This window comes from Mesorhizobium sp. M1B.F.Ca.ET.045.04.1.1, from assembly GCF_003952465.1.
GTDB lineage: Bacteria > Pseudomonadota > Alphaproteobacteria > Rhizobiales > Rhizobiaceae > Mesorhizobium > Mesorhizobium shonense.
In genome coordinates this window covers 1,185,423-1,242,671 of record NZ_CP034448.1, presented here as the reverse complement: position 1 = coordinate 1,242,671, position 57,249 = coordinate 1,185,423, and the positions used below count along the sequence as shown (strand labels likewise).

The 57,249-nt window shown below is 64.7% G+C and carries 45 protein-coding genes and 3 pseudogenes (2 of these 48 running past the window's edge); 28 read left to right on the top strand and 20 right to left on the bottom strand.

The window, feature by feature from the left end:
• Positions 1–1,660 carry the 5' portion of a leucine--tRNA ligase gene (gene leuS / locus EJ071_RS06180; protein WP_126097286.1) on the bottom strand. It extends 968 nt beyond the left edge of the window, so the window shows 1,660 of its 2,628 coding nt (coding positions 1–1,660); its start codon is at positions 1,658–1,660; its stop codon lies beyond the left edge, outside the window.
• 289 nt (positions 1,661–1,949) lie between these two features.
• On the opposite strand from leuS, the gene EJ071_RS06175 reads away from it, so the two are divergent.
• The 3 genes from EJ071_RS06175 (at position 1,950) to EJ071_RS06165 (ending at position 4,422) form a co-directional block, all read left to right on the top strand.
• Complete coding sequence (locus tag EJ071_RS06175) at positions 1,950–2,615, top strand: YggS family pyridoxal phosphate-dependent enzyme (protein WP_126097285.1); 666 nt, start codon at positions 1,950–1,952, stop codon at positions 2,613–2,615.
• 120 nt (positions 2,616–2,735) lie between these two features.
• Entirely contained in the window at positions 2,736–3,134 is a 399-nt protein-coding gene (locus tag EJ071_RS06170; protein ID WP_126097284.1) for a hypothetical protein, read from the top strand.
• Between the two features lie 238 nt (positions 3,135–3,372).
• The gene (locus tag EJ071_RS06165; protein WP_126097283.1) at positions 3,373–4,422 is read left to right on the top strand and encodes an aldo/keto reductase; all 1,050 of its coding nucleotides are present in this window, start codon (positions 3,373–3,375) and stop codon (positions 4,420–4,422) included.
• A gap of 55 nt (positions 4,423–4,477) precedes the next feature.
• On the opposite strand, the gene EJ071_RS06160 is transcribed toward EJ071_RS06165, so the two are convergent.
• A complete protein-coding gene (locus tag EJ071_RS06160) occupies positions 4,478–5,383 on the bottom strand; it encodes a LysR family transcriptional regulator (protein ID WP_126097282.1) in 906 nt (301 codons plus the stop codon).
• 123 nt (positions 5,384–5,506) lie between these two features.
• Here EJ071_RS06160 and EJ071_RS06155 point away from each other — a divergent pair, with 123 nt between their 5' ends.
• A complete protein-coding gene (locus EJ071_RS06155; protein ID WP_126097281.1) occupies positions 5,507–6,688 on the top strand; it encodes an MFS transporter in 1,182 nt (393 codons plus the stop codon).
• Between the two features lie 40 nt (positions 6,689–6,728).
• Complete coding sequence (locus EJ071_RS06150; protein ID WP_126097280.1) at positions 6,729–7,763, top strand: aldo/keto reductase; 1,035 nt, start codon at positions 6,729–6,731, stop codon at positions 7,761–7,763.
• Positions 7,764–8,053: 290 nt separating this feature from the next.
• Here the strand turns inward: EJ071_RS06150 and EJ071_RS06145 are convergent, their stop codons facing one another.
• The gene (locus tag EJ071_RS06145; protein WP_126097279.1) at positions 8,054–8,326 is read right to left on the bottom strand and encodes an usg protein; all 273 of its coding nucleotides are present in this window, start codon (positions 8,324–8,326) and stop codon (positions 8,054–8,056) included.
• A 305-nt stretch (positions 8,327–8,631) separates the two neighbouring features.
• Between EJ071_RS06145 and acs the strand changes: the two genes are divergently transcribed.
• The 3 genes from acs (at position 8,632) to EJ071_RS06130 (ending at position 12,337) form a co-directional block, all read left to right on the top strand.
• A complete protein-coding gene (gene acs, locus EJ071_RS06140; protein ID WP_126097278.1) occupies positions 8,632–10,587 on the top strand; it encodes an acetate--CoA ligase in 1,956 nt (651 codons plus the stop codon).
• Positions 10,587–11,336 carry an MOSC domain-containing protein gene (locus EJ071_RS06135; protein WP_126097277.1) on the top strand — a complete coding sequence of 250 codons (750 nt, stop codon included), beginning with the start codon at positions 10,587–10,589 and terminating at the stop codon, positions 11,334–11,336. The genes acs and EJ071_RS06135 overlap by 1 nt, the downstream gene beginning before the upstream one ends.
• A gap of 182 nt (positions 11,337–11,518) precedes the next feature.
• Positions 11,519–12,337 carry a sugar phosphate isomerase/epimerase family protein gene (locus EJ071_RS06130; protein ID WP_126097276.1) on the top strand — a complete coding sequence of 273 codons (819 nt, stop codon included), beginning with the start codon at positions 11,519–11,521 and terminating at the stop codon, positions 12,335–12,337.
• 27 nt (positions 12,338–12,364) lie between these two features.
• Here EJ071_RS06130 and EJ071_RS06125 read toward each other — a convergent pair whose 3' ends face one another.
• Positions 12,365–13,633: a cyclopropane-fatty-acyl-phospholipid synthase family protein gene (locus tag EJ071_RS06125; RefSeq protein WP_126097275.1), complete on the bottom strand. Its 1,269-nt coding sequence runs from the start codon at positions 13,631–13,633 to the stop codon at positions 12,365–12,367.
• Between the two features lie 400 nt (positions 13,634–14,033).
• Positions 14,034–15,526, bottom strand: a pseudogene (locus EJ071_RS06120) (pilus assembly protein).
• A gap of 414 nt (positions 15,527–15,940) precedes the next feature.
• Between EJ071_RS06120 and EJ071_RS06115 the strand changes: the two are divergent.
• Positions 15,941–16,606 (top strand): HAD-IA family hydrolase, encoded by a 666-nt coding sequence (locus EJ071_RS06115; protein ID WP_126097274.1) that lies wholly within the window; start codon positions 15,941–15,943, stop codon positions 16,604–16,606.
• Between the two features lie 7 nt (positions 16,607–16,613).
• Here EJ071_RS06115 and EJ071_RS06110 read toward each other — a convergent pair whose 3' ends face one another.
• Entirely contained in the window at positions 16,614–16,835 is a 222-nt protein-coding gene (locus EJ071_RS06110; RefSeq protein WP_126097273.1) for a DUF1674 domain-containing protein, read from the bottom strand.
• 133 nt (positions 16,836–16,968) lie between these two features.
• Here EJ071_RS06110 and htpX point away from each other — a divergent pair, with 133 nt between their 5' ends.
• From htpX to purH, 4 genes are all read left to right on the top strand, one after another.
• Positions 16,969–18,000: a zinc metalloprotease HtpX gene (gene htpX, locus EJ071_RS06105; RefSeq protein ID WP_126097272.1), complete on the top strand. Its 1,032-nt coding sequence runs from the start codon at positions 16,969–16,971 to the stop codon at positions 17,998–18,000.
• Positions 17,991–19,376 carry an RsmB/NOP family class I SAM-dependent RNA methyltransferase gene (locus EJ071_RS06100; RefSeq protein ID WP_189521422.1) on the top strand — a complete coding sequence of 462 codons (1,386 nt, stop codon included), beginning with the start codon at positions 17,991–17,993 and terminating at the stop codon, positions 19,374–19,376. Before htpX ends, EJ071_RS06100 begins: the two co-directional genes overlap by 10 nt.
• A 147-nt stretch (positions 19,377–19,523) precedes the next feature.
• Entirely contained in the window at positions 19,524–21,248 is a 1,725-nt protein-coding gene (locus tag EJ071_RS06095) for a heparinase II/III family protein (RefSeq protein ID WP_126097270.1), read from the top strand.
• A gap of 385 nt (positions 21,249–21,633) precedes the next feature.
• Positions 21,634–23,250, top strand: coding sequence for a bifunctional phosphoribosylaminoimidazolecarboxamide formyltransferase/IMP cyclohydrolase (purH, locus tag EJ071_RS06085; RefSeq protein ID WP_126097269.1), 1,617 nt, complete (start codon positions 21,634–21,636; stop codon positions 23,248–23,250).
• 131 nt (positions 23,251–23,381) lie between these two features.
• Here purH and EJ071_RS06080 read toward each other — a convergent pair whose 3' ends face one another.
• Positions 23,382–24,758: an MFS transporter gene (locus EJ071_RS06080; RefSeq protein WP_126097268.1), complete on the bottom strand. Its 1,377-nt coding sequence runs from the start codon at positions 24,756–24,758 to the stop codon at positions 23,382–23,384.
• A 278-nt stretch (positions 24,759–25,036) separates the two neighbouring features.
• Positions 25,037–29,809 carry an NAD-glutamate dehydrogenase gene (locus EJ071_RS06070; RefSeq protein ID WP_126097267.1) on the bottom strand — a complete coding sequence of 1,591 codons (4,773 nt, stop codon included), beginning with the start codon at positions 29,807–29,809 and terminating at the stop codon, positions 25,037–25,039.
• Positions 29,810–29,941: 132 nt separating this feature from the next.
• On the opposite strand from EJ071_RS06070, the pseudogene EJ071_RS06065 reads away from it, so the two are divergent.
• The 3 genes and pseudogenes from EJ071_RS06065 (at position 29,942) to EJ071_RS06050 (ending at position 32,285) form a co-directional block, all read left to right on the top strand.
• Positions 29,942–30,503 (top strand): annotated as a pseudogene (locus EJ071_RS06065) (peroxidase-related enzyme).
• Between the two features lie 185 nt (positions 30,504–30,688).
• Positions 30,689–31,012 carry a YciI family protein gene (locus EJ071_RS06060; protein ID WP_126097266.1) on the top strand — a complete coding sequence of 108 codons (324 nt, stop codon included), beginning with the start codon at positions 30,689–30,691 and terminating at the stop codon, positions 31,010–31,012.
• A gap of 646 nt (positions 31,013–31,658) precedes the next feature.
• Positions 31,659–32,285, top strand: coding sequence for a DUF1062 domain-containing protein (locus EJ071_RS06050; protein WP_126097265.1), 627 nt, complete (start codon positions 31,659–31,661; stop codon positions 32,283–32,285).
• Between the two features lie 57 nt (positions 32,286–32,342).
• Here EJ071_RS06050 and typA read toward each other — a convergent pair whose 3' ends face one another.
• A complete protein-coding gene (gene typA / locus EJ071_RS06045; RefSeq protein ID WP_126097264.1) occupies positions 32,343–34,172 on the bottom strand; it encodes a translational GTPase TypA in 1,830 nt (609 codons plus the stop codon).
• Between the two features lie 195 nt (positions 34,173–34,367).
• Here typA and EJ071_RS06040 point away from each other — a divergent pair, with 195 nt between their 5' ends.
• Positions 34,368–34,655, top strand: a complete 288-nt coding sequence (locus EJ071_RS06040) for a hypothetical protein (protein WP_245460172.1) — start codon at positions 34,368–34,370, stop codon at positions 34,653–34,655.
• A 218-nt stretch (positions 34,656–34,873) separates the two neighbouring features.
• Here EJ071_RS06040 and EJ071_RS06035 read toward each other — a convergent pair whose 3' ends face one another.
• Positions 34,874–36,448, bottom strand: coding sequence for an alkaline phosphatase (locus EJ071_RS06035; protein WP_126097263.1), 1,575 nt, complete (start codon positions 36,446–36,448; stop codon positions 34,874–34,876).
• Positions 36,449–36,706: 258 nt separating this feature from the next.
• The gene (locus EJ071_RS06030) at positions 36,707–37,990 is read right to left on the bottom strand and encodes an MFS transporter (RefSeq protein ID WP_126097262.1); all 1,284 of its coding nucleotides are present in this window, start codon (positions 37,988–37,990) and stop codon (positions 36,707–36,709) included.
• A 78-nt stretch (positions 37,991–38,068) separates the two neighbouring features.
• Between EJ071_RS06030 and EJ071_RS06025 the strand changes: the two genes are divergently transcribed.
• Together EJ071_RS06025 and EJ071_RS06015 are read left to right on the top strand one after the other, a co-directional pair.
• Positions 38,069–38,686: a TetR/AcrR family transcriptional regulator gene (locus EJ071_RS06025; protein WP_126097261.1), complete on the top strand. Its 618-nt coding sequence runs from the start codon at positions 38,069–38,071 to the stop codon at positions 38,684–38,686.
• 325 nt (positions 38,687–39,011) lie between these two features.
• A pseudogene (locus tag EJ071_RS06015) lies at positions 39,012–39,607 on the top strand (hypothetical protein).
• A gap of 266 nt (positions 39,608–39,873) precedes the next feature.
• Here EJ071_RS06015 and ppa read toward each other — a convergent pair.
• From ppa to EJ071_RS05985, 5 genes are all read right to left on the bottom strand, one after another.
• On the bottom strand, positions 39,874–40,407 hold the full coding sequence (gene ppa, locus EJ071_RS06010) for an inorganic diphosphatase (RefSeq protein ID WP_126097260.1): 534 nt from the start codon (positions 40,405–40,407) through the stop codon (positions 39,874–39,876).
• Between the two features lie 129 nt (positions 40,408–40,536).
• Entirely contained in the window at positions 40,537–41,043 is a 507-nt protein-coding gene (locus tag EJ071_RS06005; RefSeq protein WP_126097259.1) for a GNAT family N-acetyltransferase, read from the bottom strand.
• A gap of 148 nt (positions 41,044–41,191) precedes the next feature.
• Positions 41,192–41,830, bottom strand: a complete 639-nt coding sequence (locus EJ071_RS06000; RefSeq protein WP_126097258.1) for a TPM domain-containing protein — start codon at positions 41,828–41,830, stop codon at positions 41,192–41,194.
• A gap of 5 nt (positions 41,831–41,835) precedes the next feature.
• On the bottom strand, positions 41,836–42,627 hold the full coding sequence (locus EJ071_RS05995; protein WP_245460309.1) for a YgcG family protein: 792 nt from the start codon (positions 42,625–42,627) through the stop codon (positions 41,836–41,838).
• A gap of 226 nt (positions 42,628–42,853) precedes the next feature.
• A complete protein-coding gene (locus tag EJ071_RS05985) occupies positions 42,854–43,498 on the bottom strand; it encodes a LemA family protein (protein WP_126097255.1) in 645 nt (214 codons plus the stop codon).
• Positions 43,499–43,652: 154 nt separating this feature from the next.
• Here EJ071_RS05985 and EJ071_RS05980 point away from each other — a divergent pair, with 154 nt between their 5' ends.
• The 6 genes from EJ071_RS05980 to EJ071_RS05955 all read left to right on the top strand — a co-directional run bounded on the left by EJ071_RS05980 (position 43,653) and on the right by EJ071_RS05955 (position 49,265).
• Positions 43,653–43,904: a hypothetical protein gene (locus EJ071_RS05980; protein WP_126097254.1), complete on the top strand. Its 252-nt coding sequence runs from the start codon at positions 43,653–43,655 to the stop codon at positions 43,902–43,904.
• 12 nt (positions 43,905–43,916) lie between these two features.
• Complete coding sequence (gene pdxY / locus EJ071_RS05975; RefSeq protein WP_126097253.1) at positions 43,917–44,801, top strand: pyridoxal kinase PdxY; 885 nt, start codon at positions 43,917–43,919, stop codon at positions 44,799–44,801.
• A gap of 87 nt (positions 44,802–44,888) precedes the next feature.
• Positions 44,889–45,665, top strand: coding sequence for a DUF429 domain-containing protein (locus EJ071_RS05970; protein WP_126097252.1), 777 nt, complete (start codon positions 44,889–44,891; stop codon positions 45,663–45,665).
• A 142-nt stretch (positions 45,666–45,807) separates the two neighbouring features.
• Positions 45,808–46,452 carry a carbonic anhydrase gene (locus EJ071_RS05965; RefSeq protein WP_126097251.1) on the top strand — a complete coding sequence of 215 codons (645 nt, stop codon included), beginning with the start codon at positions 45,808–45,810 and terminating at the stop codon, positions 46,450–46,452.
• 8 nt (positions 46,453–46,460) lie between these two features.
• Positions 46,461–46,874: a nuclear transport factor 2 family protein gene (locus EJ071_RS05960; protein WP_126097250.1), complete on the top strand. Its 414-nt coding sequence runs from the start codon at positions 46,461–46,463 to the stop codon at positions 46,872–46,874.
• A gap of 336 nt (positions 46,875–47,210) precedes the next feature.
• The gene (locus EJ071_RS05955) at positions 47,211–49,265 is read left to right on the top strand and encodes a M3 family metallopeptidase (protein ID WP_126097249.1); all 2,055 of its coding nucleotides are present in this window, start codon (positions 47,211–47,213) and stop codon (positions 49,263–49,265) included.
• 164 nt (positions 49,266–49,429) lie between these two features.
• Here EJ071_RS05955 and EJ071_RS05950 read toward each other — a convergent pair whose 3' ends face one another.
• From EJ071_RS05950 to EJ071_RS05930, 4 genes are all read right to left on the bottom strand, one after another.
• The gene (locus EJ071_RS05950; RefSeq protein WP_126097248.1) at positions 49,430–50,905 is read right to left on the bottom strand and encodes a M81 family metallopeptidase; all 1,476 of its coding nucleotides are present in this window, start codon (positions 50,903–50,905) and stop codon (positions 49,430–49,432) included.
• A gap of 78 nt (positions 50,906–50,983) precedes the next feature.
• Positions 50,984–51,811 (bottom strand): carbohydrate ABC transporter permease, encoded by an 828-nt coding sequence (locus tag EJ071_RS05945; protein WP_126097247.1) that lies wholly within the window; start codon positions 51,809–51,811, stop codon positions 50,984–50,986.
• Positions 51,808–52,677, bottom strand: coding sequence for a sugar ABC transporter permease (locus tag EJ071_RS05940; protein ID WP_126097246.1), 870 nt, complete (start codon positions 52,675–52,677; stop codon positions 51,808–51,810). Before EJ071_RS05940 ends, EJ071_RS05945 begins: the two co-directional genes overlap by 4 nt.
• A gap of 511 nt (positions 52,678–53,188) precedes the next feature.
• Entirely contained in the window at positions 53,189–54,418 is a 1,230-nt protein-coding gene (locus tag EJ071_RS05930; protein ID WP_126097244.1) for a sugar ABC transporter substrate-binding protein, read from the bottom strand.
• A 173-nt stretch (positions 54,419–54,591) separates the two neighbouring features.
• On the opposite strand from EJ071_RS05930, the gene EJ071_RS05925 reads away from it, so the two are divergent.
• The 3 genes in view from EJ071_RS05925 to EJ071_RS05915 are tightly spaced (at most 2 nt apart) and all read left to right on the top strand, a layout consistent with a single transcriptional unit that may run on beyond the window.
• Positions 54,592–55,362 (top strand): SDR family oxidoreductase, encoded by a 771-nt coding sequence (locus EJ071_RS05925; protein WP_126097243.1) that lies wholly within the window; start codon positions 54,592–54,594, stop codon positions 55,360–55,362.
• A 2-nt stretch (positions 55,363–55,364) separates the two neighbouring features.
• Complete coding sequence (gene ugpC / locus EJ071_RS05920; protein ID WP_126097242.1) at positions 55,365–56,432, top strand: sn-glycerol-3-phosphate ABC transporter ATP-binding protein UgpC; 1,068 nt, start codon at positions 55,365–55,367, stop codon at positions 56,430–56,432.
• Positions 56,429–57,249, top strand: the 5' portion of a protein-coding gene (locus EJ071_RS05915) for a MurR/RpiR family transcriptional regulator (protein WP_126097241.1). It continues 61 nt past the right edge of the window; only the first 821 of its 882 coding nucleotides appear in the window; the start codon lies at positions 56,429–56,431; its stop codon lies beyond the right edge, outside the window. Before ugpC ends, EJ071_RS05915 begins: the two co-directional genes overlap by 4 nt.

Genomic DNA, 57,249 nt, shown 5'->3' with positions numbered 1-57,249 from the left:
AATAGAGCAGATGCAGGATCGCATGCTCGATGCCGCCGATATACTGGTCGACCGCCAGCCATTCGTCGGCCGCCTTCGGCTCGGTCGGCTCGTTGGCCCAGGGCGCCGTGAAGCGCGCGAAATACCAGGACGAGTCGACGAAGGTGTCCATCGTGTCGGTCTCGCGCCGCGCGTCGCGTCCGCATTGCGGGCACTTCACATGCCGCCAGGTCGGATGGCGGTCGAGCGGATTGCCCGGACGGTCGAACTCGATGTCGTCGGGCAGCCGGACCGGCAGGTCGGCCTTCGGCACCGGCACCACGCCGCAGGCCTCGCAATGGATCATCGGAATCGGGCAGCCCCAGTAGCGCTGGCGCGAGATGCCCCAGTCGCGCAGGCGGAAATTCACCTTGCGCTCCGCCATCGGCCGGCCGGCGATCGTCTTCTGCTCGAGCAGCTTCGCCACCTCGTCGAACGCCCGCTCGGGCGTCATGCCGTCGAGGAAGCGCGAATTGATCATCACGCCGTCGCCGTCATAGGCTTCCTCGATGATCTGGAAGCTTCCTTGATTTTCGCCTTCCGGCATGACCACCGGGATCACCGGCAGGCCGTATTTGTTGGCGAAGTCGAGGTCGCGCTGGTCGCCCGACGGGCAGCCGAAGATGGCGCCGGTGCCGTATTCCATCAGCACGAAATTGGCGACATAGACCGGCAGCGTCCAGTTCTCGTCGAACGGATGGACGACGCGGATGCCGGTGTCGAAACCCTTCTTCTCGGCTGTCTCGAGCGCGGCCACCGAGGTGCCCATGTGGCGGACCTCGTCGATGAACTTGGCCAGCGCCGGATTGCTCTCTGCGGCTTTCCTCGCCAGCGGATGATCGGCCGCGACCGCCATGAAGGAAGCGCCGAAAATGGTGTCGGGCCTGGTCGTGTAGACTTCCAGCTCATGCACATCGCCGACCGAAGCCGCCAGCGGCCAGCGGATGAGCAAGCCGTCCGAGCGGCCGATCCAGTTGTGCTGCATCAGCTTGACCTTTTCAGGCCATTCGTCGAGGCGCTCGAGCGACTCCAGCAGGTCCTGCGCGAAGTCGGTGATCTTGAAAAACCACTGCGTCAGCTCGCGCTGCTCGACCAGCGCGCCCGAACGCCAGCCGCGGCCGTCGATGACCTGCTCGTTGGCAAGCACCGTCATGTCCTCCGGGTCCCAGTTGACCTTGGAGGATTTGCGCGTCACCAGGCCCTTCTCGACGAAGTCGAGGAACAGCATCTGCTGGCGGTGGTAATAGTCGACGTCGCAGGTGGCGAACTCGCGCGCCCAATCGAGCGACAGGCCCATCATCTTGAGCTGCTCGCGCATGACGGCGATGTTCTCATAAGTCCAGTCCTTGGGGTGGACCTTGTTCTGCATTGCCGCGTTCTCGGCCGGCATGCCGAAGGCGTCCCAGCCCATCGGGTGCAGCACGTTGAAACCCCTGGCGCGCTTGTAGCGCGCCACGACGTCGCCCATCGTATAGTTGCGGGTGTGGCCGATATGGATCTTGCCCGACGGATAGGGAAACATCTCGAGCACGTAGTATTTCGGCTTCGGGTCGTCGTTCCGGGCTTCGAACAGCTTCTTTTCGGCCCAGGCCTTCTGCCATTTGGGCTCTGAGGTGCGCGGATTGTATCGTTCGGTTGCCATCGGATGTTTTTCACTTAAAAGCGGGTGCACGGTACTGGATTAAGGCGTGTTGATATTCAGGTCAGGCCGAGCCGAAAATGGCGGGTTCCGAGAACCGGAGCGGAGCGTACTTAAAGTACGTGAGCACCGGAAGCGCAGGAAACCGGCATTTGCAGGCCGGCATCACCTGAATATCGACATGCCTAGGCCAGCAGCCGAGACAATGTCGTCGCGGTGTTCACCATGGATTGCCGGACCCGTCAACTGTGGCGATCCGGCGTTGGCGCTAAACTATGGGCAGGATATGGGCATGACGAGTGCCGTCGAACAGCTTCTCGCGGTCAAGGCGAGGATCGCAAATGCCGAGCGCGAGGCAAAGCGCGGGCCAGGCGTCGTCACGCTGGTCGCGGTGTCGAAGACCTTTGCGGCGGAAGATATTCGCCCTGTGATCGAGGCAGGTCAGCGCGTCTTCGGCGAGAACCGCGTCCAGGAAGCGCAAGGCAAGTGGCCGGAGCTGAAGCAAGCATTTCCCGACATCGAGCTGCACCTGATCGGCCCGCTGCAGTCCAACAAGACCAAGGAAGCGGTGGCGCTTTTCGACGTCATCGAGACGGTCGACCGCGAGAAGATCGCCGCCGAGCTTGCCAAGGAGATCGCCAGGCGAGGCCGTTCGCCAAAACTCTATGTCCAGGTCAACACCGGCTCCGAGCCGCAGAAGGCCGGCATCGAGCCGCGCGAGGCGGTTCGTTTCGTCAAGCGCTGCCGTGACGTTCATGGCCTCGCCGTCGAAGGCCTGATGTGCATACCGCCGGCGGAGGAAAACCCCGGTCCGCATTTCGCGCTTTTGGAAAAGATCGCCCGCGAGGCAGGCGTCGCAAAACTCTCGATGGGCATGTCCGGCGATTACGAGACCGCGGTCGCCTTCGGCGCGACCAGCGTCAGGGTCGGCTCGGCGATCTTCGGCAGCCGGGCGTAGCGCGTTTTCAGAAAAGCTGCAGCAGGCGCGTCATACCACCGCATTGTCGCACGGGATCACCCCACTAGGTGCGGGTGAGGGAACGCGCGCGTGGCTCCTTTCAAGTCAAAGGAGGCTCCGATGACTACACGCCACGACCATGAAATCAGACACGACCAGCAGGTTTCCCGTGGGCTGCACCGGTGGGTCTATTTCGCCATGGTGGGGCTCGCGGCCTGTTATGCGCTGTCGGCCTGGATCGGTTTCGCCGGCGGTTATGACGAATATCTGCTTTTCGTCGTCACCGGGTTCATCGTGATGGCGGTAGCGCTGCCGGCTATAGCCGGCCACGTTTGGCGCCATCACCGGATCGGCCGTCCCGGCAAGGTCAAGCCTTTCGCCGCTTGGATCGAAGGTGAGTTCGACACCGGCGAGCATCCCGTGAAAGCCAGCACCGCGACGATCGAAATTCTGCTGCCGCTTGCCGCCGTCGCCCTCGGCATGACGGCATTCGCGATCCTCGCCCTGATCGAAAGCTGAGCGATCCGCGGAAAAGCGCGCAGCGATTTTCTGTCGGGACCTGGGTAGGCGAGCCGGTGCCGACCTCTTCGTCACGATCGCGTTACCGGCCCCTCCAACCGGACGATAGCGTTGCGCCGGCGCTTGAAACGAAACGGTCCGTTCCTATTTCCCCCGTGTCGGTCAGACAAAGCCATGTCAGTCAGACAAACATGTCATTCAACCATGTCACCCAATCCTTTTCTCGGGGAAATTCATCATGCGCTACAACCAACTCGGCAACACCGGCCTGTTCGTCTCCGAACTCTGCCTCGGCACCATGACCTTCGGCGCCGCCGGCGAGAACGCCCAATGGGGCCTCATCGCCAGCCTCGATCAGAAAGGCGTCAACGAGATCGTCGGCCGCTCGATTGCCGCAGGCGTCAATTTCTTCGACACCGCCGACGTCTATTCCTTCGGCCAGTCCGAGCGGCTGCTCGGCCAATCGCTCAAGGATCTAGGCGTGAAGCGCTCGGACGTCATCATCGCCACCAAGGTGCATGGTGTCATGGGCGAAGGCCCCAACCAGCGCGGCTCCTCGCGCGGCCACATCATGGATTCGGTCGACGGCAGCCTGGAGCGGCTGCAGACCGACCACATCGATCTTTACCAGCTGCACGGCACCGACACTGTGACGCCGATCGACGAGACGCTGCGGGCGCTCGACGACCTCGTGGCCAGCGGCAAGGTGCGTTACGTGGGCGTCTCCAACTGGCAGGCCTGGCGCATCGCCAAGGCGCTGGGCATCGCCGAGCGCAAGGACTATGCCCGCTTCGAGACGGTGCAGTCCTATTACTCGATCGCCGGCCGCGATCTCGAACGCGAGATCGTGCCTTTGATCAACGAGGAGAAGCTCGGCCTGATGGTCTGGTCGCCGATGGCCGGCGGGCTGCTCTCGGGCAAATACGGCCCCGGCGCGCCGGGCAATGGCGAAGGCCGCCGCGCCAGCTTCAACTTCCCGCCGGTCAACGAGGATCGTGCCTGGGCTGCGGTCGCCGTCATGCGCGAGATCGCTAGGAAGCACGACGTCAGCGTCGCCACGGTGGCGCTGGGCTATGTGCTGGCCAAGCCTTTCGTGATGAGCGTCCTCATCGGCGCCAGCCGCATGGACCAGCTCGAGCAGAACCTCGCCGCCACCGGACTGAAGCTCGATGCCGGCGATCTTGCCAAGCTCGACGAGGTCAGTGCGCTGCCTTCAGAATATCCCGGCTGGATGCTGGAGCGGCAAGACGCCGGCCGTCGTCCGGCGCCTTTCGTGCCGAAGGCGTAGGTCCCCAGCCTCGACAATGACTGAGCAGCCGCGCGTCCTCGGGCGCGCGGCTTTTTTAGATTTGGACTGCCTCTACGAGAAAATCGAGAAAAGCCCGCACCCTGGCCGGCAGATGCTTGCCCTGGCCGACATAGACCGCGTGCGTCGGCTCCTCGTCGCCGGGATTGAATTCCTCCAGCAGCGGCACGAGCCGCCCGGCGTCGATGTCCGGCTGAACATGCCAGCGCGCCAGCCTGGCGATGCCGGCTCCCGCCAGCGCCGTCCGCCGCATCGCCTCGCCGTCGGTCAGCGTCATGTTTCCAATGATCGGAAGGATGATCGATTTGCCTGCCGCATCGACGAAAGGCCATCCTTCGATATGCCTGGCGAAGCCGAAGGCCAGCATATTGTGGCGTCCTAGGTCGGACAGTGTCTGCGGCGTGCCGCGGGCTTCGAGGTAGGCAGGGGACGCGACCAGCACCATCCGGCTCTGGCCGAGCTTGCGCGCCACCAGCCGCGATTCGCGCAGTGGCCCGGCGCGTATGGCGATGTCGGCTCGCTCCTCCAGAAGGTCGATGACATTGTCGGTCAGCACCGCCTCGACACTGATCTCCGGGTAACGTTCCAGGAAGCGCGGCAACAATTCCATCAGCCGGTGCTGGCCGAAGGGCACATAGCTGTTGACCCTGAGCCTGCCGCGAGGCGCGGCACCCGCCGCCGCTTCGCGCTCGGCCGCGTCGAGGTCGGCGAGAATGCGGATGCTGCTGTCGTGGAAAGCGACGCCTTCCGGCGTCAATTGCAGCCGGCGCGTAGAACGGCTGACGAGGCGCGCGCCCAGCCGCGCCTCCAAGCGCGCGATCAGCTTGCTCACCGCCGACGGCGTCATGCGCAGCGCCCGCGCCGCGGCAGAAAAGCTGCCGGCCTCGACGACGCGGACGAACACCTCGATCTCGCCGGAGCGGTTGATTTCGGGCCTCGCCATTCATGAATCTATTTCACAGAAAATATGCCTGATGCAAGGCTGGTTCACAGCTTGGCGGATCACGATCTTCGCGGTCGGGGCGCGGGACTGAGCGTCCTCTTCCCGACCAATTGGACCATCGCCATGCCTCTTGCTCTCTATGCTCTCACCGCTGGCGCCTTCGGCATCGGCGTCACCGAATTCGTCATCATGGGCCTGCTGCTCGATGTCAGCGCCGATCTCGGCGTCTCGATCTCGGCCGCGGGCCTGCTCATTTCCGGCTACGCGCTGGGCGTCGTCGTCGGCGCGCCGCTGCTCGGCGCGCTCACTGGCCGCCTGGCGAAGAAGACGCTTCTGCTTGCCCTGATGGTGGTCTTCACCATCGGCAACCTCGCCTGCGCGCTGGCGCCCGGCTACTGGACGCTGATGGCGGCGCGCGTGCTCACCGCTTTCGCCCATGCCTCCTTCTTCGGCGTCGGCTCGGTCGTCGCCACCAGCCTTGTCGCGCCCAACCGGAAGGCGTCGGCCATCGCGCTGATGTTCACCGGCCTCACCGTTGCCAACATCCTCGGCGTGCCGTTCGGCACCTGGCTCGGCCAGACCTATGGCTGGCGCTCCACCTTCCTGGCCGTCACACTGGTCGGCGTCGTCGCCTTCGCCGTGATCGCGCTGCTGGTGCCGCGCGACGAGCCGGCCGCCGCCGACGACGAGAGCTCCGAAGGCGCGCTTGCCGTGCTTGGCCGCCGGCCGGTGCTGCTCGGCCTGCTGACCACGGTGCTGAGCTGGGTCGGCGTCTTTGCCGCCTTCACCTATCTGGCGCCGATCCTGACCCGCATCAGCGGTTTTTCCGAAGCCGCCGTGTCGCCGATCCTGCTTGTCTTCGGCGGCGGGCTGGTCGCCGGCAACCTGCTTGGCGGACGCCTCGCCGACCGCAATCTGGTGCCGACGGTCGTCGCTACCCTGATCGCGTTGTCGGCCGTGCTATTCCTCATGACCATCGCCATCCACCAGCCGATAGCGGCAATCATTGCCGTCGGCCTGCTGGGCGCCGCCGCTTTCGCCACCGTCGCGCCGCTGCAGATGTGGGTGCTGGAGAAAGCGGAGGGCGCCGGCCAGGGCCTCGCTTCGTCCTTCAACATCGCCGCCTTCAATCTCGGCAATGCGATCGGCGCCTGGCTCGGCGGCTTCGTCATCGACCACGGACCGGGCTTGGGCGCCGTCACCCTCGTCGCCGGCCTGGTGCCGCTTGCCGCGCTGGCCGTGGTCCTTCTGGCGCAGCGCCTCGAGCGCCGCGCGATCGGCTCGCCGGCGCTGGCACAGTGTTGATCAGACCAATTCCGTCTTCGACATCCCAAGGAGAAAAATCATGGAGTATCGACGTCTCGGCGCATCCGGCCTGAAAGTGCCGGCGCTTTCCTTCGGCGCCGGAACCTTCGGCGGCTCGGGCCCGCTGTTCGGCGCCTGGGGCAACAGCGACGCCAAGGAGGCGCGCCGGCTGGTCGATATCTGCCTGGAGGCCGGCGTCAATCTCTTCGACACGGCCGACGTCTATTCGAACGGCGCCTCGGAGGAGGTGCTTGGCGAGGCGATCAAGGGACGCCGCGACGCGGTGCAGATCTCGACCAAGATGTCGCTGCCGATGGGCGACGGGCCGGCCGACTACGGCTCGTCGCGCTCCCGCCTTATCAAGTCGGTCGACGACGCGCTGAGGCGTCTCGGCACCGACTATATCGACCTGCTGCAGCTCCACGCTTTCGACGCCGCGACACCGATCGAGGAGGTGCTGTCGACGCTCGACGGTCTCGTGCGCTCGGGCAAGCTGCGCTATGTCGGCGTCTCCAACTTCTCCGGCTGGCAAGTGATGAAGTCGCTCGGGCTTGCGGACAAGCATGGCTACCCGCGCTATGTCGCGCATCAGGTCTATTATTCGCTGGTCGGACGTGACTATGAATGGGAACTGATGCCGCTCGGCCTCGACCAGGGCGTCGGCGCGCTGGTGTGGAGCCCGCTCGGCTGGGGCCGGCTGACCGGCAAGATCCGCCGCGGCCAGCCGCTGCCGCAAAAGAGTCGGCTGCACGACACGGCGAGCTTCGGTCCTCCGGTCGAGGACGAGCATCTCTATCGGGTTGTCGACGCGCTCGAGGCCGTCGCCGCCGAAACCGGCAGGACCGTGCCGCAGGTCGCCATCAACTGGCTCTTGCAGCGGCCGACCGTGTCGTCAGTGATCATCGGCGCGCGCGACGAGGAGCAGTTGCGCCAGAACCTCGGCGCCGTCGGCTGGGCATTGACGCCGGAGCAGATGAAGACGCTCGACGAAGCAAGCGCGGTGACCGCGCCCTATCCGTACTTCCCCTATCGTCGCCAGGAAGGCTTCGCCCGGCTGAACCCGCCGGCGGTGTGATTGTCGCGAACGTCCCTATCAGGGCGATCGTGACATTTGGGATTAGCCGCAGCCTCCGCTTCGTCATCCACGGGCGGAGCAGCCGCGAAGCGGCGTCGCGAAGACCCGAGGATCCATTCCGTTACCTCGATCGTAGAGCGCGGCGGAGCAGAAATTCTGGATCGCCGCAACGCTTCGAAGTCACGGAATGGATCCTCGGGTCTGCGCCGCGTCGCTTCGCTCCTTGCTCCGCCCGTGGATGACGAAGCGATGGGCGGTTCCGCCAATCACCCGCGATCGCGCTACCGTTCTCAATGCAACACGAACTCCCCGTCCACCTTCCGCCACTCGTTCGGCGCGATCAACGTCTGGTGCGTGTAGGTCACCGAATGCAATGGCCCGTCGAGCCTGGTCTTCCAGAACTCGATGAAGCGGATCAGCACCGGAAACTTCGGCGCAATGTCGTAGTCCTGCCAGATATAGCTTTGCAGCAAATGCGGGTGGTCGGGGAAGTGATAGAGGATCTTCGCCGTCGTCAGCCCATAGCCCCTGAGCATCAGGTCCATTTCGGAATGGTCACGCATCGCAGCCCCCTAGGTCGATCTCCTTCCCTCCCAATTCCGATTCTGCGCTCAGTTACTTAACTGTCTATTGATTCTAGCAGCTCTGAGTCGAGTTTTCCATCGCTAAAACAGTTGGTTAGCAGCGATGAAGCGGGAGTGCTGACAGCGTTTCGCGGTTGCCCCTGCGTCATCCCGCCGCGCGAATCCAACGTCTAATATTGCCGTCACGGCGGAACTGTTAATAATGCGCGCGAATTCGCGGCTGCCTTGCCGCGATGCCGCCGGCACTTCAAGCCGGCGGAACGGTTCCGGAGGAAAGCTGAAAAATGTCCGATGCCCATGTCCACCGCGTCCAGCCGGCGTGGAAGAAGAACGCGCTGATCGACAACGACACCTATCTCAAATGGTATGCCGACAGCGTGAAAAATCCGGACAAGTTCTGGGGCAAGCACGGCAAGCGCATCGACTGGTTCAAGCCCTTCACCAAAGTCAAGAACACCTCCTTCGACGGCAAGGTCTCGATCAAATGGTTCGAGGACGGCCAGACCAATGTTTCCTACAACTGCATCGACCGGCACTTGAAGAAGCGCGGCGACCAGACCGCCATCATCTGGGAAGGCGACAACCCCTACGATGACAGGAAGATCACCTATAACCAGCTTTACGCGCATGTCTGCCGCTTCGCCAATGTGCTGAAGAAGCACGGCGTCAAGAAGGGCGACCGCGTCACCATCTACATGCCGATGATCCCGGAGACGGCCTATGCGATGCTGGCCTGCACGCGCATCGGCGCCATCCATTCGGTCGTCTTCGGCGGCTTCTCGCCCGATGCGCTCGCCGGGCGCATCGACGACTGCAAGTCGACCATCGTCGTCACCGCCGACGAGGGCCTGCGCGGCGGCAAGCCGATCCCGCTGAAGGACAATGCCGACAAGGCGATCGAGATCGCGGCCAAGGCCGGCACCAAGGTCGAGAAGGTGGTGGTCGTGCGCCGCACCGGCGGCAAGACCGGCTGGGTGCCGGGGCGCGACGTCTGGTACCACGACGAAGCCGCGACCGTTAAGGCCGACTGCAAACCGGAGAAGATGAAGGCGGAAGACCCGCTGTTCATCCTCTACACTTCGGGCTCGACCGGCAAGCCGAAGGGCGTGCTGCACACCACCGCCGGCTATCTCGTCTATGTCTCGATGACGCACCAATATGTCTTCGACTATCATGACGGCGACATCTACTGGTGCACCGCCGATGTCGGCTGGGTCACGGGCCACAGCTACATCGTCTACGGGCCTTTGGCCAACGGCGCCACCACGCTGATGTTCGAGGGCGTGCCGAACTATCCGTCGCAGTCGCGCTTCTGGGACGTCATCGACAAGCACAAGGTCAATATCTTCTACACCGCGCCGACCGCGTTGCGCGCGCTGATGGGCGCTGGCGACAGCCATGTGAAGAAGACCTCACGCAAGTCGCTGCGCGTGCTGGGCACGGTCGGCGAGCCGATCAACCCGGAAGCCTGGGAGTGGTATTTCAACGTCGTCGGCAACGCCAAGGTGCCGATCGTCGACACCTGGTGGCAGACCGAGACCGGCGGTATACTGATCACGCCGCTGCCCGGCGCCACCGACCTCAAGGCGGGCTCCGCGACGCGGCCCTTCTTCGGCGTCCAGCCGCAACTGGTCGACGGCGAGGGCAAGGTGCTGGAGGGGGCGGCCGACGGCAATCTCTGCATCATCGATGCATGGCCCGGCATGATGCGCACGGTCTATGGCGATCACGACCGCTTCGTGCAGACCTATTTCTCCACCTACAAGGGCAAGTACTTCACCGGCGACGGCTGCCGCCGCGACGCCGACGGCTATTACTGGATCACCGGCCGCGTCGATGACGTCATCAACGTCTCCGGTCATCGCATGGGCACAGCGGAAGTGGAGTCGGCGCTGGTCAGCCACGACAAGGTCTCGGAGGCTGCCGTCGTAGGCTATCCGCACGACATCAAGGGCCAGGGAATCTACTGCTACGTCACCCTGATGGCCGGCGAAGCATCGGGCGATGGATTGCGCAAGGAGCTGATCGACCACGTCCGCAAGGAGATCGGCGCCATCGCCACGCCCGACAAGATCCAGTTCGCGCCGGGCCTGCCCAAGACCCGCTCGGGCAAGATCATGCGCCGCATCCTGCGCAAGATCGCCGAGGACGATTACGGCGCGCTCGGCGACACCTCGACGCTTGCAGACCCGGCCGTCGTCGACGACCTTGTCGCCAACCGGCAGAACAAAAGGGCCTGATGACCGTCCAGACCGCACTCGGCACCGTCAGCCAACTCTGGCGCTATCCGGCGAGCTCGCTCGCCGGCGAGCGGCTGGACGCGATCTCGGTTGGCCGCGAAACCATCGACGGTGACCGTATGTTCGGCCTCGTCGATGCCGGCGACAATGAGATCGCAAGGCCCGATCGCGATGCGAAATGGCATAAGGTGCCGCGCATCCGAACCAGGCTGAGCAGCGATCGCGACCTAGAGGTGGCCGTTCCCGGCGGCGACTGGCTGAGCGCGCCTGGCGCCGAATGCGATCGTGCCGTGTCTGCCTATCTCGGCTTTACTGCCTCGATCCGGCCGTTCGGCCAGGAGAACGCACCGCCGGCCTATGTCGGTCCGCTGACACAGGCGCGCTACCGCAAGGCGCCGATCCACCTGCTCACCACAGCCTCGCTGGCGCGGTTGAAGGCGCTGCATCCGGAGGGCGTGCCCGATCCGCGCCGCTTCCGTCCCAACATCGTCGTCGACATGGACCCCGTCGAAGGCTCCTTCCCGGAGACGGAATGGATCGGCCGCAAGCTCGCGGTCGGCGATCTCCTGCTCACCGTCTCGGAGCCTTGCCGCCGCTGCGGCTTCACCATCATCGCCCAGGATGGCTTCGACAACGATCCCGGCATCCTGCGCAACCTGGTCCGCTACAACGCCCACAATATCGGCGTCTACTGCACCGTGGACAGGCCGGCGCGCGTCGAGACCGGCGCGCCGACGCGCTTTGCCTGAACGGTTTTCCGCCGGAATTGCGTCAACAGATTTATACCCGTCCCGTTATGCCGTGTGACGGTGTGATCTTGACGCCGCGGGCTTGGCGCTGCGTGTAATACGCATGACAGAAAACGGCGTCACATAACCGCACGGTCTGCCTTGTTGTCCAATAGTTTCAAATCTCACCTACCGGAGCCCCTATGACTTCCTTGCCCGTTCTTGGCGCCGCCATGACACTGGACGACGTCGAAATCCACCGCGACTGGCTATTCGAAAGGCAGCGCGATCTGGAGCTGCAGAGCTTCGTCGATGCGAGAGTTCTCAATGGCGATTGGACACCGCTCGCCGCCCGCGCCAGAAAGCTTCTCGACGGACACCGTGGACGGCTTGGGATTCACGGACCTTTCTGGGGCTTGACCATTGCGTCGAGGGACCCTGATGTCCGCGATGTCGTGAGCAGACGTCACGTACAGGGAATCGAGGTCTGCGCCGCCATCGGCGCGACGCAGATGGTTGTCCACAGCCCCTATACGACCTGGTCCTACAACAATCTCGACAACAACCCCAGCGACCGCGAAAAAATAATCGAGTGCTGCCATCTGACGCTGCGCGATGCCGTCAAGCGGGCCGAGGACATCGGCTGCACCATGGTCATCGAGAATATCGAGGACAAGGATCCGTATATCCGCGTGGGGCTGGCCGACAGCTTCGGTTCCGCTGCCGTTGCCGTCTCGATCGACACCGGCCATGCCTATTATGCCCACGGCTCGACCGGCGCTCCACCGGTTGATTACTATGTGCACGCCGCGGGCAATCGTCTGCAGCACGTCCACTTGCAGGATGGTGACGGCTACGCCGATCGCCACTGGAGCCTGGGTGAGGGCACGATCCGGTGGAGAGCGGTCTTTGCCGCGCTTGCCAAACTCGAAAGCAATCCGCGCCTGATCATCGAGATCAAGGACAAGGCCAAGATACCGGCTTCCGCGGCCTATCTTGCCTCGCTCGGTATCGCGGAGTGAGGATGGCGGAAACGAGAGCCTGCCGCGTTACCGGTACAAATCCGCCCGCGTCGGCGGCAGGCCGCTCGGGCCACGCGCGCGCTTGGTGGCGACGGTCTGGAAAATCTGCGCCGAGGCGCGCTCGAAGGCGATCGAGCAGCCGGTGAGATAGAGCAGCCAGAGCCGCGCCTTCGCCTCGCCGACCTCGGCGATCGCCTCGTCGAAATGCGCATGCAGACGCTCCGCCCACAGGCGGCAGGTACGCGCGTAGTGCTCGCGCAAGTTCTCGACGTCGTGGACCAGGAAGCCATGCGCTTCGAGATTGCCGAGCGTCATGCCGATCGTGTCGAGCTCGCCGCCGGGGAAGATGTATTTGATCAGCGCCTTGTATTCCGGCCCCTTGCGCAGCGTCTTCCTGATGTCGCCCTTGCTGCGCCTGGTGATGGCGTGGTGGAGATAGATGCCGCCTGGCTTCAGCAGGCGGTGGACGGCCGAGAAATAGGCAGCGTGGTTGGCAAGCCCGAGATGCTCGAACATGCCGATCGACGAGATCTTGTCGAAGGTGCCGGAGAGCTCGGCATAGGATTTTATCTCGATGGTGATGCGATCCTCCAGCCCCTCGGCGCGGATGCGTTCGCGGGCAAGCTCCGTCTGCGCCTCCGACAACGAGACGCCGTGCCCGACGACGCCGTAATGCTTCGCCGCATGGATGAGCATCGCGCCCCAGCCGCAGCCGATGTCGAGCAGCCTGTCGCCGGGTCTCAGCCTGAGCTTGCGGCAGATGTGGTCGAGCTTGTCGATCTGCGCCTGGTCGATGCCGTTGGCGAAATCCCTGAAATAGCCGCAGCTGTAGACCATGCGCTCGTCAAGGAAGAGCCGGTAGAAGGCATTCGAGATGTCGTAATGGTGCTGGATCGCCTCCTTGTTCGATCCGCTGACGAAAGGCTTGCGGCCGGAAAGATCGCTGCGCGCCGTCATCTGTTTTCGCGAAAACAACACCATCGGCAGGTCGCGCAGGATCGCCAGCTTCGGCAGTGATCTGAGCTTCGTCTTGAGCTTGCCTTGCGACGGCAGGGCGTAGAAATCGAACAGCGTGCCGTCTTCGATGTCGACGGTCTTGGAAATCCACATCTCGACCAGTGTCGAGAAAGCCGGCCGGCGCACCAGTTGCCAGACGATGTCCTGGTCGTTGATGGCGAGCACCGGACCGTCGGCGGGCCCGATCCGCTCGCCGGTCCACAGCCTGACCGCAAAACCCGGCTTCAGTGTCTCGACGACCCTGCGCACGATCCGCGCGGCTCTGTCGGCGGCATCCATTCCCACCTCCCGATGCGTCGCACCCACCCCATTCCCCGAGCGCCACTGTCGTCCACCAGCCTGCGGACCGCAATCCCGACCTGTTGCGCAAAAACACCGGCGGAGAAGGATTTCCCGCCCGAGGAATGGCCATTCCGTCGCGTCATCTTGTCTTTTGCCGCGACGCACCCCATCATTTGGCTGTGTTCAACAAACCGAAAGGAGGTGATCCGATGTCGAGTGATTTCGTTTTCCAGAACGTGAGCTCAGCGGATTGCACTTCCGGGAAGCAGTCTTCCCGTTAAGGCGCGAGACGCGCGGCAGGTGACCCGAAGGGGTCGCCGCCATGAGCCGCGTCATGGACGGAAACACGGAAGGCCGCCTGCTTCGTCAAGAAGCGGCGGCCTTTTCCGTTTGCGGATTACTGCGTCAGCGTAACCTTTTCGGTGTTGCGGATGATTTCCTGAAAGGCGTCGTCCAATTCCACTCCGGTGGACACCTCGAAATAATGTTTGTTGGCGGCGGAGACGTCCTTCGACGAACAATCCTTCAGCACCGCCTTCGCCTGGTCCCGCTCGGTCGCCGACATGTCCTTGTCGTTGAGATCGAAGCCGATGGTGAAAATCTCGATGCCGTCGCTTTTCATGTTGCCGCATAGCGTCTCGGCGTTGCCGCGCGCAAGGTTGCCCTGGTTGTTGTAGCTGCCCCGGCGACGGCGAAGGCGGTATTGAACTGGCCATCGGTCATCAGGATCGCGACCTTGGCAATCTTCTTCGCATTGATATCCGAGGGGCCGCTGCCGAGACCGGCACTCTTGATCGCCGCGCGCCATTGCGGCGACAGCATATAGTAGGTCCACTGAATGGCGATCGCGCCGGCCGTATAGCCACCGGCCTCGAAGTCGTCGATCGAATCAAGCAATGCGCCGGAATCGGCGGTCAGCGGGATCACCGCCGCATCAGGGCACTTGTTCATTCCTCCGCCACCCAGATGATCATCGCGGTTGACCAGGGCGTAATATTTCTTGCCGCTCCTGTCCGTGCGAACCGTGTCGGGGCCGTCGGCGCTAAAATCCGGATCGCCGTTCTTGTCCTTGCGCTCCGTGGCGCAATTATCGGAACGAGGCGTCGCCGCGCCGACAATGGAGATGTAGTCGCCGAAGGACGGCAGCAGCTTGTTGCCCGTCTTGGCGACGAGAAGCGAGCTGCCGGCGACGGGCGGCAAGTCAGAGCTCCCCTGCTTCTCGGCATAGACATTTTCCGCCAGCTTGCCGGCGTTCACGGCGGATGCATAGGGTACAAGCGCGACGCGCACGCGGGGGTTCTTCGGATCCTGGTTCTGAAGCATCGTCCGGACGGCGTTTTTCGCCGCTGCTTTCAGATCGCCGATCTTATCGACGTTGCCCCTTTTCGCCATCGAGCCGGTGGTGTCGAGCATCATCGCCACCTCGACCTTCTTGTCGGAATAGAGCGCCGTGGTTGAGGTGCCGACGCGCTGCATGTCGCCAATGTTGAACAGGGGAAAGTAAAGGCCGATATCGGCATGCACATCCGCCTGCACGGTCTTCTCCGTTCTGTTGATCGTGAGCTTGTCGAGCACGATCTGGTTCGCCTGCAGGATGCCGGTCTTGCTGTTGGCGTCGAGAAATGCCTGTACCGACGCATTGGCGTCGGCTTCCTTGATGACGCCGAGGGTGAGATCGCGCGCCGTCGATGTCACAGCGGCGTCGACGACGCTCTGCAAGCTCGATCTCGCATTGTAGAGCTGCGAGATATTGACCGCGAATCCCACCCCCAGCGCCAGGACCGATGCGGCAGCCCCGAACAGAACCGCGAAATTGCCTCCGCGATCCCGGGCAAAGCCGTCCACCCCACGAACGAGACCCCCGCGAACGAGATCTTTGAACTGCCGCATCTTTCCACCCCCGCCTGTCCGCGGCATCGACGCCGCTCGGCGGAGGCGTTGCAGGATTTCGGCCAGACGCGGCCGCCGACCGGCGGAAAGATGCTCAATCGCAGGTTAACTCATTGTTTTTGCTTGATTTCGGCAGGCAAGAGGGTGAATGGCCGGTAAACGAAAAAGCTGCCACGAAAACGCCGTTCATGAAGCGCTTACCATGATCTTCGGAGCGATTGCGGCCGATCCCGGTTCGGCACAGCGGGGCCTGTGCCGAACTTGGTCAACAGCGGTGCTGAAGCCGTAGTGATACAGCCGCCTGGGCTACGATGTGGCGGCGTTGAACCGCCAGCGGCCTTCTCACGCGGCGTTGGGCGGTTTAGACTATGGTTGCGTTTCGCCCTCCCCGAAAACGATTCTCCAGGAAATCAAATGTTCGCAGGCAGAAAGTTCGCCGCCTTCCTTTTCGATATGGACGGCACGGTCCTCAACTCGATCGCCGCGGCGGAACGGGTGTGGACGACGTGGGCCTATCGCCACGGCCTCGACGTCGCGAGCTTCCTGCCGACGATCCATGGCAGGCGCGCAAGAGAGACGATCGCCGCGCTGAAGCTCCCCGGCGTCGATCCGATCGTGGAGGCCGAAGCGTTGCTCAAGGCCGAGGCCGCCGACCTCGAGGGCATCGTGCCGATCCCCGGCGCCGCTGCCTTTCTCAAGTCGCTGCCGCTTGAGCGCTGGGCGATCGTCACCTCGGCGCCGCGCGAACTGGCGCTGCTGCGCTTGCAAGCGGCAGGCATTCCGGTTCCGGCCATGATGGTCTCGGCCGAGGACGTCACCCGCGGCAAGCCGGCGCCCGACTGCTTCCTTTTGGCCGCGAAGCGTCTCGGCGTCGAAGCGCGCGATTGCCTGGTCTTCGAGGATGCGCCGGCGGGAATCGCGGCGGGCGAAGCGTCCGGCGCCGCGGTGATGGTGATCAGCGCCACGCATGTCCATGCGATGCAGACATCGCACGCCAGCATCGCTTCCTATGACGCGCTCGGTATCGCCACGGACGACAATGGCTGGATCGTCATCGAGCCGCAGCGCGACGCGGCCTAGTTCCCCGCTAAAAGTCGCTCGCCAGCCCCTTCACTTCCCAGTCGCCGTAGCGGCCCGGTTCCTTGCCGCCGCGGCCGCCGATCTCCTTCGGCAGTTGAGCCTCGGTCTTGCGGTATGCCTGTCGCCTTGCCTCGGCCTCCGCCAGCGCCCGCTCGGCAGCCGGCGTCAGCGTCTTTTGCGGCTTGTCGGCTGCGGGAGCGGTTTCGGTTCTGCTACGTTGTTCGGTCATGCGATATGCCTTGCGGATTGAAACAGGCGGCCGATTAAAACAGGGCGTCGATTGAAACGGGAGCCGGTCTTTCCCATCATATAGCCATGATGCAAGACGGATCGACCCCTATTCGCCACCAACGGAAGAGACGATGAACACGCTTCGCACCGCCATGCTTCTTGCCGCGATGACCGCGCTGTTCATGGGCGTCGGCTTTCTGATCGGCGGCTCGGGCGGCATGATCATTGCTCTGCTTTTCGCCGCCGGCATGAACCTGTTCAGCTACTGGAATGCCGACAAGATGGTGCTGTCGATGAACCGCGCCGTCGAGGTCGACGAGAAGAATGCGCCTGAATATTATGCGATCGTCCAGGCGCTGGCCAAGCAGGCCGGCCTGCCGATGCCGAAGACCTATCTGATCGATAGCCCGCAGCCCAACGCATTCGCCACCGGCCGCAATCCGGAGAACGCGGCCGTGGCCGCCTCGACCGGGCTCTTGGAGCGGCTCAGCCACGAGGAGGTCGCGGCCGTGATGGCGCACGAGCTTGCCCATGTGCAGCATCGCGACACGCTTACCATGACGATCGTCGCGACGCTTGCCGGCGCCATCTCGATGCTGGGCAATTTCGCCTTCTTCTTCGGCGGCAGCCGCGACAACAACAACCCGTTCGGCTTCGTCGGCGTGCTTGTCGCCATGCTGGTCGCGCCCTTCGCCGCCATGATCGTGCAGATGGCGGTGAGCCGCACCCGCGAATACGAGGCCGACCGCCGCGGCGCCGAGATCTGCGGCCAGCCGCTATGGCTGGCCTCCGCGCTCGACAAGATCGCGCGCGGCGCCGAACGCATCCCCAACCCGGACGCCGAGCGCAATCCGGCGATGGCCCATCTCTTCATCATCAACCCGCTCTCCGGCGAGCGCATGGACAATCTGTTCTCGACCCATCCGAGCACCGAGAACCGCATTACCGCGCTGCAGCAGATGGCCCGTCAGATGGGCGGCGCCGCGCCGGCCGCGCCGCGCGAGGCGCCGGCGCCAAGCCGCCCGGACGAGGCGCAGGCCGGACCGTGGGGCAAGCCGCCCGAGTCCGCGCCGCCGGCCGGGCCGAAGCGGGCCAAGCCCAATCCGTGGGGCCGCAACCCGACCGGACCTCGCGGCGCAGGGCCCAAGGGTCCGTGGTCGTGAGCGGAGCCAAGCGCCGACCGCAGAACCCAGGCAGGCGTGACGGCAATGCGGGCGAGCAGATCGCCGGCCTTGTCGTGCGCAAGGCCGCCGCGCGCCTGCTCGCCGCCGTCATCGATGCCCGCACCCCGCTCGACGGCCTGACCGACAACGAGCACGGCCATCCGCAATACAAGGCGCTCGATGCGCGAGACCGCGCATTGGTCCGCGCCATCCTGGTCACGGCGCTGCGCCACCGCATGCCCATTGCCGGGCTGCTGGCCAAGCGGCTGGAGAGGCCGCTGCCGGCCAATGCCACTGCGCTCTCCCACATCCTGCACGTGGCCGCGGCGCAGATCCTGTTCCTCGGCATCCCGGACAGCGCCGCGGTCGACCTCGCCGTCACCCACGCCAAGTCCGACCCGCGCACGCTGCGTTTCTCCGGACTCGTTAACGGCGTGCTGCGCTCGCTGGCGCGCGCCAAGGAGGCCGAGCTTGCGCCCGCGCTTGCCGCCACGAACGAAGCGCCGCAATGGTTTTCCGAACGGCTGATCGCCGCCTACGGCGCCGATAAGGCACGCGCCATCCTTGCCGCCCATCGTCATGAGGCGCCGGTCGACTTCACAGCCAAATCCGACCCGGTGCTCTGGGCAGAGAAGCTGGGCGGCATCGTGCTGCCGACCGGCACCGTACGTGTCGAGAGGCTGCAGGCCTCGGTCACCGACCTTCCCGGCTTCGCAGAGGGCGCCTGGTGGGTGCAGGATGCGGCCGCGAGCCTGCCCGCGCGCCTGTTCGGCGACATCAAGGGCCTACGCGTCGCCGACCTTTGCGCCGCTCCCGGCGGCAAGACGGCGCAGCTCATCCTTGCCGGCGCTAACGTCACAGCCGTCGACACCTCGAAGAACCGGCTGGCGCGGCTGGCGCAGAACCTCGAGCGCCTCGGCCTGTCGGCCGAACTGGCGCAGACGGACCTGCTCGAGTACCGGCCGGACGAGTTGTTCGACGCCGTGCTGCTCGACGCCCCCTGCTCGTCGACGGGCACCGTGCGCAGGCATCCCGACGTGCCGTGGACGAAGGCGATGGCCGATGTCGAGAAGCTCGCCGCGCTCCAGCGTCGTCTGCTCGCTCATGCAGTCGGTCTCGTCAAACCCGGCGGGCGGATTGTGTTTTCCAACTGTTCGCTCGACCCGATCGAAGGCGAGGAGCTTTATCGCGCTTTCCTCGCGGAGGTCCCAGGCGTGATCGCTGATCCGGTCCAGCCGGGCGAATTCGCCGGCCTCGATCCGTTCCTGACGCCGGAGGGCACCCTGCGCACGACGCCCGCCGACTTGGTGCTGGGACCGCCCGGCATTTCCGGCCTGGACGGCTTCTTTGCCGCGCGGATGCAAAGAGCGGCTTAGATCGTTATTGTATAAAACTTGCCGACTTTTTTAGGGACGACCCTGGCGGAGCCGCGTGAACTCTTTCACTTCGGCGAAATCCGCCTTCGCATAAGTTCTTGAATCATATAAGCTTGTGCTTGGGGTAGCGGACGATCAGGAGGGGATTTGGCACTTGTTGCCGGCAGCACGACGCGTCTTTGGACGCTTGTCGCGAGGGAGTTCTGGCGCAAGACGCGCCGGCGCCTTCGCGCCGGCCCCATCTATCGCTGGCGCTATTCCGGCCGCACGCCGGAGCGCGTCCTCATCGCGCCGCCGGATCTGAGGCTCGCCGATCCGCAGATCGCGCTTGAAATCTATTATGGCCGCTATCCGCTGTCCGGCCATCTCGTCGAGACCGGCGGCAAATCGCCCTTCCAGATCAACGTCCCCAACCGCGGCTGGCGAAAATCGCTGCACGGCTTCCGCTGGCTGCGCCACATGCGCGCCGCCGGCACCGAGCTCGCTGCCGCCAACGCTCGCGCCCTGGTTTCGGACTGGATCGCCATGCACGGCAACCAGATATCGGGCGTCGCCTGGGAACCGGGCACGACGGCCAAGCGGGTGATCGCCTGGCTGCAGCATTCCTCCGTCGTGCTGCAGGGCGCCGAGTTTGCCTTCTACCGCGCCTTCCTCAAATCGCTCGCCATGCAGATCCGTTATCTGCGGTCGATGGCGCGCGAGATGCCGGACGGCAAGGACAGGCTGCGCGCCCGCATCGCGCTTGCCTTTGCCGCCCTGTCGCTGCCGGCGCCGGCCTCGGCGCTGCGCGGTGCGACCCGCAACCTGGCCGAGGAGCTCGACCGTCAGATCCTGCCTGACGGCGGCCATATTTCGCGAAACCCGATGACGGTGCTGGAATTGCTGGCCGACCTTTTGCCGCTGCGCCAGACCTATGCCAACCAGGCCGAGGCGCCGCCCTCGGCCTTGATCAACGCCGTCGACCGCATGTTGCCGGCGCTGCGTTTCTTCCGCCACCAGGACGGCAGCCTTGCCCGCTTCAATGGCATGGGCGCCACGATCCACGATCGCATCGCCACCATCCTGCGCCACGACGACACGGTCGGCGCGCCGCTGCTGCACGCGCCGCATTCCGGCTATGAGCGCCTGTCGATGGGCGGCGTGACGGTCATCGCCGACACCGGGACGCCGCCACCCATCGACGTCGCCAACGCCGCGCATGCCGGGTGCCTCGCCTTCGAGCTTTCTTCCGGACGCCAGCACTTTATCGTCAATGCCGGCATCGACACCTACGGCGCCGCCGAATTCCGGCCGCTGGCGCGTGCCACCGCCGCGCACTCGACCGCCACCGTCAACGATACGTCCTCGGCGCGCTTCAGCCATTCGCTGCGGGTCAGCGACCTGCTCGGCTCGCCGCTGATCGGCGGGCCGCAGCACGTGCCCTGCAGGCGCATCGACCAGAAGGGCGTGCACGGTTTTGTCGCCCGCCACGACGGCTATGCGGCACGCTTCGGCTTCCTGCATGAGCGCGAGCTGAAGCTGGCGGCTAACGGCAATGTGCTGACCGGCCGCGACCGTTTCCTGCGCCCCGGAGGAGGCGCGATCCGCAACAATGGCCGCGACTTCGTCACGGTGCGCTTCCACGTCCATCCCGACATCGGCCTGCTGCAGGACGAGCAGGATCGCCTGACCCTAACGGCCTCCCAGGGCGACACCTGGGTGTTCACCTGCACGGAAGTGGCGCCGGAGGTCGAGGAATCGATCTATTTCGCCGGGCTCGGCGGGCCGCGCCGCAGCCGGCAGATCGTGCTTGGCTTCAAGGCCTCGGAGACTGCCGAGGTGCACTGGCAGCTGACGCGCAACCACATCGCCGGCTACCCCGAAAACAACTGAGCGGGTCGGCGTGCCGGTCGATTGGCCCGGATGAGGATCGCTTCCACCGTGCTGGAGCGGGCCAATTGTCGAGGTCGACGCTGCCCCTCATCCGCCTGCCGGCACCTTCTCCCCGTATAGGACGGGGAGAAGGGAACTGGCCGCAGCCCCGGCGCCATTCTTGCAGTGCTGGAGATTGGCGAAACCGCTGATGGGAGCGCCCCTCTCCCCGTCACTATACGGGGAGAGGATGCCGGCAGGCAGGTGAGGGGCAGCGCTGACGCCTGAAACGGATGCAAAACCCCAAGGCAACAGCCCAGCGAAAAGTGCGCGGCGCTTGATTTCCGGGCCTCATATGCTACGGCCCGCGAACGTTTCCCAACCAGCCTTGAAAGGCCGCAAGCCCATGGCCGTCCCCGCCAAGAACATTCCCGCGCCCGACCTCGTTCCGGTCCGCCGCGCGCTGCTTTCCGTCTTCGACAAGACGGGCCTGATCGACTTTGCCAAGGCGCTGGCCGCCGCCGGCATCGAGCTGGTCTCCACCGGCGGCACGGCGAAGGAGATCGCCAAGGCCGGCATGGCGGTCCGCGACGTTTCGGACCTGACCGGTTTTCCCGAGATCATGGACGGCCGGGTCAAGACCTTGCATCCGTCGGTGCACGGCGCCCTGCTCGGCGTGCGCGACGATCCCGAGCACGCGAAGGCGATGCACGACCACCACATCCAGCCGATCGACCTCGTCGTCTCCAACCTCTATCCGTTCGAGGAAGTCCGCCATTCCGGCGCCGGCTACGCCTCGATCGTCGAGAATATCGACATCGGCGGCCCGGCGATGATCCGCGCCTCGGCCAAGAACCATGCCTATGTCGCCATCGTCACCGACCCCACCGACTATGCCTCGGTGCTCAACGCGCTGGAGATGAACCTCGGCTCGCTGTCGCTCGATTTCCGCAAGAAGCTGGCGGCCAAGGCCTTTGCCCGCACCGCAACCTATGACGCGGCAATCTCCGGCTGGTTCGCCGAGGCGCTCGAGATCGAGCACCCGACCTGGCGCGCCTTCGGCGGCCGTCTCGACCAGGTGATGCGTTATGGCGAGAACCCGCACCAGGGCGCCGGCTTCTATCTGTCCGGCGACAAGCGGCCGGGCGTGGCGACGGCAAGGCAGTTGCAGGGCAAGCAGCTCTCCTACAACAACATCAACGACACCGACGCCGCCTTCGAGCTGGTCGGCGAGTTCGATCCGGCCCGCTCGGCGGCGATCGCCATCATCAAGCACGCCAATCCGTGTGGCGTCGCCGAGGGCGCTACGCTGAAGGCGGCCTACGCCAAGGCGCTCGCTTGCGACCCGGTCTCGGCCTATGGCGGCATCGTCGCCATGAACCGCATCCTCGATGCGGAAGCGGCCGAGGAGATCGTGAAAACCTTCACCGAAGTGATCATCGCGCCCGACGCCACCGACGAGGCGGCCGCGATCGTCGCCGCCAAGAAGAACCTGCGCCTGCTCACCACCGGCGGCCTGCCCGACCCGCGCGCCGCCGGCACGGTTGCGAAGTCGGTCGCCGGCGGGCTCCTGGTGCAAAGCCGCGACAACGCGGTGGTCGACGATCTCGAGCTCAAGGTGGTGACGAAGCGCGCGCCGACGCCGGCCGAGATGGCCGACCTGAGATTCGCCTTCCGCGTCGCCAAGCACGTCAAGTCGAACGCCATCGTCTATGCGAAGGACGGTGCCACCGTCGGCATCGGCGCCGGCCAGATGAGCCGCGTCGATTCCTCGCGCATCGCCGCCCGCAAGGCGCTCGACGCGGCGGAAGCTGCCGGGCTGGCAGAACCCCTAACCAAGGGCTCCGTCGTCGCTTCAGATGCCTTCTTCCCCTTCGCCGACGGCCTGCTGTCGGCGATAGAAGCCGGCGCCACGGCGGTGATCCAGCCCGGCGGCTCGATGCGCGACGACGAAGTCATCGCCGCGGCCGACGAGCACGGCATCGCCATGGTGTTCACGGGAGTCAGGCACTTCAGGCATTAGCGCCTTTACCCTCCCCTCGATGGGGAGGGTCGGTGCGCTCGCTTGCGAGCGCACCGGGGCGGGGTGATGGCGCTGACCCCCACCCCGCTCCGCTTCGCGGATCGACCCTCCCCACAAGGGGGAGGGTAGGTTCACCCTACAGGCTTGTCCGCCGGGTATGGCGTCCTGACCAGGATCGCCATGCCGATGCCGAGGAACAGCACGATCACCGCCATGCCGAGCCGTGCCGAGCCGCTGGCGAGCGTGATCGTCGACACCAGGAACGGCGCCAGGAAGCTCGTCGCCCGTCCGGCCAACGCATAGATGCCGAAATAGCGGCCGGACTCGGCCGCGGTGACGCTGCGCGCCATGTAGGAACGCGACGAGGCCTGCACCGGCCCGAAGGCGAGGCCGACGAGCAGGCCGTAAAGGATGTAGGCCTTTTCGGCGGCGGTGCCGAACAGGCCGCCGGAATCGGCGGTCGAAAGCTGGATCAGGCCGAGCAGCGTGAAACCCGGCCCGGTCGACACGATGCCGATCGTGGCAACGGACAGCATGATGAGCGCGATGATCACCACCGCCTTGGAGCCGAGTGCCGTGTCGAGGCGGGCGGCGATCCAGCAGCCGAAGATGGCGACGACGTTGAGGATGATGCCGAACATCCCGATCTCGGTGATCGACCAGTGGAACATGCCGGCCGCGAACGTGCCGCCCAGCGCCAGCACCGCGTTGACGCCGTCCTGGTAGATCATGCGAGCGATGAGGAAACGGAAGATGCCGACACGCTTGCGAACTTCAAACAGGGTGGATTTCAACTCCGACAGGCCTTCGCGCACCGCCGGTCCGATCGGCAGCCCCTTGGTGGCGTCCGGGGTAAAGAAGAACATCGGCAGGATGAAAAGGAAATACCAGCCGGCCGACATCGGCCCGGTGAAACGCGCGTCCTCGCCGAGCTTTGGATCGAGCCCGAAAAGCGGATCGAGGCCGATGATCGTCTTGCCGGTTTCCAGCGATCCGGCCAGGAACAGCACGACGAAAATCAAGGCGATCATGCCGCCGAGATAGCCGAGCCCCCAGGCGATGTTGGAGATCTTGCCGATCTCCTCCTTCGGCACCAGCCGCGGCATCATCGAGTCGTTGAAGACGGTCGAAAATTCCGCCGCTACCGATGCCAGCGAGAACAAGAGCACGATCAGGAAAAGGCTGGAGCCGGGTGCTGCAAGCCACAACAGCGTCAGGCTGATGATCTTGATCGCCGCGAAGAAGGCGATCCACGGCTTGCGCGGCCCGGTCTGGTCAGCGATCGAGCCGAGCACCGGCGAAAGCACGGCGATGACGAGGCCCGCCGCGGCGATGCCGTAACCCCAGGCAGCCTGCCCGGTGGTCGGATCGCTCGCCATGCGCGAGACGAAATAGGGCCCGAAGATAAAGGTGGTGACGACGGTGAAGAAAGGCTGCGCCGCCCAGTCGAAGAGCATCCAGCCCCAGATGCCGCGCCCCGTCGCCCGCTGCACTGCTACTTCGGCCATGTCCCCTCCCGCATCATTGGTCTTAGCGCGGGCGCCATGTCTGCACGTTTCCCGTTTCCTTGCAAACGAACAACGTCAGTGCTGCCCCTCATTGCCCTGCCGGGGATTTCTCCCCGTATAGTGACGGGGAGAAAGACACTCTCATCGAATGATTTCGCCAATCGCAAACCTCGCAGGAAGGGCGCGGCGTCGCGGCAAGCTCCCTTCTCCCCGTCACTATACGGGGAGAAGGTGGCGGCAGCCGGATGAGGGGCCGCGCCAGCGTTGCCAGCGATGCTTCACATCCCCGTCAGGTCGCTCATCAGGCCCGAGGCCACCGACAGCCGCGACACGGTGATGTCGCCGCCTTCGGTCAGCGCCTGCAGCCGCTCGCGGATGCGCCCGACGCGCTCGCCGCCGGCCTCGAGCCAGGCCGCGACAGGATCGGCTGCCTTGCCATGGCCGGTGAGCGCCGCCACCGCGATGCCGCGCCTTGCGGCGCCGATGGTGTCGGTCGCGCGCGACAGCGCCAGCTGGTCGTAATAGTCCGGCGGCATGATCGAGCGGGCGGCTTCCTCGACGCGCGGAATGCGGAAGGCATCGCTGACGGCGAAGAACGCCTTCGCCGCGCTGACGATGTCGGCATTGGCCGTGCGCGCGGTGAGCGCGATGTCCGGGATCAGTTCGCCCACCTCGGCCAGCGCCAGCTTCTCGGCCAGCTTCTCCGGCGCGCCGCCCTTGAACAGGCCATGCCGCCGCTCCTCGATCCGCTCGCGCGAGAAGGCGGGCAGCAGCGAGACGAGCTTCGGCTCCAGCGCCTTGCGCGCCTCCTGCAGCTCGGCGATGCGCTGGCTGAGCGGTGCCGAACCCGCATCGTTCTTCAGGTACCAGCCGCTGGTCACGAAGATGAGCCGGCTGACCGCCTGGTAGAGATCGAGCTGCATCTGGCCGTCGATCTGGTTGTCGAGCGCGTCGATCTCCTGATAGAGCGCGGGCAGCGCGAAACCGTCGCGCACCACCGCGAACGTGCGCACGACAGCGGCCGTGGTGCGGCCCGTCGCCTCCTGCAGCCGGTTGACGAAGGACGGCCCGCCCCGGTTGACGAGGTCGTTGGCGACGACGCGCGCGATGATCTCGCGCCGCAGCCGGTGATCGCGGATCTCGCCGGCGAATTTCTTCGCCATGCGCTCGGGGAAATAGCCCATCAGGTCGCGGTCGAAATGCGCATCGTCCGGCACGTCGCTGGCGACGATGTCGGAAAACAGCACGATCTTGGCATAGGCAAGCAGCACGCCGAGCTCGGCCCGGGTCAGCGGCTCGCCGCGCGCCTCGCGCTCGGCAAGGGCGGCCGGCGAGGGCAGCGTCTCGACGGCGCGGTCGAGCAGGCCGCGCGCCTCGAGCGCCGTCATGAAGCGCGCCTGGTGCGCGATGTCGGCCAGCCCGCGCTTGCGCGCCAGCGAAAGCGCCAGCGTCTGCTGGTAATTGTTGGAGAGCACCAGCGCGCCCACCTCGTCGGTCATCTCGGCGAGCAGCTTGTTGCGCGCTGGCCGCGCCAGCGAGCCTTTGCGCATGGCCGACGCCAAGGCGATCTTGATGTTGACCTCGACGTCGGAGCAGTTGACGCCGCCCGAATTGTCGATGGCATCGGAATTGCAGCGGCCGCCATTCAAGCCGAATTCGATGCGCGCCCGCTGCGTGACGCCGAGATTGGCGCCCTCGCCGATGACCTTGGCGCGCACGTCGAGCGCGGTGACGCGGATGGCGTCGTTGGCGCGGTCGCCGACATCGGCATTGCTCTCGCCGGAAGCCCGGACGTAAGTGCCGATGCCGCCGAACCACAAAAGATCGACGGGCGCCTTGAGGATGGCGTTCATGATCTCGACCGGTGTCGCGGTGGTTTTGACAAGCCCGATCGCGGCCGCCGCCGCCGCCGGCAGCGTGATCGACTTCTGGCTGCGCGAGACGATGACGCCGCCTTCCGACAGCTTCGACTTGTCGTAGTCCTGCCAGGACGAGCGCGGCAGCGCGAACATGCGCTGGCGCTCGGCCATCGAGGCGACCATATCGGGGGCGGGGTCGATGAAGATGTCGCGGTGATCGAAGGCGGCGATCAGCCTGGTCGCCGGCGACAACAGCATGCCGTTGCCGAACACGTCGCCCGACATATCGCCGACGCCGACGACGCTGAAGGACGAAGCCTGAATGTCGCGGTTCATCTCACGGAAATGCCGCTTCACCGCCTCCCAGGCGCCCTTCGCCGTAATGCCCATCTTCTTGTGGTCGTAGCCCGCCGAGCCACCGCTGGCGAAGGCGTCGTCCAGCCAGAAGCCGTGCTTCTCGGAAATGGCATTGGCGGTGTCGGAGAAGGTCGCCGTGCCCTTGTCGGCGGCGACGACGAAATAGGGATCGTCCTGGTCGCGCCGCACCACGCCGGCCGGCGGGATGACGCCGTCGATGCCGATATTGTCGGTGATCGAAAGCAGGCTGGAGACGAAGTTCTTATAGGCCGAGGTGCCGGCCTCGAAGATCGCGTCTCGGCCGGCGCTCATCGGCAGCTTCTTCGGATAGAAGCCGCCCTTGGCGCCGACCGGCACGATGACCGCGTTCTTGACCTGCTGCGCCTTGACCAGGCCCAGCACTTCGGTGCGGTAGTCCTGGGCGCGGTCCGACCAGCGCAGGCCGCCGCGCGCGACCGGGCCGAAGCGCAGATGCACGCCTTCGACTGCCGAGCCGTAGACGAAGATCTCGCGCCATGGCCGCGGCGCCGGCAGGCCCTCGACCGCCTGCGAGTCGAGCTTGATCGCCAGCGACTGCCCCTTCGCTTTCGTATCGGCTACGAAATGATTGGTGCGCAGCGAGGCTTCGATCAGGTTGAGGTAGCGGCGGATGATGGTGTCGTCATCGATGTTGGGCACCTCTTCCAGCGCGTCCTTGATCTTCGCTTTGAGGTGTTTGGCGGCGACCACGCCTTCGGTTTCGGCCGTCGGCCCGAGGCGGGCGACGAACAATTGATGCAGGCCGCGCGCGATTTCGGGATAGCGGTTGAGCGCGGCGGCGAGGAAATCCTGGCTCTGCGGAATGCCGGCCTGCTGCAAATAGCGGCCATAGGCGCGCAAGATGGTGATCTCGCCCGACCAGAGACCCGCGGTCTGCGCCAGCCCGTTATAGCCGTCATTGTCGACATCGCCGCGCCAGACCGACAGGAAGGCGTCCTCGAACAGCGCGCCGCCGTCGGTTAGGTCGATCGCCTTGCCGTAGCTGTTCTCCAGCTCCATATCGTGGATGAAGACCTTGCCGGAGCCCTCGTCGCCGACCTCGAAGGTGCGCTCGCTGATGACGCGGAAGCCGATGTTTTCCAGCACCGGGACACGGCGCGACAGCGCCACCGGGCTGCCATAATGATAGATCTTCAGCGCCGCCTGGTGCGGCTTCTGGTCGGCATGGCGGTAATAGTCGATGGCGATCGCATTGTCGGGCCCGATCCTGGCGATGCGCCCGGCATCGGCGAGCGCCACGGCAGCACTGAAGGTATCGCGGTAGCTTTCCGGGAAGCGCGCAGCGATTGCCTTCAGCGTCGGGTCGCTGCCGGCCGCTTCCGCGGCATCGGAGAGCGCATCCTCCCAAGTGCGGACGATGTCGCGGATCGCCGCCTCTATCGCCGCCTGCTCGATCTTCGGCGTTTTGCCGCCGGAGCGGCCGATGATGAAATGAACGCGCGCCAGCCCGCCTTCCGGAAAGGCCGGATAGTAAGCCGAGAGCCGTCCCTCGAACACGGTCTTGAGATAGGTACCGATCTTTTCGCGCACGACGCTGTCGTAACGGTCGCGCGGCACGAAGACGATGATGGAGACGAAACGGTCGAACTGGTCGATGCGGACCAGCGCCCTGATCCGCGGCCGCTCGATCAGCCCGAGAATGGCGTTGGCATGTTTTCTGAGGACAGGCACCGGAACCTGGAAAAGCTCGTCGCGCGGATAGCTTTCCAGGGTGTTGATCAGCGCCTTGCCCGAATGATCGTGCGGGTCGAAACCGGATTTCGAAATCACGGTCTCGGCCTTCGAGCGCAGATAGGGGATCTTCATCACCGAGCGCGTGTAGGCGGTCGAGGTGAACAGCCCGACGATGCGCAGCTCACCGGCAAGCGCTCCCTTGGCCGTATAGGTCTTGATGCCGATGTAATCGAGATAGATGCGGCGGTGCACGAGGGATTTGCCGTTCGCCTTGGTGACGATCAGCGGCTCCGGTCCGTGCAGGAAGGCGCGGATTTCCGGCGTCGTCGTCACCGCCTCGGTGCCGCGCCGCAACACCAGCACGTCCGGATCGGACAGGATGCCGAGGCCGGGCTTGTCGGAGCGCTCCAGGGTGCCGCTCTCCTGCTCGCCGATATATTTGAACTCGCGCATGCCGAGGAAGGTGAAATTGTCGTCGCGCAACCATTCGAGGAAGGCGATCGCCTCGGCGACGCTCTTCTTGTCGAGCGGCACGGCCGAATAGCGGAATTCGGAAATCGCCTGGTCGAGGCGAGCGAGCATCCGCTTCCAGTCGGTGACGGCGGCGCGGACCTGGCCGAGTATCTTGCGCAGCCGCTCGGTGAGCGCGGTTGCCTGTTCCGCGGTCAGCCGCGGGATGTGGACATGAACGACGCTCAGCCGGTCGTCCTCGTCCTTGCCGGCGTCGCCCAGAACCTCGGCGACGCCGCTCTTGCCATGCCGCACGGTGACGATCGGATGGGTGACAAGCGTCGGCTCGCCACTGGTCTCGGCGATCTCGCCAAGGATGGAATCGAACAGGAACGGCATGTTGTCGTTGACAACGGTGATGACCGTGACCGGCCTGCCGCCGCAGGAAACGCCTGAATCGGCTTCGACCGCCACGACGCTCTCACCCTTTTTGTGACCGGCGACGGCCCGGCTGGCGAGTTCGCCCGCGCGCTCCAGGTCGGCCACGTCATAGGCCGCGACATCCTCCGCCGGTGCGCGGGCAAGCAGATAGTCGGCAAGCCTCGCTGGCTTCTCCTCGGCTCTTGCGGCGGCTGCAGCTTTCTTCTTCGGCTTGGATTTCACGCTGGCCATGACGCCAATTCCCTCCCGTGGCATGCTTTTGCGACTATGGTAGCCAGATGACCGCTGTTTGGCGACAAAGGTTTGACGACGCTTTAAAAAAATCGAACCGATGCCATCGCCGCCCCCGCGAGGAGAACGATCATGACCGACAGGATTACCGCGCTCGACCTGGTCCAGGCGGAGCTCAGCGAGGCCACGAAAGCCTATTTCGCCAAATGCGAGGAGAAGCTCGGCCTCGTGCCCAACGTGCTTCTGGCCTACGCCTTCGACGAGAAGAAGCTGCGCGCCTTCACCGACATGTACAACGACCTGATGCTGGGCGATTCCGGCCTGTCGAAGCTGGAGCGCGAAATGATCGCGGTCGCCGTCTCCTCGATCAATCAGTGCTTCTACTGCCTGACCGCGCATGGCGCGGCGGTGCGGCAACTGTCGGGCGAGCCTGCGCTCGGCGAGATGATGGTGATGAACTTCCGCGCCGCCGACCTGCCCCTCGCCAGCGCGCGATGCTCGAATTCGCGGTCAAGCTGACGGAGGAGCCGGCAAAATCGTCGAGGCCGACCGCGCCGCCCTGCGGCAGGCCGGCTTCTCCGATCGAGACATCTGGGACATCGCCTCGACCGCCGCCTTCTTCAACATGTCGAACCGAGTGGCGGCCGCGGTCGACATGCGGCCGAACCCCGAATATCACGCCATGGCGCGGTGAAGCCGATATTACATTAGCTACTTCGAATTTTTCATTGCCCGCCCCGCCGTTTGGTCCGATGATCAACGATCGCGGCATAGCCGCATGTTGGGGCCATAGCCGCATATCAACGATTGCGCATGGCCGCATATCGACGGGCGGCGTGGCCGCATGCCGGTTCGACGCCGCCAAAAATGGAGGAGAGCATGGCGAAATATCTCTATGTCTATCATGGCTCCGGCAAAATGCCGACCGAGGAAGCCGAGCGGAAAGCGGCGATGGACGCCTGGACCGGCTGGTACGACAAGCTCGGCTCCGCGGTCGTCGACGGCGGCAATCCTGTCGGCATGTCGAAAACGGTGCTGTCCGGCGGCACGGTCGAGAACAATGGCGGCAGCAACCCGACCGCCGGCTATACGATCGTCGAGGCGAAGGACATCGACGATGCCGTCGCCAAGGCCAGGGATTGCCCGATCCTGACGAACCCGGCCTTCAGTGTCGAGATCGCGCCGATCATCGAGATGATGTGACACTCAGGAGCGTCGGCGATCGCCGCGGCCGACGTGCCGGGTGAGCCGCAGCCAACGAAGAGGCACCTGCGACCAGCGGTTGTTTTGTCCCTCTGAAATAGCGTCGGCGCCGCCCCTCACCTGCCTGCCGGCATCCTCTCCCCGTATAATGACGGGGAGAGGGACGCTCTCATCATTGATTTCGCCAACCGTCAGCGCCGCGAGGAAGGGCGCAAAAGCCGCGTCCTCCCCTTCTCCCCGTCACTATACGGGGAGAAGGTGCCGGCAGGCGGATGAGGGGCAGCGCCGGCGTTCGAGAATGAGTTGAGCCGATCCGTCGCCCTGTCGGTCCTTGCCCCTCCGCCACCTCACCGCTAAAAGAGCTCACCCTTCATCCATTTCGAGCCTGACTTTGCCTCAGTAACCGCCGGTCTCGTCTACTCCCCGAAAGCACCGCAGGCGCAGCATTGGCGGCGCCCGCATCATTTTTCATGTGTTCTTCAGGCGGCGGTTTCGAGACCGGTTTGGCATTGCTGACCGCCGTCGCTCGCGACCCGCGTGCGGACGCCTGACTTCTAACAAAACAGCTTTTCGCCACACCGTGCCCGCGCGGGCATCTCGGACATTGCCGGCCTGACGGACTTCCCGACGGGAAGGGCCTACCGGCATGTCTCAATATCTGCGTATTCGCTGGGCGATCGCGCCCGCAATCGCGCCTCGACCTCTCATCAACTGCAACCACTGCGGCGGCGTCAGACCTTATCGGTGCAGCAGCAAATTCCGTGTCAACGCCAACGGCAAGCGCATCGACGCCTGGCTGATCTACCGCTGCGCGGAGTGCGACAACTCCTGGAATTTCACCATTCTGGAACGGCGAAATCGGTACGACATCGAGCCGGCACTGCTGGCGGCGCTCGAAGGCAACGATCCGGCGCTTATCCACAACCACGCCTTCGATGCCGTGGCGCTCAGAAATCGGATTGGCCGGATCGAGGAATTTGCTGACGTCGCGATCCGAAAAGAGCTGCTGGATGGCAGTCCGGAAAGCGCGACCGCGCTTCGACTTGAGCTTAGGCTCGACGCCGCAACGCCCCTGCGGCTCGACCGCTTGCTTGCAGGCGAACTGGGCGTCTCCCGGTCGAGGCTGCAGGGCTGGGAAGAGCAAAAGCGGCTCGTCATCGAACCGGGCAACACCAAAGCTTTGCGCAAGCCGGCGCGCAACAGCACGGCGGTCCGCATCGACCTTACCGGCGAGGCCGACCGCGACGCCATCCTCTCGGCCGCAAGCGTATGAAATGAAAGGGGGAGGGAGCGACAACTCGCTCCCTTTATGACTGCTTACGAAAAAAACCTACGCCGCGCCCATCACCCTGGCCGACTTCTCGAAGCGCTTGCGCTCGTTCGGGTCGAGATAGAGCTTGCGCAGGCGAATGGTCTTCGGCGTCACCTCGACCAGCTCGTCGTCCTGGATCCAGGCCAGCGCCCGTTCCAGCGTCATGCGGACCGGCGGCGTCAGCTTCACCGCCTCGTCCTTGCCGGCCGCGCGGATGTTGGTGAGCTTCTTGCCCTTCAAGACATTGACCTCGAGGTCGTTGTCGCGCGAATGGATGCCGATGATCATGCCCTGATAGACCTTGACGCCCGGATCGATGATCATCGGGCCGCGGTCTTCCAGGTTCCACATCGCATAGGCGACCGACTCGCCCTGCTCGTTGGAGATCAGCACGCCGTTGGTGCGGCCGGGCAGCTCGCCCTTATACGGCTCGTAGGCGTAAAACAGCCGGTTCATCACGGCGGTGCCGCGCGTGTCGGTCAACAGTTCCGACTGGTAGCCGATCAGGCCGCGCGTCGGCGCGTGGAAAACGAGGCGCTGGCGGTTGCCGCCGGAGGGGCGCAGCTCCACCATCTCGGCCTTGCGCTCCGACATCTTCTGCACGACCACGCCGGCATGCTCCTCGTCGACGTCGATGACGACTTCCTCGACGGGTTCCAGCAATTCGCCGTTCTCGCCTTTCTGCATGACGACGCGCGGCCGCGACACGGCGATCTCGAAACCTTCGCGGCGCATCGTCTCGATCAGCACCGCAAGCTGCAATTCGCCGCGGCCAGAAACGAAGAAGGAATCCTTCTCCGCCGATTCCTCGATCTTCAGCGCCACATTGCCTTCCGCCTCGCGCAGCAGGCGGTCGCGGATGACGCGGCTGGTCACCTTGTCGCCCTCGGTGCCGGCAAGCGGGCTGTCGTTGACCAGGAAGGACATCGTCACCGTCGGTGGGTCGATCGGCTGCGCATGCAGCGGCTCGCTCACCGTCGGATCGCAGAAGGTGTCGGCGACGGTGCCCTTCGACAGGCCGGCGATCGCCACGATGTCGCCCGCTTGCGCTTCCTCGATCGGCTGGCGCTCGAGGCCGCGGAAGGCGAGGATTTTCGAGATGCGGCCGGTCTCGATCTGGGTGCCGTCATGATGCAGCACCTTGACCGCCTGGTTGGGCTTCAGCGTGCCGGACTCGATGCGACCGGTGATGATGCGGCCGAGGAATGGGTTGGCCTCGAGGATGGTGCCGATCATGCGGAAGGGACCGGGATGGACCGTCGGCGCCGGCACATGCTTGACGACGAGGTCGAACAGCGGCGCCAGTCCCTGGTCCTTCGGGCCTTCGGGGTTTTCCGACACCCAGCCGTCGCGGCCCGAACCGTAGAGGATCGGGAAATCGAGCTGCTCGTCGGTGGCGTCGAGCGCGGCGAACAGGTCGAACACCTCGTTGACCACTTCGATGTGGCGGGCGTCCGGGCGGTCGATCTTGTTGATGACGACGATCGGCCGCAAGCCCACCTTGAGCGCCTTGCCGACGACGAACTTGGTCTGCGGCATCGGCCCTTCGGCGGCGTCGACGAGCACGATCGCCGAATCCACCATCGACAGGATGCGCTCGACCTCGCCGCCGAAGTCGGCGTGTCCGGGCGTATCGACGATGTTGATGCGGGTGCCCTTCCAGTCGACCGAGGTCGCCTTGGCGAGGATGGTGATGCCGCGTTCCTTCTCGAGGTCGTTGGAATCCATGGCGCGCTCGGCGACGCGCTGGTTGTCGCGGAAGGCGCCGGACTGTTTCAGGAGCTGGTCGACGAGCGTGGTTTTCCCATGGTCGACATGCGCGATGATCGCGATATTGCGGAGGTTCATTTGTCTGGTCTCGGGAGCGTTGCAGGCAGCAGGCCCAAAAGCGCCGCCTTTTTCGGTTGCGCGGCTCATACAAGGTTTTTCGCAATTGCGAAAGGGGAGGCCCCACCCCAAATACATGGTCACTGATTCTTAAACGTCTTGGTGTGAAATGATTCTGTTAACCAAGGCGGAACCTTTGAGGGGCCGGACAGTTCGATGTTCATGACCGATCAGATGTCCAGATTGCGTCCGGTTTTCGCGTGGGCAGCGCTTGGCGTGCTGGTCGCGGCCGGCGCCGCGCAGTCGGCGGCGGCGCTGAGGGAAGCCGACCCGATCTCGCCGCCCGACGCCAAGACCGCGCAGCAGATGTTCGCCGACGCCCCTGACGGTGTCGACCCGATCGTCACCGGCCCGGTCAGCGCCGCCTTCAAGCAGCGGCAGAAGGCGGCCAACTGCGACAGCGCCGTCTGGCCGAACGTTCCAGCGACCTGCTATCCGGATTGATCTTCGCGACGGCTTGCTGGCAAGGCTAGCACTCCGGCACACCCCCCTCTGCCCTGCCAGGCATCTCCTCCGCAAGGGGGGAGATCAGATGTCGTCCCGGCTTTCGCCAATCGCCGACTTCGCAGAAAAAGCGCTGCCGGCGGAGCTGCCAATCTCCCCCCTTGCGGGGGAGATGTCCGGCAGGACAGAGGGGGGTGCCTCGCGCCTACCTATCCAACCTACGCCGACCGCACCGGGTCGAGCGTCACCTTGTAGAGCTCGTTGTCGTCGCGATCCATCAGCCGCACGGTGAGCTGCTCGGTGGCGCCGGAAATATCGACCAGCCCGAAGAATTGCAGCCCGGCCGACGGCGGCAGGTTCTGGCCCTGCTCGGCGGTCGGCGCCTTGATGAACTTCAGCTCCGGACCAAACGTCATGTCGAGGTCGTTGGGGCCGAACGTGCCAGCGTGGATCGGGCCGGAGACGAACTCCCAGAACGGGTTGAAATCCTGGAACTGGGCCTTGTCGGGGTTGTAGTAATGCGCCGCCGTATAGTGGACGTCAGCGGTGAGCCACACCGTGTTGGTGATGCCGGCGTTCTTGATGTAGCGCAGCAGATCGGCGAATTCGAGCTCGCGGCCCTTCGGCGCGCCATTGTCGCCGTTGCTGACCGCCTCGGCACCGGCCTTCTTGGCGGCATCGTTCCAGACGACGAGGCCGAGCGGCATGTCGGCGGCGATGATCTTCCAGGTCGCCTTGGAATTCGCCAGCTCGCGCTTCAGCCACTGCGTCTGCTGCTCGCCGAGCATGCGCGACTTCGGCGTCAGCGTCTCTTCCATGCCGGGGCCGTTGGGACCGCGATAGGAGCGCATGTCGAGGAAGAAGACGTCGAGCAACGGCCCGTGGGCGATCTTGCGGTAGACGCGACCGGGCTCCGACGGCTCGTAGCGGATCGTCGTCATCTCATGGAAAGCGCGCGCCGCGCGGGCCGCCAGCACATGGATGGATTTTTCGCTGTAGCGGTTGTCCGCGGTGAGATCCTTCGAATCCGACCAGTTGTTCAGCACCTCGTGGTCGTCCCACTGGTAGAAGGTCGGGCAGATGGCGGAGAGACCCAACACGTGCTTGTCCATCATGTTGTACTTCCACTGGTCGCGGTATTCGTCCAGCGTCTCGGCGACCTTGCGCTTGCCGTCGACCATGACGACGTTTTTCCACTTGCCGCCGCCGGGCAGATCGACCTCGTCCTTCATGGCGCCGTCGGCATAGATCGTATCGCCGGAATGCAGGAAGAAGTCGGGCGTGTGCTTGGCGATGGTGGAGTAGGTCTTCATGCCGATGTCGTCGATGCCCCAGCCCTGACCGGCGGTATCGCCCGACCAGGCGAAGCGCACGTCGCGCTTGGAGGCCGGCGCGGTGCGGAAACGGCCGACGATCGGCTCGGAGACGGCGTTGATGTCGGAAAGGTCGGCGGCGACCATGCGGTAAAAAATGTCCTGGTCGGAGGCGAGGTCGGTGAGCAGCCGCTTTACCGTATAGTCGCTGGCCGGCGAGGTATCGATCGGCGCAAGCCTCGTCGCATCGGAAAAGCTCTCAGTCGTCGACACTTCGTACATGACGCGCGCCGGGCGGTCGGTGCGGGTCCAGACCATGCCGGAGGTGGCGTCGACGTCGCCGGACTGGACACCGTGGGTGAAGGCCGGGCGCTGGCTGGCGCGCGAATAGTAGGGCAGCGCGAGACCGGAGGCGCCGACAAGGCCAAAGGCGCTGGCTGAGGTGACGAAAGCGCGGCGGGTCAACGAGAGCTTGTTCATGGCTGTCTCCGGATGGCGTTGAACGGGACCGCCAAGCTCTCGCCTCAATGTTTCAGGCGCATATCGGAACCATGAAGTTTTGATAACAGTGAACAGGTGATCTCCCCCCTCGAGGGGGAGATGTCGCCGAAGGCGACAGAGGGGGTCGCCTCGCGTGGAGTGCCAACCCCCCTTCGCAGCAGTAGGCCGAGCCCGGTCGGCCCGACCCCCTCTGGCCGCTCCGCGGCCATCTCCCCCGAGGGGGGAGATTAAGCCACCTCAAGCCGCTTGCGGCTCCGGTTCGAAAGCCGGCTTGGTGGTATTGATCAACAGCGAGATACAGGCCGCCGCGATACCCGTCATACCCGCGATCATGAACGCAAGCTCGTAGTTGCCCTGCAATTCCCGCATCGTGCCGCCGAAGGCAGCAGCCGCGGCCGCACCCACCTGGTGGCCGGCGACGATCCAGCCGAAGACGATCGGGCCGCTGCGGTCGCCGAAGGCTTCGTTGGCGAGCCGCAGCGTCGGCGGCACCGTGGCGATCCAGTCGAGCCCATAGAGCACGGCGAAGATGATCAGGCTGACCGCCGAGAAGCCCGAATAGGGCAGATAGATCAGCGACAGGCCGCGCACGGCATAATAGACACCGAGCAGCTTGCGCGGATCGAAGCGGTCGGTGAGCCAGCCGGACAGCGTCGTGCCGATCAGGTCGAAGATGCCCATCATCGATAAGAGCCCGGCCGCCTGCACCTCGCCGATGCCCATGTCGCCGCAAAAGGCGATGAGATGCGTGCCGACGAGACCGTTGGTGGTGAAGCCGCAGACGAAGAATGTGGCGAAGAGATACCAGAACACCCTGGTACCTGCCGCGCGGCGCAGCGTGTTGAGCGTATGCGCCAGGAAATTGCCTTGCGAGGCCGGCGAAACCGGCGGCACGTCGTCCGCGTCGGCGCCGAAGCGCACCTGGCCGATCGAGGCCGGACGCTCCGGCACCAGCAGGAGGACGAGCGGGATCAGCGCGGCCGTTGCCAGCGCCACGGCGATCGCCACCGGCTTCCAGCCGCCGGCCTGGGCCAGCGAGGCGATCAAAGGCAGGAACACCAGCATGCCGGTGGCGCTGGAGGCCGACATCAGCCCCATCACCAGACCGCGATTGGTCTTGAACCAGCGATTGACGATCGTCGCGCCGAGCACGCTCGCCACCGCGCCCGAGCCGATGCCGGAAAACACGCCCCAGGTGATGAAGAGATGCCAGGGCTCGGTCATCAGCAGGCTGAGCGCCGTCGAGCCCGACATGATCAGCAGCGCGGCAAGCAGCGTGCGGCGCAGCCCGATCCGCTCCATCAGCGCCGCCGCGAACGGACCGGTGAGACCATAGAGCAGGATGCCGACGCCGGCGGCCATCGAGATGACGTCGCGCCGCCATCCAAAGCTTTCTTCCAGCGGCAGCATCATGACGGAGGGCGCGGAGCGGAGCCCGGCGGCGATCAGCAGGCAGACGAAGATGACGGCAACGACGACGAAGGCGTAGCGCTGGCCAAACGGGCGGGACTGAGCTATCATGTTACTGACCGGTACGTTGCAATGGAATGACGCCATACATACGTACCGGTCAGTAACATTGTCAAGCGAGTTTGTTGGATGTCATCGGACAATAAAATTGAAGCGTCGATGAACGAGGTTCCCGCCGCGCCGGCACCGAAGGCCGCCGACAAGATACTCGACGTGGCGCGTGACCTGTTCTATCGCGAAGGCATCCGGGCGATCGGCGTCGACGAGATCGTCAGGCGCGCCGGCGTCACCAAGCCCAGCCTCTACCGTACCTTCCCGTCGAAGGACGAGCTCGCCGCCTCTTATCTGCGCAAGTATGACCTCGAATTCTGGGAGCGTTTCGACGAAGCCGTCGACGCGCATCCGGGCAATCCGCGCGCGCAGATCGTCGCCTTCCTGACCCGCGTCGGCAAGCGCACGCAGAAACCGGACTATCGCGGCTGCGGCATGACCAACGCGGCGGTCGAATATCCCGAGCACGGGCATCCCGCGCGGGTGGTGAGCGAGAACAACAAAGTCGAACTGCGCCGGCGTCTGCGCGCCATGGCGGCGGCAATGGGCGCCGGCGATTCCGACACGCTCGGCGACGGACTGCTGCTCCTCATCGAGGGCGCCTATATCAGCGGCCAGTTGTTCGGCCTCGGCGGACCGGCGGCGTCGGTCGCCCGCAACGCCGATCTGCTGATTGAAGCGAGCTTGAAGAAATAGCGGTTCCGCCGACGAACCGTTTGACTGCGGCCAATTCTCAGCGCCCGCGCTGCCCCTCATCCGCCTGCCGGCACCTTCTCCCCGTATAGTGACGGGGAGAAGGGAACTGGCCGCTGCCTCGGCACTTTTCCTGCAACGCCGGCTGTTGGCGAAACCATCCAGGAGAGCGCCCCTCTCCCCGTCACTATACGGGGAGAGGATGCCGGCAGGCAGGTGAGGGGCAGCGCTGGCCTCGACAATTTGCCCCCTCCGCGCCGACCTGGCATCCCTAGGCCCCCGCGAGTTTTGACGCTACGCTGCCGCGCAAAACGGAGGTCCTGGCAAAATGCGTGTCCTGCTTGCTGTTACTATTCTTGCTGTCCTCGGCGGCTCGGCCCATGCCGGCGATATTTCCAGCGCCTATACCGATCTCGACTGGAAGAAGGACTGCGTGACCTACGCCCAGGCGCAAGAAGGCGACGGTGACTGGGCGAGCCTCGCCTGCGCGGGCTATCGCGGCTATCCGGTGCTGATCGGCTATGACGATGCCCGCGAGTCCGTCTATTACGGCTTTCCTTCCGACGACATGACCGCGGTCTGGGAAAGCTTTTCCGGGCTCAACACCGCGGGTCCGAAGGTCGAGTGGAGTGGCGGATCGAAACCAATGGCGACAAGGCCGTGCCCTTCGCGGTCATTCACCGCCGCGAGATCAGCAACCCCGAAGACGAGAACAAGCCGACCGAGGTGCTGGTCGTCGCCAAGGTCGCGCAGCCGGAGGAGCATGAAGGCTGCACCGTCGGCCTGGTGCTGGCCACCGGCAATGCTCAGGCCAACGACCAGGCGCGCAAGCTCGCCGACGAAAAGGCGAAGGGTTTTGCCTGCGGCAAGGACAAGCGCGAGGTGATCGGCAACGTGCCGGACTTCGGCCGGGTGGATAACTAGAGCTTGATTCGCCGAGGCGTCCGCAGCTTCGTCATCCTTGGCGGAGCAAGGAGCGAAGCGACGCGGCGCAGACCCAAGGATCCATGCCGTTACATCAAGGCGTTGCTACGGTGCAGGAATTCTGTTCCGCCGCGACCTTCGACCAAGGTCACGGAATGGATCCTAGGGTCTCCGCGACGGAGCTGCGCTCCTGCTACGCCCTAGGATGACGACGTTGAAGGCTTCGCCCAAGCCCCCGTAGCTGCGGCATTGGCTACCGCTTCGCCCTACTTGGCCGCCTTCGCCCGCTCGATCGCTTCGACGATCATCTTCTTGGCGTATTTGGAATCGTGCCAGCCCTCGATCTTGACCCATTTGCCGGGCTCGAGATCCTTGTAGTGCTCGAAGAAATGCTGCACCTGCTGGCGGGTGATGTCGGGCAGGTGGGTGTATTCGGTGACGTTCTCGTAGCGCAGCGTGAGCTTGGGCGAGGGAACCGCGATCACCTTCTCGTCCTGGCCGGCATTGTCTTCCATGATCAGCACGCCGATCGGCCGCACGTTGATGACGCAGCCCGGCACCAGCGCGCGCGTGTTGCAGACCAGAACGTCGATCGGGTCGCCGTCGCCCGACAGCGTATGCGGCACGAAGCCGTAATTGCCGGGATAGCGCATCGAGGTGTGCAGGAAGCGGTCGACGAACAGCGTGCCGGCCTCCTTGTCCATCTCGTACTTGATCGGTTCGCCGCCGATCGGCACCTCGATGATGACGTTGACGTCCTCAGGCGGGTTCTTCCCGGTAGGCACGGCTTCGATACGCATGGCTCAAATCCCTCTCAATCTTGTGTGACCGATAGCGGGACACGCGTCATGGTGCAATGCGGCGAATGGTGCCGAACGCTGATGGAAGCGCACAGTTTGTGATGGATTGTAACCTAGGCGGGCGGCGCCTCATTCCCAGACGAAGGCGACCTTCTTCAACGCCTTCTGCTCGAAGACCTCGACGCCCTCGGCGATGTCGCGGCCGCCATTGCCGGCATAGAAGGCTAAAGCGTTGTAATTATCTTCCAGCGCCCACACCACCAGGCCTCTCAGGCCGTGGTCGGCAAGGCGCGTCTTCGCGGCTTTGAACAGCCGGCTGCCGAGCCCAATGCCCTGATATTCCGGGCGTAGGTAAAGCTCGTAGATCTCGCCCTGCTGCCTCAGCTCCTTGGCGCGGTTCTTGCCGATCGTGGCATAGCCGGCGATCGTGCCGCCGATCTCGACCACCAGCACGGTGGCCGCGCGGCGAATCGCGTTCGCCCACCAATCGGGGCCGCGACGATTGATCATGGCCGTCAGCGTGCGATGCGGGATGATGCCGGAATAGGCGCCGCGCCATGCTTCCTGATGCACTTCGGCGATGGCGATTGCATCGCGAGGGTCGGCTTTGCGGATGTCGATCGTCAGCGTGTTCATGATTTGTTAACCATAGACCCGCTTCGCCCGCTTGCAAAGAGTCCGCACTGTCGCGCCCGCCGCTTTCGCACAGGCGAACTTGCCGGCGCCGGAAGCGCGGAAACCGCTCGAAACGACCCCAGCGACGCGGATTTGCGGACAGGTCCGGTCAGATTTCGACGAGGTGATCGTCGAGCTCGTTGGTATCGCCTTCGGTGACCGGGAAATGCTCGGCGAGCACCGCGCCGACTGATTCGATCGCGCGGACAAAACCGTCGGCGAGCCGGTCGTCGCCGGCGTGCCGGGTCAGCTCCCGCACCACGCCGTCCCAGACATGCTGGCCGACCTTGGCGTCGATGCCGCTGTCGGCGACAATTTCGGCATAGCGCTCGGCGATGGAAACGAAGATCAACACGCCGGTGCGCGCGCTCGTGCGGTGGACGTTGCGGGCGAGAAACTGCCTCATCGCATTGGCGTGCGCCGCCTGGTAACGCAGCCGCCTCGGCACCAGATGGATGCGCCAGCCCGGCAGCGCCCACAGAAGCGCAAGCATGCAGCCCAGCGCCAGCAGCTGGGCGAGCACGAAATGCGGCAGACGGATGGTCAGCCACCAGGCTTCGAGCCCATAAGCCACCGCCAGGCTGACGATGAGTGTTGCGAGAGCCGCCGCGAACGCGGCCGGGAAGAAATAGCCGTCGCTGGCACGGGCGACGACGCAGTAGATTTCGCCATCGGTCTTTGCCTCCGCGGCGCGGATCGCGTCGGCGATGCGGTCATGGTCCTCAGGGCTGATCGGTCGCGTCGCCATGGTCCTCACCAGCTTCCCGAAGAACCGCCGCCGCCCGACGAGCCGCCACCGCCGGAAAACCCGCCGCCACCGCCGCCGCCCGAGGACCAGCCTCCGCCGCCCGACGACCAACCGCCGCCGCCCCCGGAGGATCGCCGGCCGGGCTCGAACGTCATGCCGAGCCAGCGATAGCGGCCGGGGCCGATCTTCTGGCCGAAGATCGGCGGCAGCACCGTCAGCGCGATGCTGCCGAAGAAGATCAGCGCCCAGATGGTGATGAAGATGGCGAAGAACAGGTCGTCGGAGTTGAACGGCGCCTGCTCGTTGCGCTTGCCGCGCGCTTCCAGCTCCTCCGGATTGCCCTCCAGCACCATGATCATGTCGTCGACGGCCTTGGTAATGCCGCCGGAGAAGTCGCCGGCGCGGAATGCCGGCACCATGTCGTTTTCGATGATCAGCTTGGTGTGCAGGTCGGTCAGCGTGCCTTCCAGCCCATAGCCGACCTCGATGCGCATCTTGCGGTCGTTGGGCGCGACCAGCAGCAGCACGCCGTTGTTTTCCTTGGCCTGGCCGAGCTTCCAGAACCGGAACAGGCGGTTGGCGTAAGGCTCGATCTCCTCGCCGCCGAGACTGGGGATGGTGGCGACGACGATCTGGTCGGAGCCTTTCGTCTCGAAGTCGGCAAGTTTCTGCGTCAGCGCCGCGCGTGTGCCGGCATCGATGATGCCGGCATTGTCGACCACGCGGCCGGTGAGGGCCGGGAGGTCGGCGGCGATAGCGGCGAGGGGGAGGAGGAGGCAGAGAAGAACGCCAAGGATGTTAAGCTTGGCGTTCCGTCGCGCCCCCCTCTGTCCTGCCGGACATCTCCCCCTCAAGGGGGAGATTGGCTGTCGTCGCCCGCCGTGAATCTTCTGCTAGGTTGGAGATTGGCGAAACCGGCAAAGCTGCTGATCTCCCCCTTGAGGGGGAGATGTCCGGCAGGACAGAGGGGGGTATCAACACGCCAGCGGTCCGTCTTCTCGCGGGATTATTCCGACGACGGGATCACCCGCCCTGCTTCGTGCTCGTCCCGAAATCCACCTTCGGCACGTGCATCTTGTCTTCCTCGACGGTGAAGTTCGCAAACGGCTCATTGCCGCGGAACCAGAGCGTCGCCCAAAGCACCGACGGGAAGGTCCTGAGCGTCAGATTGTAATCCCTGACCGCCTGGATGTAGTCTCGACGCGCCACTGCGATGCGGTTCTCGGTGCCTTCGAGCTGCGCCTGCAGCGCCAGGAAATTCTGATTGGCCTTGAGGTCGGGATAGTTCTCCGACACCGCGATCAGCCGCGACAGCGCGCTGGTCAGCCCCGCCTGGCTATCCTGGAATTTCTTCAAAGCTTCCGGATCCTTCAACGTGTCCGGCGTGACCGTGATCTGCGTCGCCTTGGCGCGCGCCTCGACCACGGCGTCGAGCGTGTCCTTCTCATGCGAGGCATAGCCTTTGACCGTCTCGACCAGGTTCGGGATCAGGTCCGAGCGGCGCTGGTACTGGTTCAGCACCTCGCTCCAGGCCGCCCGGGCGTTTTCCTCGGCCGTCGGGATGGTGTTGTAGCCGCAGCCGGCAAGCAGCGGCAGCACGAAAGCCATCATCAGCAAGGCCGGCAAACTGCGGAAGGCGGAGGGCAGGGAAAGGCGCTCGGCAAACATGATTGGTTCCCCTCGGGTCAAAGTTGCATGCGAAGCAATAGCACAATCCACGCGCAAGAAAATAACCCGCTATGATGTCGCTCCGGGCCTGCCGGGCGCCTCTGTGAATACCTGCGCGAACAGGCTAAGCTCCCGGCAGGAAAGGACATTTGCCATGGCCGAGCGCCGGGACGACGAGAGCGAATCGCGCCGCATCCTCGAGCGCGTGGCGCGCGAGACGGCGCCGGGCGGCACCTCCTTCATCGCCCGTGTTGCAAAGGACACGCGCGACCGCGTGATCGCCGCGGACGCCGACCGCTCCGATCCGATCGAATATTGGGGCACCCGCATTGGCCGGACGCTCGGCCTCATCGTCGCCATTGGGCTGTTGGCCTGGCTGGTGTATGTCGCCACGCGGGGTGGCTAGGAATCAAACTCCATGAATGCTGAAAAAACCGACGCGCCGCGCGCGGTCATCGTCATCTCCAGCCATGTCGCCCGCGGCTCGGTCGGCAACCGCGCCGCGGTATTCGCGCTGGAGACTTTGGGCTTTCCGGTCTGGGCGGTGCCCACCGTCATCCTGCCCTGGCACCCCGGCCACAGCCGCGCCACCCGCATCGTGCCGGCGCTCGACCAGTTCAAGGCGCTGTTGGCCGATCTCGAACGCGCGCCGTGGCTTGGCGAGGTCCGTGCGGTGCTCTCGGGCTATCTCGGCGAGGCCGGCCAGGCCGAGGCCGTCGCCTCGCTGGTCGCCGCCGTCAAGGCAAGGACGCCGGATGCGCTTTATGTCTGCGACCCGGTAATGGGCGATTCCGGTGGGCTCTACGTGCCGGAGCCGACGGCCGCGGCGCTGCGCGACAGACTGATGCCGATCGCCGACATCGCCACGCCCAACCGCTATGAGCTCGAATGGATGGCCGGCGCGCCGCTGCCCGACATCAAGGCGGTGACGGCGGCCGCCCTTCACGCCGGCCCGTCGACCATGCTGGTCACCTCGGCGCCGTCGATGCTGATGGGCGGCACCGGCAATTTCCTGCTCGACGGCAGCCAGGCGCTGCTTGCCGAGCACCGGTTGATCGAGAGGCCGCCGAACGGGCTTGGCGACCTGACGGCCGCCGTCTACCTCGCCCGCATCCTGTCCGGCCAGCCGCCGGCGAAGGCGCTGCAGTCGACCACGACCGCCGTCTACGAGATCCTGGCGCGTACGGCAAAACGCGGCGGCGACGAGCTGCAGCTCGAGACCGATGCGCAAAGCCTGTCGCATCCGATGGCGATGGTTCAGCTTCGTCATCTGCTTCACCCCGGGCGGGACAAGCGGGCGTGACGCCGGGTGGCGGCGCTAAAGCATTTTGCAGCCAAGTGGAATCACTTGGCGTCGCAGAAATGCGGCTAAACAAACAGACAGAGCGGGATGCAGACTTCCACTAACCTGCATTCCGCCCTGGTGGGCGTCGACGGCTGCAAGGCCGGCTGGATCGCCGTGCATCGCGAAACCGGCGCCGCGCCATCGGTCTCGGTCTTCCCAAGCTTCCAGGCGCTGCTCGACACGCTGCCCGATGCCACGATCGCCGTCGACATGCCGATCGGCCTGCCGGATTTTTCCAGCCGGGGCGGCCGCGGGCCGGAAGCGGTGGTGCGGCCGTTGCTTGGGGCGAGACAATCGAGCGTCTTTGCCATCCCCTCGCGCGCGGCGCTTTATGCCGACACCAGCGACTTCACCACGATCGAGGCCTGGTATGCCGCGCATCGCCGGGCGAGCGAGGTGGCGATGACGACCTCCGATCCGCCGCGCGGCGTTTCCATCCAGGCCTTCGGCATCTTTGCCAAGATCCGCGAGATCGACGCACTTCTGATCGCGCGGCCCGAATCGCGCTGCCGCGTCTTCGAATCGCACCCGGAAGTCGCCTTCTGCCGGCTGAACGCCGGCGTGGCGATGACTCTGCCGAAGAAGATCAAGGGCGCCGTCAATCCGGCCGGCATGGAGGAGCGCAAAGCGCTGCTCTGCCGGCATGGCTATGAGAAATTCTTTCTCGACCAGCCGCCGCCGAGGGGCGCCGCCAGCGACGACTTCCTCGACGCGGCCGCGATGATGCTGATTGCCGGGCGCATCGCCAGCGGCGAGGCGCGGCCATCACCCGATCCGCCCATGGCCGACCGTTTCGGCATTCAGGTTGCGATCTGGGCGTAGTCGAACGGGGGCCTGACGCATCGCGAATGCGACGGAGCCATCCGCAATTCGGCATTGCTCGCGACCGGCTTTTGCCGCTAGAGCCTTTCTCGCAATAGAACGTGCAGCCGCATCCAACCCGGAAAGGGTCAAGACGCCGCCCATGCCTCACCTCCCCGAGCATCTGCTGACCGGCTACCGCAACTTCATGAGCGGCCGCTATCCCGCCGAAAGCGGACGCTATCGCTCGCTGGCCCGCGACGGCCAATCACCCGAGACGATGATCGTCGCCTGCTGCGATTCGCGCTCGGCGCCGGAAGCGATCTTCGATGCCGGCCCCGGCGAGCTCTTCGTGCTGCGCAATGTCGGCAATCTGGTGCCGCCTTACGAGCCGGACGGCGAGTACCACTCGACCTCGGCTGCACTGGAATTTGCCGTGCAGAGCCTGAAGGTCAAGAACATCGTGGTGATGGGCCACGGCCGCTGCGGCGGCATCCGCGCCGCGCTCGACACCAATTCGGCGCCGCTCTCGCCCGGCGACTTCATCGGCAAATGGATGAGCCTGATCGCGCCCGCCGCCGAGACGGTGGCGGCCAGCACTTTCATGACGGCGACAGAGCGCCAGACCGCGCTGGAGCGCATCTCGATCCGCTATTCGATGGCCAATCTCCGGACCTTTCCCTGCGTCTCGATCCTGGAAGGCAAGGGCAGGCTCACCCTGCACGGCGCCTGGTTCGACATCTCGACCGGCGAGCTCTGGGTGATGAATAAGGAAACCGGCGATTTCGAGCGGCTGGAAATGGAGTGAGGCGGGGGATGCATCGTCATTTTCGCTCCGTCCTTGCCGCCGTCGCGCTGCTGTTCTCGCTCCTTGCCGCTCGCGCCGACGACAGCGTGATCATCGATCGCTGGTATTCGGCGCTGCTGGCGGCCGACCGCACCGAATTATCGGCCTTGCTTGCCGACGACGCGCGCATGACGCTCGAGGACCTTGGCGTCGTCCAGAACAAGCAGGAATTCATCGACTCGATCGACCAGTGGCAAGACGCCGTCGCCGGCGCCGCGATCCGCCACCGCATCGAGAAGAGCGAGCACGGCGAGACCACGGTGCTCGCCTGCTACGACTTCCCCGAAAACGACACGCTGATGCGCGAGACCTTCACCGTCGTCGGCGGACGCATCACTGCAAGCACCCAGACCGCGATCGCGCAGGACTGCAGCGGTTATTAGTTCCCAGCACAGAGATTTTCGCCGGTCGGCTATGTTTGCGTTGGTGGGTCGCATGCCCAGGAGATTGGCCGAAACGCCCGTCTCTTCGTCATCCACGGGCGGAGCAAGGAGCGAAGCGACGCAGCGCAGACCCGAGGACGACGAGGTTCGGAAGGCTTCAGCCAATCTCCAGCGTTTGCGATGAACCAGCGCGTTTCATCGTTTCACGGAAAACAGCTAATCGCTTTACCCCTTGAGTGCTCTAAAGGCGAATCCTGGGGCTACCCGTGTTGCGCGGTGCGCGGCATCGCCCTACATCCGAGGCACCCCACCTCATCCAGCCCACCGGAATCGCTCATGTCATCTTCGAAAACCGTCGACCTCGCCGCCCATCCGCTGACCCTTTGGCAAGGCCCGCTCGGCTTGCCGGATTTCTCGCGCATCGGCGATAATGATTTCGGCCCGGTCTTCGACGCGGCGCTGGAGGCGCATCAGACCGAGATCGACGCCATCGCCGGCAACAGCGAAGCGACGACCGTTGAAAATACGCTGGCCGCGCTCGAGCTTGCCGGCGAGCCGCTCGACCATGTCTCGTCGATCTTCTGGTGCCGCGCCGGCGCCCACACCAACGACACCATCCAGGCGATGGAGCGCGACATATCGCCAAAGATGTCGCGGCATTTCTCGGCGATCTCGATGAACGAGAAGCTGTTTGCCCGCATCGACGACCTCTACCAGCGCCGCGACAGCCTGAATCTCGATCCCGAAACGCTGCGTGTTCTGGAAAAGACCTGGAAGGGTTTTGTGCGTTCGGGCGCCAAGCTCGACGCTGACGGCAAGAAGCGGCTCGCGGCCATCAATGAGGAACTCTCCTCGCTCGGCACCAAATTCGGCCAGAACGTTCTCGCCGACGAGCGCGATTGGGCTCTGTTCCTCGACGGGGCCGACCTTGCCGGCCTGCCGGACTTTTTGAAGAGCGCGATGGCCGAAGCCGCCGAGATGCGTGGCCAGAAGGGCCGCTATGCCGTGACGCTGTCGCGCTCGATCTACGAGCCGTTCTCGACCTTCTCCGAGCGCCGCGACCTGCGCGAGACCGCTTTCCGCGCCTTCATCATGCGTGGCCAGAACGGCGGCGCCAGCGACAACACCGATGTCGTGCGCGACATGCTGAAACTGCGCGCCGAGAAGGCGAAGCTGCTCGGCTACGCATCCTTCGCGGCGCTGAAGCTCGACGACACCATGGCGAAGACGCCAAAGGCCGTGCATGATTTGCTCGACCCGGTCTGGGAAAAGGCGCTTGAGAAGGCGGCCGCCGACCGGAAGGACCTGGAACGACTGGCGAACGAGGCCGGCAGCAACGAGACGTTCGCAGCCTGGGACTGGCGCTTCTACCAGGAGAAGCTGCGCGCCGAGAAATTCGCCTTCGACGAGGCGGAGCTGAAGCCTTACCTGCAATTGGAACGCGTCATCGAGGCCTGCTTCGACGTCGCCACAAAACTGTTCGGCATCACCTTCGAGGAGAAGAAGGGCATCACGGTTTGGCATCCAGACGCCCGCGCGTTCGTGATCAAGAACGCCGACGGCAGCGAGCGCGGCCTGTTCCTTGCCGACTATTTCGCGCGGCCGTCAAAGCGCTCCGGCGCCTGGATGAGCGCGCTGAAGTCCGGCTATAAACTCGGCGACGGCGCCAAGCCGGTCATCTACAACATCATGAACTTCGCCAAGCCGCCGGCCGGCGAGGCGGCGCTGCTGTCGGTCGACGAAGCAAAGACCCTGTTCCACGAATTCGGCCATGCGCTGCACGGCATGCTGACCGACGTCACCTGGCCGTCGGTCTCCGGCACCTCGGTCAGCCGCGACTTCGTTGAACTGCCCTCGCAGCTCTACGAGCACTGGCTAACGGTGCCGGCGGTGCTTGAAAAGCATGCGCTGCACGTCAAGACCGGCAAGCCGATGCCTAAAGACCTGCTCGACAAGATGCTCGCCGCCCGCACCTTCGGCGCCGGCTTCGCCACAGTCGAGTTCACCGCCTCCGCTCTGATCGACATGGCCTACCACGCGCGTCCGGACGCGCCGGTCGAACCGCTTCGTTTCGAGACCGAAACGCTCGAAATGCTGCAAATGCCCGACACCATCGCAATGCGCCATCGGACCCCGCATTTCGGCCATGTCTTTGCCGGCGACGGCTATTCGGCCGGCTACTATTCCTACATGTGGTCGGAGGTGCTGGACGCCGACGCCTTCTCTGCTTTCGAGGAGACCGGCGACCCTTTCAATCCGGAACTGGCGGAGCGGCTGCGGAAGAACATCTACGCCGCCGGCGGCTCGAAGGATCCGGAAGAGCTTTATACGGCGTTCCGCGGGAAGATGCCCTCGCCCGAGGCGATGATGGTGAAAAGAGGGTTGGTGTAGCGCCGGTAATCTCCCCCCTCGAGGGGGAGATGGCCGCGTAGCGGCCAGAGGGGGTCGTTGCGCGTGAAGCGCCGACGTTCTCCTTCGCCACCATTAGGGCGTCGCGGCAGTTGAGGCGACCCCCTCTGTCGCCTTCGGCGACATCTCCCCCTCAAGGGGGGAGATTATAAGCGCCACGGATCCTTCACCCTCGGCCATATCGGCCGCTTCAACTTCCTGTAATCCGTGACCGCCGGATTGCTCGGATAAGAACTCGGCGCCGCGACATAGACGATCTCGGCGGCGATCGGCGCGAAGCCGGCGTAGAAATGGTTGGTCGATTTGACCAGCAGGATGTCCTTCGCCAGCGGATCGATGCCGATGTTGGAAAAAATGTCCGGCTCGAAGGTCTGCGTGCGGTTGGTGTTCAAGATGACGTCGACCTCCGTGCCTTCGATGCGAACCACCGCCGACGGCCCGAGCGTCACGCGGCTCGGTCCGAAACTTTGCCAGCCCTCGCTGACCGCCTTCAGCACGGTGACGCGTGCGTCGATCGGCTCGCCGGCCTGGGGCCCGGCCTTGCCGCCGAAGCGCAGGTCGATGACGGCGCCCTCGCCGGCAGCCTGACAAAACGTCACCGCGATCGGATCCCAGATCGTCGCCACGCCGACGCTCTTGATGCCGCGCGCCAAAAGCTCGCGCAGCACGATGGTGCCGTCGCCCGGCACGCCGCCGCCCGGATTGTCCCAGATGTCGGCGATCACCGCCGGCTTGTCCTTGTGCTCGGCGCGCACGGCAAGCGCCCGCTCTATGCCGGCAGAGGCGGAAAGCATCGTCATCGCCGTCTTTTCGCGCAAGGCGTAGAGCTCACGTCCCAGCGTCTCGGCGAGCTTGTCGCCCTTTTCCTTGTCATTGTCGGTGATGACCAGGATGCGCGTGCCCATCTCCGGCACGTCGGCGGCCATGAAGCCGTGGATGATCGAGACCGACAGCACGCCGTCCTTGCCGTGCAGCGCCTTTATTTTGTCGACGAAGGAACGCATCGGCTCGCGGCTGGTCGGCAGCACCTGGATCATGCGGCAGTCGAAGGTCGAGATGACCGGCTTGATCTCGCCGCGCGCCGCGGCAAGGCCGAGCTCGACCACATGCTCGCCGCGTTCGTAGAAATCGGTGTGAGGGAATTCGAGGAAATAGGCCATGATGTCGGATGCAGCCACGCGCTTCGGCGTCAGATGGCTGTGCGGATCGAACTCCGAGGCGATCACCACTTTCGGCCCGACGATTGCGCGCACACGCTCCAGCAGATCGCCTTCGCAATCGTCATAGCCTTGCGCCACCATCGCGCCATGCAGGCCGAGGATGACGGCATCGACAGGCAAGGCCTCCTTCAGCTGGCCGAGGATCTCGTCACGCAGCGCCTCGTAAGTCTGCCTTTGAACGAGGCCGCCGGGCTCCGCCCAGGTCGCGGTGCCTTCGATGACGGTCAGGCCCTCCTCTGCCGCGCGCCGGCGCAGCGCCACGATCGGCGAAGAGCACAGCGTCGGCGTCTCCGGATGCTTGCCCGGCCCGGCATAGAAGGCCATCTCGAACGAAGCCCGGTCGGTCGGCACCGGCGAGAAGGTGTTGGTTTCCGTCGCCAGCGAGGCGGTGAAGATGCGCATCAAAACTCCGTGGACTTCTGTTTTTCGCAATTCCGGGCGGAAAACCGCTGCACACTTTTCCTGGAATTGCTGGAATTGCTATTTGACGGCCCCGAGCGCCAGGCCCCGGACGAGATAGCGCTGCAGCCAGATGAAGAGGATGGCTACCGGCAGGGTAGCGAGCAGCGTCGCCGCCATGACATGGTGCCATTCGATCGTATAGCGGCCGGCGACCAGCGAGAAAACCTGGATCGGCAGCGTGTAGCTTTCCTGGCTGCGCAGCATGGTCAGCGCCACCACGAACTCGTTCCAGGCATTGATGAAGGTGAAGATCGCCGTCACCGCGATCGCCGGCAGACAGAGCGGCAGGAACACCTTGCGCAAGGTCAGCCAGCGGCCGGCGCCTTCCATCCAAGCCGCCTCCTCGAGATCGCGCGGGATGGTGTCGAAATAGCTCTGCAGCATCCAGACGGTGAACGCGACGTTGAAGGCCATGTAGATGAAGCCGAGCGCCGTCGTGCTCTCGACCAGGCCCCAGGCGGCCATCAACCTGAACAGGCCGAGCACCAGCACGATCGGCGAGATCATCTGCGAGATCAAAAGGAATTGGCGGAAGGCGCCGTAGCCGGCAAAACGAAAGCGCGACATCGCGTAGGCCGCCGGCACCGAGATCAGGATGGCGCCGATTGTCGCCAGCGCCGAGACGTAGAGCGAGTTGAGAAGCGCCTGGCCGAAGCCTGTCGCCACCCACATGTCGGCGAAATTCGACCAGCGGAACTCGCTCGGCCACCAGGTGGGTGTCAGCACTTCCGGCCGCGGCTTGACCGCTGTCAGGAACATCACCGCGAAGGGGAAGATCGTCACCACGATCAATGGCGCGAGCAGCAGCCAGGCGATGATCGTGCGTTTGAGCTTGCCGTTCCTCATGCGCGCTGCTCCCGCATGGCGAGCCGCACATAGATCATGGTGAAGACGAGCAGGATGACGAACATCACCAGCGACACGGCCGAGGCCTCGCCGAGTTTGCCGATGCGGAAGGCGAGCTTGTAGAGATGCGTCACCAATATGTCGGTTGAGTTCGCCGGCCCGCCTTGCGTCATCACCCAGATGATCGGGAAGGAGTTGAACACATAGATGGTGTTGAGCACGATCGCGATGTTGATGAAGGGTTTCAGCAACGGAAAGGTGATCTCGCGGAACTGCTGGAACGGCGTTGCGCCCTCAAGCGCGGCCGCCTCGTAGAGGTCGTCGGGGATCGAGGACAGGCCGCCGAGGAAGATCGTGGTGGTGAACGGCACCGTCACCAGTATGCCGATCAGCACCTGCATCGGGAACGCGGTCTCGGCGCTCGCCAGCCACTGGATGTTCTGGCTGATCAGCCCGAGCTTCATCAGCGCCGAGTTCAGCATGCCGCTCTCGCCGTTGAGCGCCCAGCGCCAGACCACCGCGGTCATGGTGAGCGACACCGCCCAGGGCAGCATGATGATGACGCGGGCAAGGCCGCGGCCGTGGAAGTCGGTATTGAGGATGATTGCCACGGGGATCGACAAGAGCAGCGCGCCGCCGACCACAAGCACGGTCCATAGGCCGGTACGCCAGAGCGCGGCGACAAAGTCAGGATCGGCGGCGAGCGCCCAGAAATTAGCCAGGCCGCTGAAGTCGCGCAGCTGGCCAAAGCGATTGACGTCATGCGTCGAGATCTGCACGAGATCCCAGACCGGCCAGAAGATCACCACCGCCGCGAGCAGCAGGCTGGGCAAAGTCAGCAGATAGGGCAGGATACGGCTTTGCATCGGCTGACTTGCACCGTGTTGCGGGTAGATAGCAGTGGCAGTGGCATTGGTGCTCAAGGCACGTCCCCGCATTTCGCTGGCTTGCTAGCTTGGCTCTCGTTCTTCCTAGGCGATTGCTTCAGGTTTTTGCATTCCTCACTGGCGTCTGCGCCGCCCCTCACCTGCCTGCCCGTCCTCCACAGCAGCTGCGGAAGAGGGCCCTTCCTCTCCCCCGTCGATCGGGGGAGAGGTGTCGAGCGAAGCTCGACGGAGTGGGGGTCGACCCCTTGGGCGCAAGGCGAGGCGATGCTTGCGCCTAGTGCCCTTCGTACGTCCGTTCGCAGCGGTTGCCAGGTGGTTCCCCCACTCCGTCTCGGCTTCGCCGAGCCACCTCTCCCCCCTCCGGAGGGAGAGGAAGGAGGCTGACTGGGGCGGCGCTGACATCGACGATTCTGTCTTTCTGCTGAAGACCGAGAAAAGATGTGGCGCGCCCCGACGGGTGAGGCGCGCCACGGGCGCAGGGAGATACGCCCTATTTCTTCAGCACGCCATTGGCCTTGTCTGCCGCCTCCTTCAAGGCGGCTTCCGGCTCGGCGCTGCCGAGGTAGATCTTCTGCATGGCGTCCGAGGTGATCTGGGCGATTTCCTCCCAGCCCGGGATGACCGGCGCGAAGCGGGCGTCAGGCAGCAGAGCGGTGAAGGCGGCGAGGTCGGCATTGTTGACGTAATAGTCCATCTTCGCCTCTTCCTTGTTCACCGGCAGGAAGCCTTCGCCCTGCGTGAACTTGGCGCGCTGCTCCTTGGTGAACAGGAAATCGAGCAGCTTCCAGGCCTCGTCCTTGTTCTTGGAGTTCTTGAACATGATGATGGAGTCGGTCACGCCATAGGTGCCGCGCGCGCCGGTCGGTCCGGCGGGAATCGCGGCGACGCCGTATTTCAGCTTCGGCGCTTCTTCCTTGATCTGGTTGGACAGGAAGGGCGCGGTGATCATCATGCCGACCTTGCCCTGCTTGAACAGGTTCTGCACGTCCTCGCGGTTGTTGGAGGTCACGCCCGGCTCCGTCAGGCCCTCGTCGATCATCGACTTGTAAAGCTTGGCCGCCTCGAGCGCGCCCGGCGTGCTGAGGCCAGATGTGCCGTCCTTGTTGAGGATCTCGGTGCCCTGCGACCACATCGCATAGTAGTAATAGACGTCGGTCTCGATCTCCTTGCCCTGCAGGCCGAAGCCGAAGGCGCCGACCCCCTTGATCTTGCGCGCGTCCTCCTGCAGCTCGGTCCAGGTGGCCGGCGGCTTGGCGATGCCGGCTTTCTCGAACAGCTCCTTGTTGTAGTACATGGCGCGCGCCGAGGCGGCGATCGGCAGGCCGTAGGTGTGGCCGCCCATGATCGAGGGCTGCAGGAAGGTGTCGATGAAGCGGTCCTTGAATTCGGGCGTGATGTAGCTGTCGAGCGGCTCGGCGACGTCCTGCTGCACGAAGTCGATCAGCCAGCGCGTGCCGATAATCGAAAGGTCCGCATTGGTGCCGGCGGTGATGTCGGTGGTGAGCTTCTGCAAGAGCACGTCCCAAGGCACGACCTCGTACTTGATCGTGATGCCTGGGTTCGCCGCCTCGAATTCCTTCTTCACCGCTTCGAAATAGGGGCCGGTCTTGGCGCTGTACTCGGCGACGGTGACGCGCACCTCGCCCGCATCGGCGGGCGCTGCCAGCGCCAGCATGCTCATCCCGGCCAACAGGCCGACAGTCCATTTCGCAAGGCTCATCTGATTTCCTCCCATGATGCGCATTCGCGCCTGGCCCTTGTAGGCGCAGGATTTATGTGACTTTCCTACATTATCGAGGGTTTTCCGCGATGCAAGCAGTTTATCATGTTGCTTAATTACATTTCGTTGAGTAGCGTTCTGTCGCTATCTGACGTGGCGGAGGAGCGCGCATCGTGGTGTCAAAGGCCGATTTCGGGGGCAAGACAATTGTCGTCACCGGCGCCGGCGGTGGTCTCGGCTCGGCGATCGTGGCGCTTATGGCCGAACGTGGTGCGCGCATCGTCGGCTGCGACCAGTCGGCCGAGGCGCTGGAGAGCCCCTTGATCGCCTCGCGCCACGTCTTCGACCTGCTCGACCGGGCTTCGATCGAAGCGGCGATCCCTGCCCTGCTCGACAAGGACGGCGTCCCCGACATTCTGATCAACAATGCCGGCTGGACGCGCGCGGAGACGCTTGATGCGCTGACGGCGGACAGGATCGAGCAGGAGCTCGACCTCAATCTCACCGGGGTGATGACTTTCGCCGACCCGCTGATCAAGGCGATGGCGGGGCGCGGCGCGGGCAGCGTCGTCTTCATCTCCTCGGTCAACGCCATCGCGCATTTCGGCAACCCGGCCTATGCCGCCGCCAAGGCCGGCATCAACGCCTACGCCAAGTCGATCGCCGTCGAGCTCGGCCGCAGCGGCGTGCGCGCCAATGTCGTCTGTCCGGGCTCGATCCGCACCGCCGCCTGGGACCATCGCCTGGCCAAGGACCCGGAAATCCTCGGCCGATTGAAGCGGCTCTACCCACTGGGACGCATCGTCAATGCTTCGGAAGTGGCGGAAGCGGTCGCCTTCCTTGCCTCCGACCGGGCGTCCGGCATAACAGGCGCGGTGGTGCCGGTGGACGCCGGACTGACGGCCGGCTACCTGCCTTTCATCGACGACATCTTGGGAGCGTGACCATGACCGATGTCCTGTTTCGCAACCTGTCGAAATCCTTCGGCCAGCACAAAATCCTCGAGGACATCAACCTCGAGATCAAGAGCGGCGAGTTCGTCGTGCTGGTCGGCCCGTCCGGCTGCGGCAAGTCGACCTTGCTGCGTATGCTGGCCGGGCTGGAGACGATCACCTCCGGCGACCTCGTGATCGGCGGCTTGAGAGCCAACGACCTGCCGCCGCAGAAGCGCAACATCGCCATGGTCTTCCAATCCTACGCGCTGTTCCCGCATCTGAAAGCCGCCGACAATATCGGCTTCGGTCCGAAAATCCGGGGTGAAAGCCGCGCGGCGATCGACGACAAGGTGAAGAAGGCTTCCGGCGTGCTGAACCTCTTCTCCTACCTCGACCGCTATCCACGGCAATTGTCAGGGGGCCAGCGCCAGCGCGTCGCCATGGGCCGCGCCATCGTGCGCGAGCCTTCCGTCTTCCTGTTCGACGAGCCGCTCTCCAACCTCGACGCGCAGCTGCGCGTGCAGATGCGCACCGAGATCAAGGCCCTGCATCAGCGGCTGAGATCGACCATCGTCTACGTCACCCACGACCAGATCGAGGCCATGACCATGGCCGACCGCATCGTGGTGATGGATCGCGGCCGCATCCAGCAGGTTGGACGGCCGCTGGAGCTCTATGACCGGCCGGCCAACAAATTCGTCGCCGGCTTCATCGGCTCGCCGTCGATGAGTTTTGTCTCCGGCGCGCTGAAGACCGTCGGGGCCAAGTCCTGGTTCGAGACCAGCGGCGGCGGCCGCCTGGCGCTAACGACCAAGGCCGCGTCAGGCGCCGACACGGTCGAAGCCGGCATCCGCCCCGAGCATTTCGTCATCGGCGCCGCCGACGACGCGATCGCGATCGACGTCGATGTCGTCGAACCGACCGGCTCCGAAACCCATGTCTACGGCTCGGTCGGCGGTGAGAGTGTGCGCGCCGTGTTCCGCGACCGGCTGCAGGTGAAGCCGGGCGACCGGCTGCCGGTGAGCGTCGACCCGCGCAACATCCATCTCTTCGACAAGGCGACCGGCCTCCCCCTATGAAGACGCCGGCCGACATCATCACCCGCCTGCAACTGATGTCGCAGGACGGCACCAAGTCGGACCGTCGGCTGGCCGGCCTCGTGCTTTCCGATCTCGATTTCGCCTCCAAGGCGGCGATCTCGGAGATTGCCGCGAGGGTCGGCGTCAGCGAGCCGACGGTGACCCGCTTCTGCCGCAATCTCGGCTGCGAGGGCCTGCGCGACTTCAAGTTCTATCTGGCGCAGGCGATCGCCATCGGCGGTCAGTATCTGTCGCCGGAGCCGCTGAGCCGCGACGCGCGCGAGCAGCGCATTGCTTCGGCCATCACCGAAGCGGCGATCGCCGCCATCCAGCGCGCCAGCGAGAATCTCGATATGACGACGTTGATGGACGTCGCCGCCCGCATCGCCGGCTCCGGCAATGTGCTTTGCATCGGCTCCGGCGGCATTTCCTCGATGATGGCGACCGAGATGCAGAACCGGCTGTTCCGGCTCGGCCTGTCGGCGCTCGCCCAGACCGACGGCCAGCTCCAGCGCATGTATGCCGCCGTCGCGACGCCGGAAACGACGCTGGTCGCCTTCTCGGTCTCCGGCTTCGCGCGTTCGGTGATCGAGGCCGTCGAGGTCGCCCAGCAATATGGCGCCGCCACCGTCGCCGTCACCGCGCCGGATTCGTCACTGGCCAAGGTCGCCGACACGGTGATCCTTCTGCAGCCTTTCGAGGACGGCAACATCTACAAGCCGACCTCGTCGCGTTACGCGCTTCTTGCCATCCTCGACATGATCGCCACCGCGGTGGCTGAATCGCGCGGGCCGAAAGTGCTGGAGAACCTGCGCCG

Excerpts from the sequence above, each read along its gene's own strand:
- EJ071_RS05970 (WP_126097252.1), top strand. The coding sequence starts at position 44,889 with ATGCAGACTTCCACTAACCTGCATTCCGCCCTGGTGGGCGTCGACGGC.
- htpX (WP_126097272.1), top strand. The coding sequence starts at position 16,969 with ATGAACACGCTTCGCACCGCCATGCTTCTTGCCGCGATGACCGCGCTG.
- acs (WP_126097278.1), top strand. The coding sequence starts at position 8,632 with ATGTCCGATGCCCATGTCCACCGCGTCCAGCCGGCGTGGAAGAAGAAC.
- EJ071_RS05965 (WP_126097251.1), top strand. The coding sequence starts at position 45,808 with ATGCCTCACCTCCCCGAGCATCTGCTGACCGGCTACCGCAACTTCATG.
- EJ071_RS06135 (WP_126097277.1), top strand. The coding sequence starts at position 10,587 with ATGACCGTCCAGACCGCACTCGGCACCGTCAGCCAACTCTGGCGCTAT.
- EJ071_RS05985 (WP_126097255.1), bottom strand. The coding sequence starts at position 43,498 with ATGTTTGCCGAGCGCCTTTCCCTGCCCTCCGCCTTCCGCAGTTTGCCG.
- EJ071_RS06025 (WP_126097261.1), top strand. The coding sequence starts at position 38,069 with ATGTCATCGGACAATAAAATTGAAGCGTCGATGAACGAGGTTCCCGCC.
- EJ071_RS05980 (WP_126097254.1), top strand. The coding sequence starts at position 43,653 with ATGGCCGAGCGCCGGGACGACGAGAGCGAATCGCGCCGCATCCTCGAG.
- EJ071_RS06110 (WP_126097273.1), bottom strand. The coding sequence starts at position 16,835 with ATGACCGAACAACGTAGCAGAACCGAAACCGCTCCCGCAGCCGACAAG.
- EJ071_RS06035 (WP_126097263.1), bottom strand. The coding sequence starts at position 36,448 with ATGAACAAGCTCTCGTTGACCCGCCGCGCTTTCGTCACCTCAGCCAGC.
- EJ071_RS06125 (WP_126097275.1), bottom strand. The coding sequence starts at position 13,633 with ATGGATGCCGCCGACAGAGCCGCGCGGATCGTGCGCAGGGTCGTCGAG.
- purH (WP_126097269.1), top strand. The coding sequence starts at position 21,634 with ATGGCCGTCCCCGCCAAGAACATTCCCGCGCCCGACCTCGTTCCGGTC.
- EJ071_RS06155 (WP_126097281.1), top strand. The coding sequence starts at position 5,507 with ATGCCTCTTGCTCTCTATGCTCTCACCGCTGGCGCCTTCGGCATCGGC.
- EJ071_RS06050 (WP_126097265.1), top strand. The coding sequence starts at position 31,659 with ATGTCTCAATATCTGCGTATTCGCTGGGCGATCGCGCCCGCAATCGCG.
- pdxY (WP_126097253.1), top strand. The coding sequence starts at position 43,917 with ATGAATGCTGAAAAAACCGACGCGCCGCGCGCGGTCATCGTCATCTCC.
- EJ071_RS06165 (WP_126097283.1), top strand. The coding sequence starts at position 3,373 with ATGCGCTACAACCAACTCGGCAACACCGGCCTGTTCGTCTCCGAACTC.
- EJ071_RS06115 (WP_126097274.1), top strand. The coding sequence starts at position 15,941 with ATGTTCGCAGGCAGAAAGTTCGCCGCCTTCCTTTTCGATATGGACGGC.
- EJ071_RS06175 (WP_126097285.1), top strand. The coding sequence starts at position 1,950 with ATGACGAGTGCCGTCGAACAGCTTCTCGCGGTCAAGGCGAGGATCGCA.
- ppa (WP_126097260.1), bottom strand. The coding sequence starts at position 40,407 with ATGCGTATCGAAGCCGTGCCTACCGGGAAGAACCCGCCTGAGGACGTC.
- EJ071_RS06040 (WP_245460172.1), top strand. The coding sequence starts at position 34,368 with ATGTTCATGACCGATCAGATGTCCAGATTGCGTCCGGTTTTCGCGTGG.
- ugpC (WP_126097242.1), top strand. The coding sequence starts at position 55,365 with ATGACCGATGTCCTGTTTCGCAACCTGTCGAAATCCTTCGGCCAGCAC.
- EJ071_RS06170 (WP_126097284.1), top strand. The coding sequence starts at position 2,736 with ATGACTACACGCCACGACCATGAAATCAGACACGACCAGCAGGTTTCC.
- EJ071_RS05955 (WP_126097249.1), top strand. The coding sequence starts at position 47,211 with ATGTCATCTTCGAAAACCGTCGACCTCGCCGCCCATCCGCTGACCCTT.
- EJ071_RS06145 (WP_126097279.1), bottom strand. The coding sequence starts at position 8,326 with ATGCGTGACCATTCCGAAATGGACCTGATGCTCAGGGGCTATGGGCTG.
- EJ071_RS05950 (WP_126097248.1), bottom strand. The coding sequence starts at position 50,905 with ATGCGCATCTTCACCGCCTCGCTGGCGACGGAAACCAACACCTTCTCG.
- EJ071_RS06070 (WP_126097267.1), bottom strand. The coding sequence starts at position 29,809 with ATGGCCAGCGTGAAATCCAAGCCGAAGAAGAAAGCTGCAGCCGCCGCA.
- EJ071_RS05960 (WP_126097250.1), top strand. The coding sequence starts at position 46,461 with ATGCATCGTCATTTTCGCTCCGTCCTTGCCGCCGTCGCGCTGCTGTTC.
- EJ071_RS06060 (WP_126097266.1), top strand. The coding sequence starts at position 30,689 with ATGGCGAAATATCTCTATGTCTATCATGGCTCCGGCAAAATGCCGACC.
- EJ071_RS05940 (WP_126097246.1), bottom strand. The coding sequence starts at position 52,677 with ATGCAAAGCCGTATCCTGCCCTATCTGCTGACTTTGCCCAGCCTGCTG.
- EJ071_RS06030 (WP_126097262.1), bottom strand. The coding sequence starts at position 37,990 with ATGATAGCTCAGTCCCGCCCGTTTGGCCAGCGCTACGCCTTCGTCGTC.
- EJ071_RS05945 (WP_126097247.1), bottom strand. The coding sequence starts at position 51,811 with ATGAGGAACGGCAAGCTCAAACGCACGATCATCGCCTGGCTGCTGCTC.
- EJ071_RS06150 (WP_126097280.1), top strand. The coding sequence starts at position 6,729 with ATGGAGTATCGACGTCTCGGCGCATCCGGCCTGAAAGTGCCGGCGCTT.
- EJ071_RS06160 (WP_126097282.1), bottom strand. The coding sequence starts at position 5,383 with ATGGCGAGGCCCGAAATCAACCGCTCCGGCGAGATCGAGGTGTTCGTC.
- typA (WP_126097264.1), bottom strand. The coding sequence starts at position 34,172 with ATGAACCTCCGCAATATCGCGATCATCGCGCATGTCGACCATGGGAAA.
- EJ071_RS06000 (WP_126097258.1), bottom strand. The coding sequence starts at position 41,830 with ATGGCGACGCGACCGATCAGCCCTGAGGACCATGACCGCATCGCCGAC.
- EJ071_RS06080 (WP_126097268.1), bottom strand. The coding sequence starts at position 24,758 with ATGGCCGAAGTAGCAGTGCAGCGGGCGACGGGGCGCGGCATCTGGGGC.
- EJ071_RS06005 (WP_126097259.1), bottom strand. The coding sequence starts at position 41,043 with ATGAACACGCTGACGATCGACATCCGCAAAGCCGACCCTCGCGATGCA.
- EJ071_RS06130 (WP_126097276.1), top strand. The coding sequence starts at position 11,519 with ATGACTTCCTTGCCCGTTCTTGGCGCCGCCATGACACTGGACGACGTC.
- EJ071_RS05930 (WP_126097244.1), bottom strand. The coding sequence starts at position 54,418 with ATGAGCCTTGCGAAATGGACTGTCGGCCTGTTGGCCGGGATGAGCATG.